At 72.4% G+C, this 57,244-nt stretch carries 50 protein-coding genes and 1 riboswitch (1 of these 51 cut by a window edge); of the genes, 32 read left to right on the top strand and 18 right to left on the bottom strand.

Translation table 11 applies throughout. From position 1 onward, the window contains the following. From ftsR to ACI3ET_RS04275, 7 genes are all read left to right on the top strand, one after another. Positions 1-134, top strand: partial view of a transcriptional regulator FtsR gene (ftsR, locus tag ACI3ET_RS04305; protein WP_405031726.1) — the end only. It extends 625 nt beyond the left edge of the window; the window shows 134 of its 759 coding nt (coding positions 626-759); its start codon lies off the left edge, out of view; it ends in the stop codon at positions 132-134. A gap of 70 nt (positions 135-204) precedes the next feature. Next, positions 205-675 (top strand): bifunctional nuclease family protein, encoded by a 471-nt coding sequence (locus ACI3ET_RS04300; protein WP_405031725.1) that lies wholly within the window; start codon positions 205-207, stop codon positions 673-675. A gap of 193 nt (positions 676-868) precedes the next feature. Then, entirely contained in the window at positions 869-1,390 is a 522-nt protein-coding gene (locus tag ACI3ET_RS04295; protein ID WP_405031761.1) for a MerR family transcriptional regulator, read from the top strand. A gap of 32 nt (positions 1,391-1,422) precedes the next feature. Further along, a riboswitch (glycine riboswitch) is annotated at positions 1,423-1,518 on the top strand. Positions 1,519-1,596: 78 nt separating this feature from the next. After that, positions 1,597-4,533 carry an aminomethyl-transferring glycine dehydrogenase gene (gene gcvP, locus ACI3ET_RS04290; RefSeq protein ID WP_405031724.1) on the top strand — a complete coding sequence of 979 codons (2,937 nt, stop codon included), beginning with the start codon at positions 1,597-1,599 and terminating at the stop codon, positions 4,531-4,533. 83 nt (positions 4,534-4,616) lie between these two features. Continuing rightward, positions 4,617-6,140 (top strand): glutamate--cysteine ligase, encoded by a 1,524-nt coding sequence (locus ACI3ET_RS04285; RefSeq protein ID WP_405031723.1) that lies wholly within the window; start codon positions 4,617-4,619, stop codon positions 6,138-6,140. Positions 6,141-6,185: 45 nt separating this feature from the next. Then, entirely contained in the window at positions 6,186-6,623 is a 438-nt protein-coding gene (locus ACI3ET_RS04280; protein WP_405031722.1) for an OsmC family protein, read from the top strand. 51 nt (positions 6,624-6,674) lie between these two features. Next, a complete protein-coding gene (locus ACI3ET_RS04275; protein ID WP_405031721.1) occupies positions 6,675-7,937 on the top strand; it encodes an APC family permease in 1,263 nt (420 codons plus the stop codon). Here the strand turns inward: ACI3ET_RS04275 and ACI3ET_RS04270 are convergent. After that, positions 7,881-8,543 carry a DUF421 domain-containing protein gene (locus tag ACI3ET_RS04270; protein WP_405031720.1) on the bottom strand — a complete coding sequence of 221 codons (663 nt, stop codon included), beginning with the start codon at positions 8,541-8,543 and terminating at the stop codon, positions 7,881-7,883. The genes ACI3ET_RS04275 and ACI3ET_RS04270 overlap by 57 nt on opposite strands. Positions 8,544-8,613: 70 nt before the next feature. Here ACI3ET_RS04270 and ACI3ET_RS04265 point away from each other — a divergent pair, with 70 nt between their 5' ends. From ACI3ET_RS04265 to ACI3ET_RS04255, 3 genes are read left to right on the top strand one after another with little or no spacing between them, the layout of a single operon-like run. Further along, a complete protein-coding gene (locus ACI3ET_RS04265) occupies positions 8,614-9,600 on the top strand; it encodes a GNAT family N-acetyltransferase (protein WP_405031719.1) in 987 nt (328 codons plus the stop codon). Positions 9,601-9,630: 30 nt separating this feature from the next. Beyond that, positions 9,631-10,449: an alpha/beta fold hydrolase gene (locus tag ACI3ET_RS04260; RefSeq protein WP_405031718.1), complete on the top strand. Its 819-nt coding sequence runs from the start codon at positions 9,631-9,633 to the stop codon at positions 10,447-10,449. 25 nt (positions 10,450-10,474) lie between these two features. Then, a complete protein-coding gene (locus ACI3ET_RS04255; RefSeq protein WP_405031717.1) occupies positions 10,475-11,095 on the top strand; it encodes an L-threonylcarbamoyladenylate synthase in 621 nt (206 codons plus the stop codon). 1 nt (position 11,096) lies between these two features. Here ACI3ET_RS04255 and ACI3ET_RS04250 read toward each other — a convergent pair whose 3' ends face one another. The 4 genes from ACI3ET_RS04250 to ACI3ET_RS04235 form a co-directional block, all read right to left on the bottom strand. Continuing rightward, complete coding sequence (locus tag ACI3ET_RS04250) at positions 11,097-11,441, bottom strand: hypothetical protein (RefSeq protein WP_405031716.1); 345 nt, start codon at positions 11,439-11,441, stop codon at positions 11,097-11,099. A gap of 196 nt (positions 11,442-11,637) precedes the next feature. Then, positions 11,638-12,759, bottom strand: coding sequence for a methyltransferase domain-containing protein (locus ACI3ET_RS04245; protein WP_405031715.1), 1,122 nt, complete (start codon positions 12,757-12,759; stop codon positions 11,638-11,640). Between the two features lie 2 nt (positions 12,760-12,761). Next, positions 12,762-13,292: a DoxX family protein gene (locus ACI3ET_RS04240; protein WP_405031714.1), complete on the bottom strand. Its 531-nt coding sequence runs from the start codon at positions 13,290-13,292 to the stop codon at positions 12,762-12,764. Positions 13,293-13,298: 6 nt separating this feature from the next. Beyond that, on the bottom strand, positions 13,299-13,697 hold the full coding sequence (locus tag ACI3ET_RS04235) for an HIT family protein (RefSeq protein ID WP_405031713.1): 399 nt from the start codon (positions 13,695-13,697) through the stop codon (positions 13,299-13,301). Positions 13,698-13,849: 152 nt separating this feature from the next. Between ACI3ET_RS04235 and ACI3ET_RS04230 the strand changes: the two genes are divergently transcribed. The 10 genes from ACI3ET_RS04230 (at position 13,850) to ACI3ET_RS04185 (ending at position 25,707) form a co-directional block, all read left to right on the top strand. Beyond that, positions 13,850-15,490, top strand: coding sequence for an esterase/lipase family protein (locus ACI3ET_RS04230; RefSeq protein WP_405031712.1), 1,641 nt, complete (start codon positions 13,850-13,852; stop codon positions 15,488-15,490). 105 nt (positions 15,491-15,595) lie between these two features. After that, complete coding sequence (locus tag ACI3ET_RS04225) at positions 15,596-16,882, top strand: MFS transporter (protein ID WP_405031711.1); 1,287 nt, start codon at positions 15,596-15,598, stop codon at positions 16,880-16,882. 98 nt (positions 16,883-16,980) lie between these two features. Continuing rightward, a complete protein-coding gene (locus ACI3ET_RS04220; protein WP_405031710.1) occupies positions 16,981-17,928 on the top strand; it encodes an endonuclease/exonuclease/phosphatase family protein in 948 nt (315 codons plus the stop codon). Positions 17,929-18,012: 84 nt separating this feature from the next. Next, entirely contained in the window at positions 18,013-18,771 is a 759-nt protein-coding gene (locus ACI3ET_RS04215) for a hypothetical protein (protein ID WP_405031709.1), read from the top strand. Between the two features lie 4 nt (positions 18,772-18,775). Next, a complete protein-coding gene (locus ACI3ET_RS04210) occupies positions 18,776-19,651 on the top strand; it encodes a hypothetical protein (protein ID WP_405031708.1) in 876 nt (291 codons plus the stop codon). A gap of 48 nt (positions 19,652-19,699) precedes the next feature. Then, entirely contained in the window at positions 19,700-20,242 is a 543-nt protein-coding gene (locus ACI3ET_RS04205) for a hypothetical protein (protein ID WP_405031707.1), read from the top strand. Beyond that, a complete protein-coding gene (locus ACI3ET_RS04200; RefSeq protein ID WP_405031706.1) occupies positions 20,239-20,619 on the top strand; it encodes a hypothetical protein in 381 nt (126 codons plus the stop codon). Before ACI3ET_RS04205 ends, ACI3ET_RS04200 begins: the two co-directional genes overlap by 4 nt. Positions 20,620-20,818: 199 nt before the next feature. Further along, positions 20,819-21,718, top strand: a complete 900-nt coding sequence (locus ACI3ET_RS04195; RefSeq protein WP_405031705.1) for an alpha/beta hydrolase fold domain-containing protein — start codon at positions 20,819-20,821, stop codon at positions 21,716-21,718. Positions 21,719-22,778: 1,060 nt separating this feature from the next. Next, positions 22,779-25,013, top strand: a complete 2,235-nt coding sequence (locus ACI3ET_RS04190; RefSeq protein ID WP_405031704.1) for a hypothetical protein — start codon at positions 22,779-22,781, stop codon at positions 25,011-25,013. Positions 25,014-25,017: 4 nt separating this feature from the next. Next, the gene (locus tag ACI3ET_RS04185) at positions 25,018-25,707 is read left to right on the top strand and encodes a GNAT family N-acetyltransferase (RefSeq protein WP_405031703.1); all 690 of its coding nucleotides are present in this window, start codon (positions 25,018-25,020) and stop codon (positions 25,705-25,707) included. Positions 25,708-25,719: 12 nt separating this feature from the next. Here ACI3ET_RS04185 and hflX read toward each other — a convergent pair whose 3' ends face one another. Then, positions 25,720-27,225 carry a GTPase HflX gene (hflX, locus tag ACI3ET_RS04180; protein WP_405031702.1) on the bottom strand — a complete coding sequence of 502 codons (1,506 nt, stop codon included), beginning with the start codon at positions 27,223-27,225 and terminating at the stop codon, positions 25,720-25,722. Positions 27,226-27,372: 147 nt separating this feature from the next. On the opposite strand from hflX, the gene ACI3ET_RS04175 reads away from it, so the two are divergent. Then, a complete protein-coding gene (locus ACI3ET_RS04175; RefSeq protein WP_405031701.1) occupies positions 27,373-27,999 on the top strand; it encodes a class I SAM-dependent methyltransferase in 627 nt (208 codons plus the stop codon). Between the two features lie 99 nt (positions 28,000-28,098). Continuing rightward, complete coding sequence (locus ACI3ET_RS04170; RefSeq protein ID WP_405031700.1) at positions 28,099-28,428, top strand: hypothetical protein; 330 nt, start codon at positions 28,099-28,101, stop codon at positions 28,426-28,428. Between the two features lie 14 nt (positions 28,429-28,442). Here the strand turns inward: ACI3ET_RS04170 and miaA are convergent, their stop codons facing one another. Then, the gene (gene miaA, locus ACI3ET_RS04165; RefSeq protein ID WP_405031699.1) at positions 28,443-29,402 is read right to left on the bottom strand and encodes a tRNA (adenosine(37)-N6)-dimethylallyltransferase MiaA; all 960 of its coding nucleotides are present in this window, start codon (positions 29,400-29,402) and stop codon (positions 28,443-28,445) included. Positions 29,403-29,420: 18 nt separating this feature from the next. Here miaA and ACI3ET_RS04160 point away from each other — a divergent pair, with 18 nt between their 5' ends. The 4 genes from ACI3ET_RS04160 to ACI3ET_RS04145 all read left to right on the top strand — a co-directional run bounded on the left by ACI3ET_RS04160 (position 29,421) and on the right by ACI3ET_RS04145 (position 34,109). Next, positions 29,421-29,708, top strand: a complete 288-nt coding sequence (locus ACI3ET_RS04160) for a hypothetical protein (protein WP_405031698.1) — start codon at positions 29,421-29,423, stop codon at positions 29,706-29,708. Between the two features lie 90 nt (positions 29,709-29,798). After that, positions 29,799-30,638 carry a pyruvate, water dikinase regulatory protein gene (locus ACI3ET_RS04155; protein WP_405031697.1) on the top strand — a complete coding sequence of 280 codons (840 nt, stop codon included), beginning with the start codon at positions 29,799-29,801 and terminating at the stop codon, positions 30,636-30,638. A gap of 70 nt (positions 30,639-30,708) precedes the next feature. Next, positions 30,709-33,366 (top strand): pyruvate, phosphate dikinase, encoded by a 2,658-nt coding sequence (gene ppdK / locus ACI3ET_RS04150; RefSeq protein WP_405031696.1) that lies wholly within the window; start codon positions 30,709-30,711, stop codon positions 33,364-33,366. Continuing rightward, entirely contained in the window at positions 33,363-34,109 is a 747-nt protein-coding gene (locus ACI3ET_RS04145; protein WP_405031695.1) for a (2Fe-2S)-binding protein, read from the top strand. Before ppdK ends, ACI3ET_RS04145 begins: the two co-directional genes overlap by 4 nt. Positions 34,110-34,141: 32 nt before the next feature. On the opposite strand, the gene ACI3ET_RS04140 is transcribed toward ACI3ET_RS04145, so the two are convergent. Further along, positions 34,142-35,350: an amidohydrolase gene (locus ACI3ET_RS04140; protein WP_405031694.1), complete on the bottom strand. Its 1,209-nt coding sequence runs from the start codon at positions 35,348-35,350 to the stop codon at positions 34,142-34,144. Between the two features lie 328 nt (positions 35,351-35,678). On the opposite strand from ACI3ET_RS04140, the gene ACI3ET_RS04135 reads away from it, so the two are divergent. After that, on the top strand, positions 35,679-35,927 hold the full coding sequence (locus tag ACI3ET_RS04135; RefSeq protein ID WP_075958809.1) for a WhiB family transcriptional regulator: 249 nt from the start codon (positions 35,679-35,681) through the stop codon (positions 35,925-35,927). 40 nt (positions 35,928-35,967) lie between these two features. Here ACI3ET_RS04135 and ACI3ET_RS04130 read toward each other — a convergent pair whose 3' ends face one another. Together ACI3ET_RS04130 and ACI3ET_RS04125 are read right to left on the bottom strand one after the other, a co-directional pair. Beyond that, complete coding sequence (locus tag ACI3ET_RS04130; protein WP_405031693.1) at positions 35,968-37,497, bottom strand: sensor histidine kinase; 1,530 nt, start codon at positions 37,495-37,497, stop codon at positions 35,968-35,970. Positions 37,498-37,573: 76 nt separating this feature from the next. Beyond that, positions 37,574-42,361, bottom strand: a complete 4,788-nt coding sequence (locus ACI3ET_RS04125; RefSeq protein ID WP_405031692.1) for an NAD-glutamate dehydrogenase — start codon at positions 42,359-42,361, stop codon at positions 37,574-37,576. 121 nt (positions 42,362-42,482) lie between these two features. Between ACI3ET_RS04125 and ACI3ET_RS04120 the strand changes: the two genes are divergently transcribed. Both ACI3ET_RS04120 and ACI3ET_RS04115 read left to right on the top strand, forming a co-directional pair. Next, positions 42,483-42,962, top strand: coding sequence for a hypothetical protein (locus ACI3ET_RS04120; RefSeq protein ID WP_405031691.1), 480 nt, complete (start codon positions 42,483-42,485; stop codon positions 42,960-42,962). 5 nt (positions 42,963-42,967) lie between these two features. Further along, complete coding sequence (locus ACI3ET_RS04115; RefSeq protein WP_405031690.1) at positions 42,968-43,468, top strand: DUF2505 domain-containing protein; 501 nt, start codon at positions 42,968-42,970, stop codon at positions 43,466-43,468. Between the two features lie 21 nt (positions 43,469-43,489). Here ACI3ET_RS04115 and pruA read toward each other — a convergent pair whose 3' ends face one another. The 4 genes from pruA to ACI3ET_RS04095 all read right to left on the bottom strand — a co-directional run bounded on the left by pruA (position 43,490) and on the right by ACI3ET_RS04095 (position 47,854). Beyond that, on the bottom strand, positions 43,490-45,118 hold the full coding sequence (pruA, locus tag ACI3ET_RS04110) for an L-glutamate gamma-semialdehyde dehydrogenase (protein ID WP_405031689.1): 1,629 nt from the start codon (positions 45,116-45,118) through the stop codon (positions 43,490-43,492). Positions 45,119-45,132: 14 nt separating this feature from the next. Further along, positions 45,133-45,603, bottom strand: coding sequence for a DUF6912 family protein (locus tag ACI3ET_RS04105; protein WP_405031688.1), 471 nt, complete (start codon positions 45,601-45,603; stop codon positions 45,133-45,135). 89 nt (positions 45,604-45,692) lie between these two features. After that, positions 45,693-47,171 (bottom strand): AAA family ATPase, encoded by a 1,479-nt coding sequence (locus tag ACI3ET_RS04100; protein WP_405031687.1) that lies wholly within the window; start codon positions 47,169-47,171, stop codon positions 45,693-45,695. Next, positions 47,168-47,854, bottom strand: coding sequence for a hypothetical protein (locus ACI3ET_RS04095; RefSeq protein WP_405031686.1), 687 nt, complete (start codon positions 47,852-47,854; stop codon positions 47,168-47,170). The genes ACI3ET_RS04100 and ACI3ET_RS04095 overlap by 4 nt, the downstream gene beginning before the upstream one ends. A gap of 210 nt (positions 47,855-48,064) precedes the next feature. On the opposite strand from ACI3ET_RS04095, the gene ACI3ET_RS04090 reads away from it, so the two are divergent. Beyond that, complete coding sequence (locus ACI3ET_RS04090; protein WP_405031685.1) at positions 48,065-48,286, top strand: helix-turn-helix domain-containing protein; 222 nt, start codon at positions 48,065-48,067, stop codon at positions 48,284-48,286. A gap of 21 nt (positions 48,287-48,307) precedes the next feature. Here the strand turns inward: ACI3ET_RS04090 and ACI3ET_RS04085 are convergent, their stop codons facing one another. Further along, positions 48,308-48,871 carry a hypothetical protein gene (locus tag ACI3ET_RS04085; RefSeq protein ID WP_405031684.1) on the bottom strand — a complete coding sequence of 188 codons (564 nt, stop codon included), beginning with the start codon at positions 48,869-48,871 and terminating at the stop codon, positions 48,308-48,310. A gap of 131 nt (positions 48,872-49,002) precedes the next feature. Between ACI3ET_RS04085 and ACI3ET_RS04080 the strand changes: the two genes are divergently transcribed. Both ACI3ET_RS04080 and ACI3ET_RS04075 read left to right on the top strand, forming a co-directional pair. Then, positions 49,003-49,752: a LysM peptidoglycan-binding domain-containing protein gene (locus ACI3ET_RS04080; protein WP_405031683.1), complete on the top strand. Its 750-nt coding sequence runs from the start codon at positions 49,003-49,005 to the stop codon at positions 49,750-49,752. After that, entirely contained in the window at positions 49,749-50,267 is a 519-nt protein-coding gene (locus ACI3ET_RS04075) for an Rv3235 family protein (RefSeq protein WP_405031682.1), read from the top strand. Before ACI3ET_RS04080 ends, ACI3ET_RS04075 begins: the two co-directional genes overlap by 4 nt. A gap of 4 nt (positions 50,268-50,271) precedes the next feature. Here the strand turns inward: ACI3ET_RS04075 and secA are convergent, their stop codons facing one another. The 3 genes from secA to ACI3ET_RS04060 all read right to left on the bottom strand — a co-directional run bounded on the left by secA (position 50,272) and on the right by ACI3ET_RS04060 (position 57,174). Beyond that, positions 50,272-53,010 (bottom strand): preprotein translocase subunit SecA, encoded by a 2,739-nt coding sequence (gene secA / locus ACI3ET_RS04070; RefSeq protein WP_405031681.1) that lies wholly within the window; start codon positions 53,008-53,010, stop codon positions 50,272-50,274. A gap of 160 nt (positions 53,011-53,170) precedes the next feature. Then, positions 53,171-55,843: an ExeM/NucH family extracellular endonuclease gene (locus ACI3ET_RS04065; protein WP_405031680.1), complete on the bottom strand. Its 2,673-nt coding sequence runs from the start codon at positions 55,841-55,843 to the stop codon at positions 53,171-53,173. A 116-nt stretch (positions 55,844-55,959) separates the two neighbouring features. Further along, positions 55,960-57,174, bottom strand: a complete 1,215-nt coding sequence (locus tag ACI3ET_RS04060) for a winged helix-turn-helix domain-containing protein (RefSeq protein WP_405031679.1) — start codon at positions 57,172-57,174, stop codon at positions 55,960-55,962. Positions 57,175-57,244 lie beyond the last annotated feature (70 nt).

The following is a 57,244-nucleotide window of genomic DNA, read 5'->3' as shown; positions in this document are numbered from 1 at the left end:
TCGAGCCGCTACGCCGCCGCAGGGCCCGCGGGGCTTCGGGTCCGGACCCCGCCGAGACCGAGGCTCAGCTGCTCTCGGCGATGCTGTCACTGCACGTGGCCCTGGTCCGTTCCGGCCTGGCCGACGGTCACTGACCGCACCGCCGTCGCCGACACGGGGCAGACACCTGCGCAGCTGCCCGCCGACGGGGGTACCGTGGGACGGGTGATAGAGCTCGACGTCCTCGGTGTACGGGTCGAGATGCCGACCAACAGCCCCATCGTGCTCCTTCGCGAGCGCGACGGGCAGCGGTACGTCCCCATCTGGATCGGCGCGCCCGAGGCCACGGCCATCGCCTACGCCCAGCAGGGCGTCGAGCCGCCGCGCCCGCTCACCCACGACCTCATGGCCACCATCATCGCCGAGCTCGACCACCACGTGGAGAAGGTGCACATCACCTCCCTGGAGGAGGGCATCTACCGGGCAGAGCTGCACTTCGACGGTGGGACCGTCATCTCTGCCCGCCCCTCGGACGCCATCGCCCTGGCGCTGCGCACCGGGTCACCGATCCTCGCGTCCGAGGACCTGCTCGACGAGGTCGGCATCACGATGGCGGTGGAGGAGGACGACGAGGTCGAACGGTTCCGTGAGTTCCTCGACTCGGTCTCGGCCGAGGACTTCGAGGAGGAAGCGTGAGACCGGGTCCCGGTCGCCGGCCCCGCCACGGCGCGTCGGTCGTTGACCCGGCGGGGTGGGCGCCCTACGGTCAGGGTGTGCACATCGTGCACACGAGTCACATCTGTCACACCCTCGAGGAGGATCGGTGAACGCTGGCGTAGACGCCCCCGGGACGCAGGCGCAGGCCCGTGCGGACCGACCGTCCCAGGGGATGCTGTTCACCGAGGACACCCCCGCCCTGGACGAGTCCATCGGCTACCGCGGCCCCACCGTGTGCGGCGCCGCCGGTGTGACCTACCGCCAGCTGGACTACTGGGCGCGCACCGGGTTGCTCGAGCCGTCGGTGCGCAACCCCAGCGGGTCGGGCACCCAGCGGCTCTACAGCTTCCGCGACATCCTCGTGCTCAAGATCATCAAGCGACTGCTCGACACGGGTGTCTCGCTGCAGCAGATCCGGGTCGCGGTCACGGCGCTGAGGGAGCGCGGCGTGCAGGACCTGGCCAAGATCACGTTGATGAGCGACGGGGCCAGCGTCTACGAGTGCACCAGCGACGACGAGGTCATCGACCTGGTCCGAGGTGGTCAGGGTGTCTTCGGCATCGCCGTGGGCAGCGTCTGGCGGGAGGTCGAGGGGCAGCTGGCCCAGCTCCCCAGCGAGCGCGCCGACGAAGGCCTCTCCGAGCACCCCGGGGACGAGCTCTCCGCGCGACGCCGCGCCCGCAAGTCCTCCTGACCGGACCTGGCTGGTAGATTGAGCACTGCCGTCGACGCCGCGTGGGAGAGACCTCACCAGGACCGGTGAGGCGCCGAAGGGGCAATCTCCCCGACAAGCTCTCAGGCGCCCAGGACCTCGCGGATCAGGCAACTCTGGAACGTCGCGTCCGCGCGCCGGACAGAGGGGGAGGGACTGCACCCCTGCCCCCTGCCCGAGGAGAGTCGATGAGCACCACCCACCACGAGGCTGCCGACACGGGGACGGTCGTCACCGACGACGCCGCCCCGCAGGACGCCACCACGCTCGTCGACTTCGTCGGGCGGCACGTCGGCCCGCGCGAGTCCGAGATCGCCACCATGCTGCAGACCCTCGGCCACGAGAGCCTGGAGTCGCTCATCGAGGCAGCCGTCCCGCAGGCGATCCGCTCGCGCACACCGTTGTCGCTGGCCGCGGCCCCCACCGAGCAGGCGGTGATCGCCGAGCTCCGCGCGCTGGCCTCCCGCAACCAGGTCCTCACGCCGATGATCGGGCTGGGCTACTACGGCACCCAGACCCCGCCCGTCGTGCTGCGCAACATCTTGGAGAACCCGGCCTGGTACACCGCCTACACGCCCTACCAGCCCGAGATCTCCCAGGGTCGGCTCGAGGCCCTGCTCAACTTCCAGACGGTGGTCACCGACCTCACCGGCCTCGACATCGCCGGTGCCTCGATGCTCGACGAGGGCACCGCTGCAGCCGAGGCCATGGCGCTGATGCGCCGCACCAGCAAGGTCGCTCAGGACGCCGTCCTGCTCGTCGACGTGCACCTCTTCCCGCAGACCCTGGCCGTCGTGCAGGCCCGCGCCCAGGCCGTCGGCTGGGGCGTCGTGGCGAGCGACCTCACCGCCGTCACCGACGCCACCTCGCTGCGGGTCGCCGCCGGCGACCGCGACGTCTTCGGCGTCATGGTGCAGTACCCGGGCGCGGACGGCCAGATCAGGGACTTCACCGCCCTGTCCGCAGCGGCCCACGAGGCGGGCGCGCTGGTCACGGCCGCCGCCGACCTGCTGGCCCTGACCCTCCTCGCACCCCCTTCCCGTTGGGGTGCCGACGTGGCCGTGGGCACCACGCAGCGCTTCGGTGTGCCGCTCGGCTTCGGAGGTCCCCACGCCGGCTACCTGGCCGTCCGCGCAGGGCTGGAGCGCACGCTGCCCGGACGCCTCGTCGGTGTGAGCGTGGACGCGGACGGCCACCCCGCCTACCGCCTCGCGCTGCAGACGCGGGAGCAGCACATCCGCCGGGAGAAGGCCACGAGCAACATCTGCACCGCGCAGGTGCTGCTGGCCGTCATGGCCTCCATGTATGCCGTGTGGCACGGGCCGGACGGGTTGCGCCGCATCGCCCTGGAGACGCACGCCAAGGCCCGCACCCTGGCCACCGCCCTCACCTCGGCGGGCGTCGAGCTGGGCGCCGACACCTACTTCGACACCCTCACTGTCCGCCTCCCCGGCCGGGCCGCTGACGTGCTCGCCGCCGCCCTCGAGCGCGGGATCAACCTGTGGCAGGTGGACGCGGACACCGTCCTGCTCTCGGTCGACGAGGTCACCACGCTGGCCGACCTGCGCTCCGTCGCCGAGGCCTTCGGGGTGGACGCGCCGGACTCCATCCCCAGCGTGCCGTCTCCCGGCTGGGGCGGCCTGCTCCGTGCCGACGACGAGCCCTACCTCACCCACCCGGTGTTCAGCAGTCACCACAGCGAGACCGCGATGCTGCGCTACATCCGCTCCTTGTCCGACAAGGACTACGCCCTGGACCGCGGGATGATCCCGCTGGGGTCGTGCACGATGAAGCTCAACGCCACGACCGAGATGGAGCCGATCACCTGGCCCGAGTTCGGCGCCCTGCACCCGTTCGCCCCGCACGCGCAGACGGAGGGGACCCGCGAGCTCGTCCGCCAGCTGTCGGAGTGGTTGCTGGAGATCACCGGCTACGACGACATCAGCCTGCAGCCCAACGCCGGCGCCCAGGGAGAGTTTGCGGGCCTGCTGGCCATCCGGCTCTACCACCTGGCCAACGGCGACGACCAGCGCACGGTCTGCCTGATCCCGGCCAGCGCGCACGGAACCAACGCCGCGAGCGCCGTGATGGCCGGCCTTCGGGTCGTCGTGATCAGGAGCACGACGGACGGTGAGATCGACCTCGAGGACCTGAGGGCCAAGATCGACCAGCACCGCGAGCAGCTGGCCGCCATCATGATCACCTACCCCTCGACGCACGGTGTCTACGAGGAGACCATCACCGAGCTCTGCGACCTGGTGCACGAGGCCGGCGGCCAGGTCTACATCGACGGCGCCAACCTCAACGCCCTGCTGGGGATCGCCAAGCCGGGCGAGTTCGGCGGCGACGTGTCGCACCTCAACCTGCACAAGACCTTCACCATCCCGCACGGCGGCGGCGGGCCGGGCGTGGGACCGGTGGCCGTGCGCTCCCACCTGGCCCCCTACCTGCCCAACCACCCCCTGGACACCGAGGCGGGGCCCGAGAGCGGCCCCGGCCCGATCTCCGCAGCCCCCTACGGCTCGGCGGGGATCCTGCCGATCGCCTGGGCCTACATCCGGCTCACCGGTGGCGCGGGCCTGACCCGCTCGGGCCAGGTCGCGGTCCTCAACGCCAACTACGTCGCGGCCCGCCTGCGGGAGCACTACCCGGTGCTCTACACGGGCAAGAACGGACTGGTGGCCCACGAGTGCATCCTCGACCTGCGTGAGCTGACCAAGCAGACCGGGGTCACCGTCGACGACGTCGCCAAGCGGCTCGTCGACTACGGCTTCCACGCCCCGACCATGTCCTTCCCCGTCGCGGGCACCCTCATGGTCGAGCCGACGGAGAGCGAGGACCTCGGTGAGATCGACCGCTTCATCTCGGCCATGATCGCGATCCGCGCCGAGATGGACGAGGCCGCCGCCGCCGGTGTGGAGGACAGCGTCCTGCGCCACGCCCCCCACACCGCACTGTCGCTGGCGGGGGAGTGGGACCACCCCTACGACCGCATGACGGCGGCGTTCCCGCCCGGGGTGGACCCCGCCCGCAAGTACTGGGCCCCCGTGCGGCGCATCGACGGGGCGTACGGCGACCGTCACCTCGTCTGCTCCTGCCCTGCCCCGGAGGCGTTCGAGGACTGACCCGGTATGACGAGGGGCCCCGGGGGACCGACATCCCCGGGGCCCCTCGTCATACCGGGCCCGGGTGTGTTTGGATCATCCCCATGGGCCAAGAGGTCAGTCAGAGCGATTTCACCCGCGAGCAGCGGCTCACCTTCCGCGCCAAGGTGCTCAGCGACCTTGACGTGTTCGAGCGGATGCTCGAGGGGAGCAGGTTCGACTTCACCCGGCCCCTGATGGGACTGGAGATCGAGCTCAACCTCGTCGACGGCGACCGGCTGGCGCCGGCGCTGATCAACCGCGAGGTCCTCACGGACCTCGACGAGGAGGACTTCCAGACCGAGGTCGGCCGCTACAACATCGAGATGAACGTCCCGCCCCGCCCGATGGCCGGCGACCAGGCGGTCCGGCTGGAGCGGTGGCTCTCGCAGTCCCTGCGGCGGGCCGGCGACGCCGCCCGCGGGCACGACGCACGGGTCGCCGCCATCGGCATCGTGCCGACGCTGATGCCCGAGCTCTTCGAGGGCAGCTGGCTGTCCGACGGCATGCGCTACCAGGCGCTCAACGACTCCCTCATCCGCGAGCGCGGCGAGGGCTTCGAGCTGGACATCCACGGCCCCACGGGGGAGCGGGTGAGCAGCTACCACGACACGATCGGGCCGCTGTCCGGCTGCACCTCGGTCCAGCTGCACCAGCAGGTGACGCCGCAGGACTTCCCGTTCTACTGGAACGGCGCCTCGATCATCTCCAGCGTCCAGGTGGCGCTCGGCGCCAACTCGCCCTACCTGTTCGGGAAGCGGCTGTGGGCGGAGAGCCGCATCCCGCTGTTCACCCAGATGACCGACACCCGCTCGATCGAGCTGAAGCACCAGGGCGTGCGGCCCCGCGCCTACTTCGGCAACGGGTGGATCACCTCGATCTTCGACCTCTTCGAGGAGAACGTCCGCTCCTTCCCCGCGCTGCTGCCCGAGACCTCCGACGAGGACCCGGTGCAGGTGCTGGAGTCGGGGGGCGTCCCCTCGCTCAAGGACCTCAAGCTGCACAACGGCACCGTCTGGCGCTGGAACCGGCCCATCTACGACACGATCCAGGGCGTGCCGCACCTGCGCGTCGAGAACCGGGTCCTCCCGGCGGGCCCCACCGTCGTGGACATGGTCGCCAACGCGTGCTTCTACTACGGGCTGCTCGAGGCGGCCACCTCCAGCGGTCGGCCGATCTGGACGAAGATGCCCTTCGCCACGGCCGAGAAGAACTTCATGGACGCGGCCCGCAACGGCATCTCCAGCACGCACACCTGGCCCGGCTTCGGCACCGTTCCCGTCGTCGACCTGGTCTCCAACCACCTCCTCAACGTCGCCGACGACGGGCTGGCCGCGCTCGGTCTTCGGCGCGAGGTGCGCTCGCACTTCCTCTCGGTCATCGAGGGTCGCTGCCAGAACCGCCAGAACGGTGCCAGCTGGCAGATCGAGACGACGGAGACCTTCGAGGCGGCGGGCTACTCCCGCGAGGACGCCTTGCGCGAGATGTTCCGCATCTACATGGACCACAGCGAGGACAACCTCCCGGTGCACAGCTGGCCGGTCCCCACCGTCGAGGCGCTCAAGACCGCCGCCGCCGCGGAGGAGTGAGGGCCGCACGGAGACCGTCGGACCGCCGCTGGCAGACTACGGCCCATGTCCGACGACGCCCACCGCTCCGTGACCCTGACCCGCACCGGGTCCGCCACCTTCGAGGCCCGCAACGTCCGGGGGGGCACCATCCCCGTCGGCAGCGGGGGGGAGGACCCGAGCGCCTTCACCCCCGTCGAGCTGCTGCTCGTCGCCATCGCAGGGTGCTCCGGCATCGACGTCGACCTGCTCACCTCGCGGCTGGCCGAGCCGGAGTCCTTCGAGATCTCGGCCGGAGGAGACAAGGTCCGCGACGGGGACGGGAACCACCTGGGACCGATCACGGTCACGGTCTCGGTGACCTTCCCCGACGGGCAGGCCGGCGACGCGGCGCGCGACCGCCTGCCCGACGCGGTCGCCAAGTCTCGCGACCGCCTGTGCACGGTGTCGCGCACCGTGCAGCTGCCGACCCCGGTCAGCTACGAGGTGAGCGGTCCCGCGTGACCGCCCGCCCAGGATCGTCCGGGTGACGACCACCGGTCCCGGATCGGCCGCGTGCCCACCGCACTGAGGCGCACGCTCGGTCTCTCCGACGCGGTCACGATCGGCCTCGGGTCGATGATCGGCGCGGGGGTCTTCGCCGTCTGGGGCCCCGCCACCGCGGCCGCCGGAGGCTGGGTCCTGCCCGCCCTGGCCGTCGCCGCCGTCGTCGCGGTCTGCAACGCGCTGTCCTCGTCCGCGCTCGCCGTCCGCTACCCCTCCGCCGGCGGCACCTACGTCTACGGCCGCGAACGGCTCGGCGAGGTCTGGGGCTTCCTTGCGGGGTGGTGCTTCGTCGTCGGCAAGACCGCCTCCTGCGCCGCGATGGCGATGACCGTCGGTGCCTACCTGGTGCCGGGGGCCGAACGGGTGGCCGCGGTGACCGCCATCCTCCTCGTCACCGGTCTCAACCTGCTCGGGGTGCGGCGGTCCGTCGGCGCGTCCCGCGCGATCGTCGCCGTCGTCCTCTGCGCCCTGACCGGCGTGCTGGTCGCCGCGCTGTGGCCACGGGCCGGCTCGGGCATGGCGCTGGAGCTCGGTCGGGTGGTCGGGGGCGACGGTGCTCCCGACGCCCACGGGGTGCTCCAGGGTGCTGGACTGCTGTTCTTCGCCTTCGCCGGCTACGCCCGGATCGCCACCCTGGGCGAGGAGGTCCGCGACCCGGTCCGGGTCATCCCACGGGCGGTCGTCGTCGCGCTGGCCGTCGTCCTGGTCCTGTACCTGACGGTGGGCGTGGCGGTGCTCGGCGTGCTCGGTCCCGACGCGGTCGCCGGCTCCGCCGCCCCGGTGGCCGACACGGCGGCCGTCCTGTGGGGCGCCGATCTCGCCTGGGTGGTGCGCGCTGCAGCGGGTCTCGCCGCGCTGGGTGCGCTGCTCAACCTCGTGCTCGGCATCTCCCGCACCGCGATGGCCATGGCGAGGGACGGGAACCTGCCCCGCCGGCTCGCGACGGTCTCGAGGACGGCGGCGGTGCCCCGCACGGCCGAGGTCGCGGTCGGGGCCGTCGTGCTCCTCGTGGTGCTCGTCGCAGACCTGCGCGGAGCGATCGGCTTCTCCAGCTTCGGCGTCCTGCTCTACTACGCGGTCGCGAACGCCGCCGCGTTCACCGTGCGCGACCAGTGGCGCGGGGGCGCGGTGGTCCCGGTCCTGGGCCTGCTGGCCTGCCTGACGCTGGCGGCTGCCCTGCCGTCGTCCTCCGTGATCGGCGGGGGCACCGTGGTCCTACTCGGCCTGGCTGTCCACCTGCTGCGGCGCCACCAGCGGGGCGCTGCCCCCTGACGGGCCCTCGGCCCCCGAGGGCAGGGTCCCGGTGTGCAGGTGCCCGGCGTCGCGCAGCTGCGCCTGCACCGCGTGCGCCCCCTTGATCCCCATCAGCGCGCGCGGGTGGACCGGTTGCCCCGACCGGATCACCGAGATCCGGCCGTTGGGCTCGAGCACCGCGAGCGCCACCTGCGAGGGGTGGCTGACGCCCGCCTGCCGCATCGAGCTCCACAGCACCGGCATGCTGAGCCCGTAGTGGCGCAGGCTCTCGGTGCGCACCTTGCCGTCGACGGCCAGCACCACCGCCCGTGCGCTGGGCGCCGAGGGGCGCAGCTGCGGCAGCGGGAGCCGGCGCAGGCCACGGAAGATGAGCTCGAGGAGGGCGAGCGTGCCGATCGCGATCAGCCCACCGGCGAGCGTAGGGACGTGGCCCATCGTCGTGCGGCCCACGATCGCACCCAGCACCGTGACGACCGCGAGGTCCAGGCTCCGGGGACTGGAGTAGAGGCGCTGCCCCCACAGCCGCAACACCGCCCCGAAGACGAAGTAGATCGTCACGGTGCTGATGACCACGCCCAGGGCCGCCGTCGGGGGGACGCCGAGGTAGTACCACAGGTCTCGCATGACCAGCATGGTCGCAGAGCCGACGGACAATGCGGTGGCGTCCGCTGGGCGCGCCCTCCACACTGGGGGCATGAGCGACCAGGGGACCCTCTCGACCGCAGCGCAGACGGCATACCGGTGGGGCCACCTGCGCCCCGAGGACGTGACGGCCTGGGCGGACCTCGTCAACCACCTGGCCGTCGTCGACCGCACCGAGGAGTCCTACGGCGAGGCCGACCTCCTCGAGGAGCTCGCCTTCCCGGGCTTCGATCCCGCCACGGACAGCGTCGCGGTCTGGGACGGCACCACGATGGTCGCGTTCGCGACGGCACAGGTGCCGCAGACCCCCGACCACGACGGCCACGGACGCGGGTATCTCGAGGGTGGCGTGCGGGAGAACCACCGGGGGAGGGGGATCGGGCGGCGGCTCATGGACCTGGTCGAGCCCCGGGCCGCGGAGCTGGTCACCCAGCGGCACCCGGGCCTGGCGGCCTACCTGCGGGCCGGCGGGGGCCTGGAGGGGTCGTCCGCCTCCGCGATGCTCGCCAGGCGGGGGTATGCCGTCGTCCGCTGGTACAACTTCCTCACCCGCCCGCTGCGGGACAGCCCGGCCGTGCCGGCCCCCGAGGGGGTGGCGCTGGTGTCGCCCGGTCCGGAGCACGAGGCTCCCGCGATGCTGGCCCACAACGCGGCGTTCCGGGACCACTGGGGGTCGGGGCCGATGGCTGCCGAGCCCTGGCACGAGCTCTGGACGGCCAGGGCCTCGCGCCACGACGTGTCGACGCTGGTGCTGTCCCCGGAGGGCGAGGTGATCGCCTACGTCCTCTGCGGGCAGTGGGTCGAGCGCGAGCTCTACGTCAGCATCGTCGGCACCGTTCCCTCGGCGCGGGGGCGCGGCCTGGCCGCCGACGCCCTGAGGCGCACGATCAGCCTCGCGGCGGCGACCGGGGAGTTCGACCTCATCGGGCTCGACGTGGACTCCGAGAGCCTGACCGGGGCGACCCGGCTCTACGAGCGCGTCGGGTTCGACCTCAAGCACCAGACGATGGCCATGCAGCGCGACCTGCCGCTGGACTGAGCCGGCGGCGCGCCACGTAGGGTCGGGTCCGTGAGCGCGACAGGACACCCCCCGGCCGGACACCCGGTGCACAGCACGCTCGTGGGCGACCAGGGACCGGTCGTCGCCTTCTTCCACGGCCTCTTCGGCCGCGGCCGCAACTGGACCTCGATCGCCAGGGCGCTGCGGCCGGACTTCCGGTCGCTGCTGGTCGACATGCCCGACCACGGGTCGTCCGCCTGGAACACCTCGTTCGACTACGCCCGGGCGGCCGAGCAGGTGGCCGAGCACCTGAGCTCCGGGGTCGCGGCCGACGGTCCTGTCCACGTCGTCGGGCACTCGATGGGCGGGAAGATCGCCATGACGATGGCGCTGGCCCACCCCGAGCTGGTCGACCGACTGGTCGTCGTGGACGTCTCGCCGACCGGCACGGGTGAGGTGAGCGAGTTCGAGCACCTCCTGGGCTCGCTGGCCCGGGTCGAGCTGTCCGGTCTGGAGAGCCTCGGCGACGCGGACCGCCAGCTGGCGCGGGACGTGCCCCAGCCCTCGTTGCGCGGTTTCCTGCTGCAGAACCTGCGACGTGACCCGGCCACCCACACCTTCGGCTGGCAGCCCAACCTGCAGATGCTGCGCCGGGACCTCGCCGCGATCACCGGGGACATCCCGCACGAGGGCCGGACCTTCGACGGTCCGGTGCTGTGGATCGGCGGCAGCGGGTCCGACTACATCACCGACGCCCAGGTTCCCGCGATGCGGCAGCTGTTCCCCCAGACGGTGCGGATGACGATCAAGGACGCCACCCACTGGGTGCACTCCCAGCAGCCGGAGGTCTTCAGCGCCGCGGTCCGGCACTTCCTCTCGGGCGAGTGAGGAGGAGGACCACTACAGTGCTGCCATGGCGCGCTTCGTGGACATCCACCCGCACGACCCGCAGGCACGGCTGATCGGCCAGGTCGCGGACGTGCTGCGCGGAGGTGGCCTGGCGGCGTTCCCGACGGACGCCTGCTACACGCTCGGTGCCCGGTTGGGGGACCCCGACGCCAAGCAGCGCATCGTCGACATCCGCCGGCTCGACGACAAGCACCACTTCACGCTGATGTGCTCCGACTTCGCCCAGCTCGGGCAGTTCGTCCAGCTCGACAACGCGGTCTTCCGCGCGGTCAAGGCCGCGACCCCGGGACAGTACACCTTCATCCTCCCCGCCACCAAGGAGGTGCCGCGGAGGCTGCTGCACCCCCGCAAGAAGACCGTGGGGGTGAGGTTGCCGGACCACCCCATCTGTCAGGCGCTGCTGGCCGAGATGGGCGAGCCGCTGCTGACGAGCACCCTGCTTCTGCCGGGCGAGGACGAGCCGCTGAGCATGGGGTGGGAGGTCAAGGAGCGCCTCGACCACCTCGTCGACGTCGTCGTCGACGGCGACCAGACGGGCTGCGAGCCGACCACCGTCGTGGATCTCTCGGACGGCACGGCCGAGATCGTGCGCGTGGGCTCGGGCGACCCGAGCCCGTTCGAGTAGGTCAGCCGACCGGCTCGAAGGTCAGCACCCCGGCGTCACCGGTCAGCTGGCCCGCCACCTGCTGGCCGATGGTCTCCTCGATGTGCGTGCGTCGCTCGACGGTCGGTGCGTCGGTCGTGAAGCGCAGACCGCTGCCGCCGCCACCTGCACCCTGCACGACGGTGATCCGCACCGACCCACCCTCGCGGAAGGGGATCGTGTAGCCGTCCTGCTCCCGCAGCGAACCGCGGTGCAGCTGGGCCTCCTCGATGATCTCGTCCAGCCGCAGCTGCGGCTCGTCGACCGCCAGGAAGGCCGTGCTCCGCTCGTGAGCGCCGAGGGGCACGGCGTCGAACGTGTTCGACATGATTCGACCAACTTCCTTCGTCGTCCGCGGGTGTCGACCAGGGGGCCGACGGTGCGGTGCCCATCATGGCAGGCGCGGGGGCGCTCGGGCTCGCCGGGGCGGCGGGGGGACGAAGGGTCATGGCCACCGAGATGTGCCGCAGGTCGCGCGGAAGGCCGGGTGCAGGGCAGCGGTCGCGGCGCCCTCCTCCGGGGGATCAGTCCGCGCGCACGAGGTGCACCATCACCTCGTGGTGCCCGGTCTGGGGAAACATGTCGAACAGCCGCGCCGACCGCACCCGCAGGGACGGCATGCGACCGAGGTCCCGGACCAGGGACCGCACGTTGCAGCTGGAGTAGACGACCTCGCGCACGCCGGACGACTCCAGCCGGTCGGCGAGGGAGCCGATGCCGCGACGTGGCGGGTTGACGACGACGCAGGCCGGACCCGTCCCCGAGGCCAGGTACGACGTGGCGTCGGCCGCGACGAAGCGCGCGCGGTCCGCGCCGAGCTCCGCCGCGCTCGTCCGAGCGCTGGCGACCGCCTCGGCCGACACCTCCACCCCGAGGACGTCGCGGTCGGGCCTCGCGAGATGGAGTGCGAACCCACCGGCACCGCAGTAGAGGTCCCACACGGAGCCGGACGTCGCGTCCACCCATGCGCAGGCCTGGCGGTAGAGGGCGGCGGCCACCGCGGTGTTGGTCTGGAAGAAGCTCCGGGGCCGCAGGTGCAGGGTGATGCCGTTGACCCGCATCGGCAGGGTCGACGCGGGGGTGAGGACGATCTCCTCCTCGCCCTCCAGGACCGCCTTGTGCTCGGGCTGGAGGTTGACGCTGACCACGCGGGTCCCGGGCAGGCGCGCGGTCAGCTCCGCCACGAGCTCACGCACGCGCGGGAGCTGCCCGGGGGATCGGAGCACGAAGCGGGTCATCAGCTCCCCGTCGGGGGAGTGGGTGACCAGCAGGTGCTTGAGCTCGCCCTGCCGGCCCGGGACGTCGTAGGGCCGCAGGCCGGAGGCGGCGACGAGCTCGGCGAGGACCGGCACCGCCTGTGCCAGACCCGGCTCGTGCAGCCCGCAGTGGCGCAGGTCGACCCCACGTCCCTGGGCGTCGAGGATCCCCAGCGTCGGGGCGCCGCGTCGTCCGCCGACGACCAGCTTGGCCTTGTTGCGGAAGCCTGACTCGGCGCTGGCGAACGGCTCCTCCCACGTGGCGGCGGGGGCCGCGTCCACCAGCGCCCCGGAGACCGCGCGCTGCTTGCCCGCCAGCTGCACGGCATACCCCGTGCCCATGAGGGTGCACGAGCGGCAGGCGCCGGCGTCGAAGTAGGAGCACTCCACGGTCAGGGGCGTCCGCCGGTGCGCATGGCGTCGGCGGACCACCGGCCGGCCCCGGTGAACGCCAGCGGCAGGGCGAGCACCGCGTAGAGCAGGGCGGCCTCGCCCGTGAGTCCGCCGGTCTCGGTGAGCAGCGTGTAGTCGAGCCGAAGGTAGATCATCAGCGCCCAGATCGTGACCATCATCGCGGCGACCAGGAAGGCGGCCGGGCGCGTGAAGAGACCGAGGGCGACGAGCAGGGGCAGGGCCACCTGGCCGAGCATCACCATCCAGGCGAAGAACTCGGGTGCCTGGGCACCGACGACGTTGGAGTCGACGGTCTCCACGAAGGCAGCCATGTCGGTCGCCTTCGCCAGCCCGTGGGGGACGAGGAGGAGCAGCCCCAGCCGGAGCAGGAGGAGCCCGAAGTCGGTGCCCCTGCTGCGGCCGCCCCCCAGGTCATCCTGGTCCTCCCAGCGGTCGTAGACGTCGCGGTGGTAGTCGTCGTGGTCGTCGGGGTCCTCAGGGGTACGGGGTTCGTCGCTGCCGGACGACATGCGGGTTCAGCCCGTGCCGAGCGCCGCGCGCAGGGACCGGGCGTCCCGGGCGAGCAGCTGCTTGTCCCGGGGGCGCTTGCGAGCGAGGTCGAAGTCGTCCGGGCCGGTCGCGGCGAAGACGTGCAGGTGCGCGTGCGGCACCTCGAAGCCCTGCACGATGAGGCCGACCCGCTCGCCTCCGAACGCCTCGAGCTGGGCCCGACCGACGCGGGCCGCCACCTGCATGAGGTGCGCGACCGTGTCACCGTCGAGGTCGACCCAGTGCGCCACCTCGGCCCGCGGCACGACCAGCGCGTGACCTACGGTCAGCGGCTCGATGTCGAGGAAGGCGACGCAGACGTCGTCCGCCCACACCACCTCCGCCGGGATCGAACCGTCGATGATCCGCGTGAAGAGGGTCGTCATGCGCCCAGCCTAGGTCTCGCGCCGGGCCGGACTGCACCCACCACATACGCGTGCGGTTGTCAATGGGTAGAACTACCCATGCCGCAGAGGTGGCCGGGCTGCTAGACCAGCAGCAACCAGCGCGGTCCGTCCACGAAGGCAGGGAGTCTGGAATGAACGACGTACGCACCCGACCGTTGATCCTGGTGCGGGGGTTCGGGGGTCTGGACATCGGCTCCGAGCAGGCCAACGCCTACCAGGGCTTCAACGAGGGGACCGTCTACCCGGGTCGGCGGGGGGACAACTACATCTACGAGGGCTTCCTGCTGCGGGCGCTGAAGTCGACCTCCTACCGCTACACCGACGCCACCAACGTCGTGGGCTACTACTCCAGCGCGGTCACCTCCCCGGGGGGCGACCTGGACGGCTGGGAGGAGACGGAGACCAGTGGCACTGTCGTCATCGACCACCAGGTGGCCCGCCGCGTGCTGCGCGAGGCGGCCGCCGGCACCCTGTGGGTCTACCGCTTCTACGACCTCAGCCCGCGCAGCCTCCAGCGCTACGGCGAGGGTCTCGTGCAGGTTATCGGGCTGATCCGCAAGGCGGTCGAGCGCGACGAGGCCGGCTCCTTCGACGGCGTCGACCTCGTCTGCCACAGCATGGGCGGGCTGGTGATGCGCGAGGCGCTGCTGGCCATGCACAAGGACGCCCCGGGGTCGGCGGCCGAGCTCGTCCACCGCGTCGTCACCCTCGGGACCCCGCACCGGGGGATCGCCTTTCAACGGATGCCGAGGTGGCTCGTCGACTCGTTGCCCGGGGCCAAGGCCGGCTCCGACGAGCTGGAGTCCTTCTCCCCGGAGAGCACGCGGTTCCTGGAGCTGGAGAAGGCCTTCCCGGTCGAGCGGATCCTCACCCTCGTCGGCACCAACTACCGCAGCTACGGCGTGGGTCCGGCGAGCGTGCTCAACCGGCTGTCCTCCCTCTTCGACGAGGGCACGCTGGCGACCAACCGCAGCGACGGGCTCGTCAAGCACTCCGCCGCCCAGCTGCCGGGGGCCCCGCGGACCTTCGTCCACAAGAGCCACGGCGGCCCGGACTCCGTGGTCAACTCCCGGGAGACCTATGAGATCGCCATGCGCTTCCTGCACGGGACGCACAAGGTCAGCCTGTGGCTGGAGGGGGCGAAGATCACCCGCGGCAAGGACTGGTTCGGCAACAGCGAGTTCTACTTCGGCGTCAGCATCAAGCCCCGCTACGTCGACTTCGAGCTGTTCCACCAGAGCGCCGAGGCCGAGAACTGCTACGGCCCGTTCGCCAAGGACGACCTGTCCGACGACCTTCCCGACCTGGCCACCGAGCTGCGCAAGCCGCTGGCCGAGCCGGGGGACCGCACCAGCGGGTGGGCCGGCCCCGACCGACTGGTCTGGGAGGGCTGGGTCGACGCCGGCGCCAAGCCCTCGGACAGCGCCCCCGGTATGGTGTTCCGCCTCGACGTCTACGTGGGGGAGCGGGACGTCAACGGGATCGGGTTCTCGGACAACGTCATCTTCCGCAAGCAGTACTACGTCCAGGCCTTCCCGGGCGTCGACGCCGAGTTCTTCCTGCACACGGGGGAGAAGTACCTGGTGGGACGGAACGCCCGCGGGGTCGAGGAGCTGCGGGAGGTCGCCGCCGCGGAGGCTCACCTGGGGACCAAGGCCTCGGTGCAGCGCCTTCCCGAGATCCGGACCCGCCCCGGCTGGTACCTGGACGTCGACGGGACCGGGTTCTCCGGTCGGATGCGCGTCGCGATCGCCGCCAACCGGCAGGGCTGAGCGCACGAGGCCCCGGCGCGTCGTGCGCCAGGGCCTGGTCGGTGCCAGGGGCGGCGGAGTCCACGGCGTGAGCGTCGTGCGCAGGTCCGCGCATACTTGATCCTCGTGACCGATCCGACGCCCACGCGCCCCGTCCGCCTGGGCCTGCGGGCGAACGCCGCCCAGTTCGCGCTCCTGGTAGCGGTCAACGCGCTCGTCGGGGGCATGGTGGGCCAGCAGCAGACGGTCCTCCCGCTGCTCGCCGAGCAGGAGTTCGGACTCACCGGCTACACGTTCATCTTCACCTACGTGGCGGCCTTCGGGATCACCAAGGCGGTCGCCAACTGGTTCGCCGGGACGCTCTCGGACCGCTGGGGCCGCAAGCCCGTCCTGCTGCTCGGGTGGCTGTTCGCCGTGCCCGTGCCGATCATGCTCATCCTCGCCCCGAGCTGGGGGTGGGTGATCGCCGCCAACGTGCTGCTCGGCATCAACCAGGGCCTGACGTGGTCCACGACCGTCGTCATGAAGATCGACCTGGTCGGTCCCTCGCAGCGCGGCCTGGCGATGGGGCTCAACGAGGCCGCCGGCTACGGCGCTGTGGCCGTGACCTCCCTGTCCGCCGGCTACCTGGCGGAGCAGTACGGCCTGCGTCCGGCGCCCTTCCTGCTCGGGATCGCCTACACCGCGCTGGCGCTGCTCCTGTCCGGGGCGTTCGTGCGGGAGACGCGGGGCCACGCGCACCACGAGGCGGCACGGCACACCCCCCGCTCCGACGGTCTGCACGACCACCTGCACGCCGACCTCACCGACCGTGAGATCGTGGCGCAGACGAGCCTGCGCGAGCCGGCCCTGTCCTCGGCGTGCCAGGCCGGCCTCGTCAACAACCTCAACTTCGGGCTCTCCTGGGGCCTGTTCCCGCTGCTGTTCGCCACGACCGACCTCACCGTCGGGCGGATCGGTCTGCTGTTCGCGCTCTACCCCGGGGTGTGGGGCGCCGGGCAGCTCATCACGGGGGCGCTGTCGGACCGGGTGGGGCGCAAGCACCTGGTGACCACCGGCATGGCCACCCAGTCGGTCGCGCTCGTCCTGATCGCCCTGGGGGACGGCTTCGCCGGCTGGGCGGTCGGCACGGTCCTGCTGGGCGCGGGCACCGCGATGGTCTACCCGACGCTGCTCGCGGTCGTCGGCGACGTGGCGCACCCGGCCTGGCGGGGGAGGGCGGTGGGGGTCTACCGGGTCTGGCGCGACCTGGGCTACGCGGTCGGCGCGGTCCTCGGGGGGCTCGTCGCGGACGCGCTGGGCCTGCAGGCGGCGGTCTGGGCCGCCGCAGCGGTCAGCGCCGTCTCGGCGGTCGCTGTCGCGGTGCGGATGTACGAGACCCACCAGCCGGCCCCGCGCCCCGGCCACGGCTGACCCGCTGGCGGACCCTGGTCGCGCGGTCCCTGCTCTGCCATGCTGGGGGCATGCCGCGCACCACGGGTGGGGCGTCGAGGCGGACCCCACCCTCGCCGATGCCGTCCGAGGTGGCCGAGGACCTCGCCGGGCTGCGCGCCGAGCTGGACCGGGTGGTGCCCGCCAAGGTCGGGGCCAACCTGCTCATCGGCACCTGGAACCTGCGTTCCCTGAGCGGCTACACCGACCGGTGGACGTCCAGGGCCACGGACAGCCCCAAGCGCGACTGGCACTCGATGGCCTGCATCGCCGAGGTCGTGTCCCGGTTCGACGTCACCGCGGTCCAGGAGGCCCGACGTGACACCAGCGCCCTGTTCGCGGTCCTGTCCCTGCTGGGCGAGGACTACCGCGTCGTCGCCTCGGACGTGGCCGAGGGGGACAAGGGCAACGACGAGCGGCTCGCCTACGTCTACGACGCCCGGCGGGTCCAGCCGTCCGGGCTGATCGGTGAGATCGTGCTGCCGGACGACGCGCAGAACGACGTCAAGCAGTTCGCCCGCACGCCCTACGCCGCCGGCTTCGTGCGCAACGAGGTCGAGTTCATCCTCACCACCGTGCACGTCCTGTGGGGCAAGAAGCCGGCCGACCGGCTGCCCGAGCTGACCGCGTTCGCGCGGTGGATGCGGACCTGGGCCGACCGCCCGAGGGACTGGAACCGCAACCTCATGGTCCTGGGGGACTTCAACATCGACCGGCACGGGGACCCGCTGTGGCAGGAGTTCTTCGCCACCGGCCTGTACCCACCGGCGGTCCTTCACGACGTGAGCCGCACCATCTTCGACGACGACCGGGACCGGCACTACTACGACCAGATCTCCTGGTTCAGCCCCACGCTCGCCGACGGCACGACGGAGTCACGCCTGGAGGGCATCCGCTTCGACCAGGTCGGCGGCAACGTCGACTTCGTGCCGCACGTGCTCACCGGCTCGGGGCTGGACCGCACCCAGATGTCCTGGCGCATCAGCGACCACTACCCGCTCTGGCTGGAGTTCACGGTCCCGGGCTGAGCGGCATACCCGCTGGTGGGAGGGGTGGCGTGCCGAGGCGCCAGACCGTTGACGCAGCGGCAAGCGGGGAGGACAGTGTGGGTCATGCGCGCACCCACACGGCCCGCCCTCGGCACTGCAGCCCGCGCCGTCGCTGCGACCCTGGCCGCTCTCCTGCTCTCAGGGTGCGGGAGCGGCGGGGGACCGGCCGGGGACGGCGGGTCCCCGCCGACCGCCTCGACGTCCGCGCCGGAGGTGACCCCCGCGGACCCGACGACCGAGCCCGAGGTCGAACCGCAGCCGGCCGACCCGACGACGGAAGACCTCGAGGCCACCGAGGAGGCCCAGCCTCCGCAGGACGCCGGCGTCGCCGTCGCGCTCGCGGGCCTGCCCGTCGGCGGGTTCCCCGAGGTCTCCGCGGACGACCCCACGCTTCGCTGCGTCCGCGTCAACTGGTCGGGCCCGCCCGACCTGCCGGCCGGGCTCAACCTGGAGGTCACGCGGTTCGACCTCGCGCCGGACGGTGTCTTCCAGGTCGTCGACGGGGGCTGCTCGGGACAGCTTCCCGGCTGTCTGTCCACCCCGGGGGTCCTGGACGACTCCGCCCAGTGCGACGTCGCCGTCCGCCAGGTGTCGCCCAGCGTCGACGGTGTCGGCAGCATCGGGCTGGCGGAGGGGCGGATCACCTGCGAGGCACCAGACGCGTGGCGGTGCGAGGAGTTCGTCCGGCAGCTGGCGACCGCGGGCACGCCTCGTCGGATCGAGTGGGACGACGCGGTCGTGCCGCCGCCCGTCACCGACGTCACCGACGTCACCGACGTCACCGACGCCCCAGACGCCACCGACGCCACGCAGGACGGGTGAGTCCGTGGCCGAACCGACCGTGGCCGACCACGTCAGCCGGTGGCTGGGCATCGGCAGCAGCGTCATCGCCCCCCTGACGCTGCTCACGACCCTGCTCTTCTACTTCGGCTACGTCTCCTCACGGGCCCAGTTCCGCTACTTCGGCATCGATGTCGACACGGTGAGCCTGTCCACGACCGACTACGCGATGCGCAGCCCCGCCGTGCTCCTCGTGCCGTTGCTCGTCCTCGCCCTGGCGGGGATGGCGCTCCTGCTGCTCCACCTGCGCGTGCGACGGCACCCGCCCTCGAGCCGCGCGGTGGGCGTGGGTATGGCGCTCGCGCTCCTGATGGTGGGCGCCGGCCTGGTCCTGCTGCTCGGGTTCGCGTGGTTCGGAGAGTGGCCGCCCTACGCGCTGACGACCCCGTTCCTCATCGGCACGGGCGTCGCGCTGCTGACCTACCTGTTCTGGCTGCCGACGGCGCCGGCCTGGACGTACCGCTCGGAGGACGACCGCGCCCGGTGGGTGCGGCCGGCGGTGAGCGCCCTGGGCGCCGTGGTGGTGGCCACCTGCCTGTTCTGGGCCACCGCGACCCTGGCCGAGTGGACCGGGCGCGGCAACGCCCTGCAGACCGCACGCGACCTGGACCAGCTCCCGCTCGTCATCCTCGACACCACCGAGCGTCTCTATCTGACGGACGGGATCACGCAGGAGAGCGTGCTGCCGGCGGGGGAGGGGGAGCTGTTCCGCTACCGCTACCGCGGTCTGCGGCTGCTGATCCAGGGCGAGGACCGGATGTTCCTCGTGCCTGAACGGTGGTCGCCCAGCAACTCGACGGTGGTGGTCCCGGTCGACGACGGCGTGCGGGTGCAGTTCCGTTTCGTCAACGACGCACCGTGACCACGACCTACCACTGTGGTATGTTGCCGTGATGGATGATGAGCCGCCGTGCAGCACGTGATCCTCGGCCTGCTGCTGTCAGGACCGCTGTCGGCCTACGACCTGCACAGACGCTTCACGGCCGGCATCTCGCTGTTCTACAGCGCCAGCCTCGGCGGGATCCAGCGGGCGCTCGCGCAGCTGCTGGCCGACGGATCGGTCACCGCGTCGAAGGCCGATGACACGAGGCGGGGCAGGACGGCGTACGCCGCGACGGCGCGAGGGCGCGAGGCCTGGCGCGCCTGGATGCTGGAGGAGCAGGTGACGGGCGTCGACCCCGAGACGACGATGCTCGCCAAGGTCTACCTGCTGGGTCTTGCCGACGCACAGGACCGGCCAGAGGTCCTGCAGTCCGTCCGTCGCCGGGCGGCCCGGGACCTCGAGGCCCTCCTCTCCCGGGAGCTGGAGCTTGATGCCCTCGACGACGTGCCGGCCGGGTCGCAGGACGTCTTCGGCCACCAGCGGGCGACCCTCGACTACGGCATCCGGTCCCACCGGCTGGCGCTGACCTGGCTCGACGAGCTCGTCGAGCGCGTCGCGGGGGAGCGGTGAGCTCGACCGCGGCCGCGGTCGCCACCGTCGTGCTGGGGGCGCTCGCCGCCCTGCAGGTGCTCGTGGCGGCAGGGCGACCCCACGGGCGTCTCGTCTGGGGCGGGCAGCACCCCGTCCTCCCGGGGCGCCTCCGGGTGGCGAGCCTCCTCTCGGTGCTCCTGTATGCCGTGTTTGCGGCGGTCCTGCTCGCGCGGGCCGGGATCGTGACGGGCGGGGACGACAGGCTCGTGGTTGTGGCGACGTGGGTGCTGCTCGGCTACTTCGTCCTCGGGACCGGGGTCAACGCAGTCTCGCGCAGCACGCTCGAGCGGCGGACGATGACGCCGGTGTGCGCGGTGCTCGCCCTGGCGACGCTCGTGGTCGCGCTCGACCTGTGATCGGCGACGTGAGGGGGAGGCCGTCATGGAGCTCCACCGGCGTCAAAGACCGGGGCCTGCTCCTCGCCTACTTTACATAATGTGCCTTATCGGCGTTGTATCTGCCGGTCGCCAGCCCGCACCGCGACCCGCCGCGCGCCCCGATGGCTGAGCACGAGCGGCATACCCGCGACCATAGCCACCGTGGCATCCTCACGCCATGGACATCCGCGATCTCCGCCCGCCCGTCGACAACGGACCCTGGCCCACGATCACCCACCACCCGCCGATCAGCTCCGACGGCGTGCGCGGAGCACGCTCGTGGACGGGCCTGACCTACGCCCTCGTGCCCGGCTACCGTCCTCTCGTGCTCGACCTGCACGTCCCCGAGGGCGCCGGGGCCCCCGTGCCGCTGGTGGTCTGGGTCCACGGTGGCGGCTGGGTGGAGGGCGACCGGCGCTACGTCCCGCTGGAGTGGCCCCAGCAGGCGCTGTTCGACAAGCTTGTCGCCGCCGGGGTGGCCGTCGCGACGGTGGACTACCGCCTCCTCGAGGAGGCTCCGTTCCCGGCGTGCGTGCACGACTGCGTGGCCGCGGTCCGCTACCTGCGCCGGTATGCCGGGGAGCTGGGCCTGGACGCCACCCGCGTCGGGGTGTGGGGCGAGTCGGCGGGTGCGCACCTGGCTGCCATGGTCGCCTTCCTGGGCAGCGACCCGCACGCCGACGACAGCCTGCTCGGGCGTGTCGGCGTGGGAGAGGGCGACGTCGGGGTCGACGCCGCGGTCCTCTACTACGGACCCGACACGCTCGGCCGGCTGGTGAGCGACATCGCCGGAGAGGGCGGGGACGGCCTGTCGTGGTTCGGGGACGACGAGAGGGCGGCGGCATGGCCGGGTCCCCCTCCAGCCAGCGCGGCACGTCATACAGGTAGAGCTGCTTGCCCCACTGCAGCCCGGCGAAGGCGCGGCGCGCGACGAGCGCGTCCTCCTCGCTCGTGCCGGCGGGCAGCACGGTGCCGTAGAACTCGTCGCACTCGGCGCGCCGCCGCTCCAGCACCTGGTCGAAGGTGGACTCGGGGTCGGGGCGCCCGCCGACGTCGGTCATCCGCAGCCGCACGGTGACGCTCTCGCCGGGGGCGACCTCCTCGAAGCTCCACCAGAACGCCATCTTGGTGCCGCGCTGACGGGGGTTGCACGCGTCGGCCTGCCCGTGGACGACCGCCCGGTCGATGGAGTCCTTGGGGTAGGGAGTGTGGTCGGCGGGGACGGCGTCGGCACCGAAGATCGCGGCGATGTTGGTCTCGTTCTCGCAGAACAGGGTGCGCGGCGAGCCCTCGGCGCGCACCTCGACGAGGCCCAGCTCGGGGTGCTGCGCCCGGACCGTCACGGTGCCGTCGCCGTCGACCCCGCCGTGGCCGGGTCCCCCCTCGTCGAGCTCCAGCACCGGCCGGCGGTCGCCGAGCCCCCAGCTCCACGTGTTGCGGAACCACAGGTGCGGAAGCAGGTGCAGGGGCGCTGCCTCGGGCCCGTGGTTGGTCGCCGTGATCTCCAGGCAGATGTCGCTCGGGCTCCCCTTGGCGTGCGTCACCCGGACGTCGAAGAACCGGTCCTCGTCGAGGACCCCGGTGTCGGTGAGCTCGTACTCGTCGTCGTCGACGCCGCGCTCGCCGTTGACCCGCACCAGCTCCTCGTAGGGGTAGGCGGCCTGCGGGTAGCGGTAGAGCCAGGAGGCGTAGCTGTGCGTGGGCGTCCCCTCGATCGCCCACCAGTACTCCTTGACGTCCTCCCCGTGGTTGCCCTGCGGGTTGGTCAGCCCGAAGAGCCGTTCCTTGAGCCGGTCGTCGCGCCCGTTCCACAGCGCCAGGCCGAGGTTGAGGTGGCCGTCGACGTCGCACAGCCCCGCCAGCCCGTCCTCGCCCCACCGGTAGGTGCGCAGGTGCGAGTGGTCGAACGGGAGGTAGTCCCAGGCGTTGCCGTCGGCGGAGTAGTCCTCGCGGACCGTGCCCCACTGGCGGGCCGAGACGTAGGGCCCCCAGCGCCGCCAGGCCGCGTGCGCGTCGTCGGAGTCGGCCAGTCGCTCGTGCTCGGCTGTGGTCACGAGCCCAGACTATGACCAGTCTCCCCCGGCCCGGCAGGACCGTACCCGCTGCGGCGCAGCCACGTTCTCTGCCAGGCTGTGCGGATGGGCAGGCAGCCATCGACGGTCGACCAGGGCGAAGGGCTCTACTCACTCGACGAGGCGGTCGCCGCCCTCGCCGGGTGGAAGATCGGGCCGGTGCGGGCGTGGCTGGAGGACCAGCTCCGAGTCGCACATCCGGGCTGCGCCGCCGACCTGGCAGCGCTGGAGGCGAGCGCGTGGTGGAACGACGGGCTCGACCACGAGGTCGACCTCCCCGGGGCCGTGGAGCGGCTGTGGGGCGCGGCCGTGGACGACGACGACGCCGCCGCGACCCTCGTGCTGTTCGTCAGGTTCGCCTCCATGCTCGCGTGGGAGCAGGAGTGGGAGGTCGACGGCATCAGCACGGTCGTCGACATGGTGACCGGGCTCGTAGCGGCGGATGCCCGGCACGACGTCCGGTCCGCTCTGCAGCTCCTGTCCTTCCTCCTGGAGGAGTTCCGCGTCGAGTCCGCGTCGCTGGGCGGCACGCTGAAGGACTGGTCGTGCGCGGCCCGGGATGCCGCCGCCGAGGCGGCCGTCGTCCAGGACGAGGTCGGGCGAGGTCCTCGCAGCACCGTCCGCGACTACGTCCTCACCGAGATCGGTCGGGAGGTGGACTACTACGGGGCCGTGGCCGCGGCAGCGGGGGCCGTGGACGGCCTCCCTTCCGACGGCGGGGTGGGCCTGACCGCCGCCGTGGACCGTCTGCTGCGGGTCGAGGCGCACGAAGACCCGATCGACCGGTCGGAGCTGCGGGCCCACCGGCTCGGCCTGGAGGCGCTGCAGGACGCTGTCCACCGGCCCTGGCTGCGACTGTCCAGCGGACGCCTGTCGGTGCTCTACCCGTTCGCGCTCCGGGGGCTGTCCCCGGCCGCGGTCATCGAGCGGTCGTCGAACGCCGACGGCTGGTGGCTCGGCGGCGCCCCCGTGGTCTCCCGACGACCCAGCCTGCCCATCAACGACATGTGGCGCACCGACGACCCCCTCGGCCGGGGGTTCCGGGGCGTCGCGCTGAGACTCCCCGAGGTTCTCCTCACGGACGCGCACGGCAAGGAGAGACTCGAGCTGCACCCCGAGGTGTGGCTCAGCGAGCTGGGCAACCATCTGCTGCGCCTGGACGCACGACTGGTCGACGCGACCCCCCTCGACCTGGAGCACGTGCTGCGGGTGCTGGGACCCGAGGGGGCTGAGCTCGACCTGCCGGCGCACAGGCTGCGGTCGATCCTGCCATCGCCGGACGACCGCCACTGGGCCACGCTGGCCGCCTACGCCGAGGCCGTCCTGGTGGATCTCGCGGCGGAGCTGTCCGGCGACCCGGACGGGGGCGACGCGCTCACCTTCTTCCCCTCGCTGGTCACCACCGTCCTGGTGGTCGACCAGGCCGAGTCGTGGGTGCCCGCCACGGGTCACCGGGCGCCGGTCGAGGACGGGGCCGAGCTGAGGAGCCTGGTCGGTGCCCAGATCCTCACCCAGCCCGTGGGGATCGTCACCTCCATCGGGCAGTGGATCCTGACGGCACCCGGTCCGGTCGTCGAGGACGTCACCGGGACCGGGCGGGGTTCCTGGATCGCGCGGACGGAGAACACCGCGACCGTCGTCGCCTTCGAGTACCCCTCCTACGCCCTGGACATGCTGACCGACTGCGTCATCTTCACGGCCTCCCTGACCGGTCTGTTCGCCGGCTGGAACCACGACCTCTCCGCGTTCAACGACGAGCTGGCCGAGCACCTCGGCACGATCAACGTGCGGCTCGAGTCCGAGGAGACCGCACCCACCTCCGAGGAGATCCGGGTCGTGGAGCAGGAGCTCGAACGCCGTCAGCTCCTCCTGCACGACATGGTGGCCCGGTGCCGGTCGGTGATCATGTTCGTCGAGGCGCCGACGCTCCTGGGGTCCCCCATCATGCGCTCGCTCGTCGACCGGTTGCTCGCCGGCTCGCAGTACGAGCGCATGGTCAAGGGGTTCAACGACTCGGCGTCCGCCCTGGCCGCCGGCCGCATGGAGTCCGTGCTGGCCAAGGTGCGCGTCCAGCTGGAGACGCTGGAGCAGGAGGAGGCCACCCGTCGGGAGCGGAAGGTACGGATCGTCACCGAGGCTCTGCTGGCAGGCGTCGCGGTCGCCGGCATCTCAGGAGTGGCCAGCCTCATCCAGGCCGGCTATGACATGGGGCCGGTGGCGACGGTGCTCATGGTCTCGTTCGTGCTCACCCTCTCGGTCCTCATCGCACTGGTGGTCTGGTTGTCGAACCGGCGAGAATGAGGACATGATCACCGCCGTCTCGGACGTGCCGACGCTGACGCGTGTGCACCACGACCTCCTGGTCCCCTCCTTCCCACGAGAAGAGAGGGGCACGCTCGAGGAACTGGTGGCAGGCACTCGCGACGGCAGCCTGCACGTGTGGGTCGCGCACTCCCCCGGACCCTCGGTCCCACCGAGCGGCGGGACGCCCGGACCGCCTGCCGCGGACGACGACCTGGCCGGCGTCGCCGTCGTGTGCACCTGGCCACAGGCCCCGCACGCGGCGCTGCTCGGGTGGCTGGCCGTGGGTGGGCGGGAGCGTTCGCGCGGGGTCGGCGCGGCTCTCCTGAGCCACGTGCTGCGGCAGTTCGAGGACAGCATGATGCTGGCCGAGATCGAGCCTGCGGACGGACCGATAGGCGACCCCGTCCATGGGGACCCGCGAGCACGCGTCCGCTTCTACCACCGGCACGGGGCGCGCCGGCTCGCCCTTCCCTACTGGCAGCCGGCGACCGGACCTGGCACAGGCCCGGTGCAGCTCGACCTCGTGGTCCTCCCCGCCCCGGGCCAGCGCCCGCCCGACCGGGTGCCGGCCGGGCCGGTGCGCGAGCTGCTCGAGGCCTATGCCCTCGCCGAGCTCCCCGACCCGCTGGCGGGCCCTCTCGAGGCAGCAAGCCGCGGGCCGCACATCAGCACCGAGCCCCTCATGTCCTGACCGCAGCCCAGCTCAGACGGCGAACGCCTCCAGGTGTCCGTGCAGGTCCTCCTCGACCTTCGCGCTCATGCGCGTGCCCTCCGGGGTGTGCTCCTCGGTGAGGATCTCGGCCTCGTCGTGCAGCCGGGCGACGAGGTCGCCGCGCGAGTAGGGCACCAGCACGTCGACGAGGATGTGCGGCCGTGGGAGCAACGCCTCCAGTGCCTCCACGAGCCCGGGGATGCCCTCCCCGGTGCGCGCCGAGACGACGACCACGCGGGGGTAGGCGGCGCGGAGCCGGTCGAGGACCTCGGGCTCGGCGAGGTCGGCCTTGTTGACCGCGATGAGCTCGGGCAGGCGCAGCGCCGCTCCGTCCTCGACCTCGGCCAGCACGGTGTGGACCGCGCTCACCTGGCTCTCGGGGTCGGGGTGCGAGCCGTCGACGACGTGCAGCAGGACGTCGGCCTGCGCCGCCTCCTCCAGCGTCGAGCGGAAGGCCTCGACCAGCTGGGTGGGCAGGTGGCGCACGAAACCGACGGTGTCCGTGAGCGTGTAGCCGCGACCGTCGGCGGCCTCGGTCCGCCGTACCGTGGGGTCCAGCGTGGCGAACAGCTGGTTCTGCACCAGCACGCCGGCACCCGTGAGCCTGTTGAGGATCGAGGACTTGCCGGCGTTGGTATAGCCGACGATCGCGACGCTCGACACCTTGTGGGCACGGCGCGAGCTGCGCTTGGTGTCGCGCACGGTCTTCATCGCCGTGATGTCGCGGCGCAGCTTGGCGATCCGGGTGTTGATCCGGCGCCGGTCGAGCTCGATCTTGGTCTCGCCAGGACCGCGCGAGCCGATGCCCTCACCGCCGGCGACCCGGCCACCCGCCTGCCGGGACATCGACTCGCCCCAGCCGCGCAGACGCGGCAGTAGGTACTGCAGCTGGGCCAGCTCGACCTGCGCCCGGCCCTCCCTGCTCTTGGCGTGCTGGGCGAAGATGTCGAGGATCAGCGCGGTCCGGTCGATGACCTTGACCTTGACGACGTCCTCGAGCGCACGCCGCTGGGACGGGCCGAGCTCGCCGTCGACGATCACCGTGTCGGCGCCCTCGGCCGCCACCACGTCACGCAGCTCCTTCGCCTTGCCCGACCCCAGGTAGGTGGCGGGGTCCGGCTTCTGGCGGCGCTGGATCAGGGCGTCAAGCACGGTCGAGCCGGCGGTCTCGGCCAGGGCGGCGAGCTCTCGCATCGAGACCTCGGCGTCATCGGCGGTCGTCTGCCCGTCGTCGGCCCAGACCCCGGCGAGCACGACGCGCTCCAGCCGCAGCTGGCGGTACTCGACCTCGGTGACGTCCTCGAGCTCGGTCGACAGCCCCTCCACGCGACGCAGCGCGGCGCGCTCCTCACGGTCGAGCTGGTCGCCGTCACCGGAGCCCTCGTCCCACACCCGCCCGTCCTCGAGCAGCTGGGGGTCGTCGATCAAGGACTCGGAACGCCGGTCGAGCACGCTCGAGCGGCGGGCGGGGGTGGCGGGGTCGTGCGGCTGACTCATGGTCTCCTTCGGGTATGACGTACCTGTGGCCGTCGGTCGCGGGGCCGCTCGTGCGGCCGGGCCCTCGTCCCACTGTCTCACCGGTCAACGCCGCGGGCCACCGATTTCTGCCCCACCCCCTCCACCCGTCGCGTCTACACTCGGCCCGTGCCCACGGACCACTACTTCACCGCGCAGCCGGCCTCGGACGGGGAGCTGCGCAGCGTGCAGGTCCGGCTGGCCGACCAGGACGTCGACGTCGTCACCGCAGGTGGGATCTTCTCCCCCGACGGCGTGGACCGGGGCAGCGTCGTCCTGCTCAAGGAGGCGCCGGCGCCACCGGCGGAGGGCACCTTCCTCGACCTCGGGTGCGGGTGGGGACCGCTCGCGCTGACTCTCGCCCTGCGATCGCCCACCGCGATCGTGCACGCGGTCGACGTCAACGAGCGCGCGCTCGACCTGTGCCGTCGCAACGCCGGGTCGGCGGGCTGCAGCGGGATCCGGGTGTCCACGCCCGACGCTGTCGACCCCACGACGACCTTCGACCTGATCTGGTCCAATCCACCGATCCGGGTCGGCAAGGCCGTGCTGCACGACCTGCTCACGACCTGGCTGCCGCGCCTGGCCCAGGGACCCGCCAGTGCGGCATACCTCGTCGTCCAGAAGAACCTCGGCGCCGACTCCCTGCAGAGCTGGCTCGGGGACGCCCTCCCGCCGCTGATGGGCGACGTCGCCGTGACCCGCGTGGCCACCAGCAAGGGCTTCCGGGTCCTGCGCGTCGCGCGCCGGATCTGAGCTGACGAGCTCCACGCCCCACCACCACTCCAGCAGCCCACCCCCGCCCCACCGCCCCACCCCCGCCGATCTCGACCGCCGGACGACGCGGAGGGCTGCGTGGACGATCTGTTGGTCGATCTGAAGGAGGGGCAGGCGGAAGAACGCCGCAGCGCTGACGTGGCTCAGCTCCGCCGTGCCGCCGAGGAGCAGCGCCTTCGCGGTGGCGACGATGACGTGCCGTCCTTCGACGCCCGTGTCCCGCCAGCGGTTCGCTACGACGAACGTCCCGGGGACCTGCCGGACCAGCACGCCACGCCGCACCAGCGCAGCCAGGACGACCGCCTGCCTGTGGACAACATGGCCGAGCCCCAGGGCTCACGCACGCCCGGTCAGCGCCCCCGTCACCCCGTCACCGGCCCTGCCGGCCCACCGCGGACAGGCCCCTGACGCAGCGGCCGCCCTCAGCCCCGGCCCACCACCGCCCCGGTGGCTTGCCCAACGAGGTCGGGGGCGTCGTGCTCGAGCCAGACGATGCGGGGGTCGGGCCCGAACCACGCCTCCTGCCTCCGGGCCAGGCGGCGCGTGGCCGCGGCGGTGTCCTCGACGGCCTCGTCCAGCGACAGCTCACCCGCGAGGTGCCTCAGCGCCTGTGCGTAGCCGACGGCCCGTGACGCCGTCCGCCCCTCCCGGAGGCCGACGTCGACGAGGCCACGCACCTCCTCGAGCAGGTCGGAGGCCCACATCCGCTCCGCCCGCCGCCCGATCCTGGCGTAGAGCACCTCGCGGTCGGCCCGCAGCCCCACCATCACGGTCGGCTCGACGTGCTCCCGCGTCGGCATGCTCGCGCTGAACGGCCGACCGGTCAGCTCGATCACCTCCAGGGCGCGCACGATGCGACGTCCGTTGCTCGGCCCGATCCGCTCAGCCGCCACGGGGTCGAGCCGCTCCAGCTGGGCCGACAGGGCCGCGGTCCCGACCCGCTCCAGCTCGGCCTCCCAGCGGGCACGCACGCCAGGATCGGTCGGGGGGATCTCGAGCCGGTCGAGCAGCGCCCGCACGTAGAGCCCCGAGCCCCCGACCACGACCGGGACCCGGCCGCGCGACCGGATCGCGCGCAGGTCGGCGCGGGACCCCTCCTGGTATGCCGCGACCGTCGCCTCGTCCGTGACCTCGAGGACGTCCAGCTGGTGGTGCGGCACCCCACGGCGCTCGGCCACCGTGAGCTTGGCCGTTCCGACGTCCATCCCCCGGTAGAGCTGGGAGGCGTCAGCGTTGACGACCTCGCCACCGAGCAGCTCGGCGAGCGCCAGGCCAAGGTCCGACTTGCCGGTGGCGGTGGGGCCGACGACGGCCACGACCGGCACCGACGCCTCGCCGGGCGTCCCGCCGCCCGCCCCTGCGGTTGTCACTCCTGCTGGCACTGCGGCAGTGTGGCACGCATGAGCGAGAACACGAGCGACCGGCGCGACGACGACGACGACACCGAGGGCACCTTCGTCGGGGGTGGCTTCGGCCAGCCGGACGAGCCCGCCACCACGATGGCCGAGGTGCTCGAGCACGGGGAGAGCCGCGCGCTCGCCGGGAGCACCCCGGCCGAGGTGGAGGAGAGCCTGGAGGAGTCGCACGGCGACGAGGTCGACGTCGAGGGCATCGACCGAGTGCTTGCGACCGACGTCGAGGGCACCGGCAACGACCTCGCCCCCGGGGACCTCAACGAACCTGTCTGAGCGGAGCGACGGCGGCGGCACACCCTCTCCACACCGTGACCCGCCGGACCTCGACCCGCCGGACCTCCGGCACCCCCTAGCCTGTCCCCCATGCCGGACACGCCGATCGAGGTCCACATCATCGCCGACTCCACGGGGGACACCGCGGCCCGGGTGGCCCGTGCCGCGGCGGCCCAGTACGTCGGCTACGACGTGCGGATCATCCGACACCCACGGCAGTCCAGCCCGGAGGGGCTGCACGACGCCTTCGCCCGGATGCACCCCGACCGCGCGCGGACCGTCGTGTTCTCCACGGTCGTCGACGAGGGGCTGCGCCACCTCGTGACCCAGCTGTGCACGGAGCGTTCTCTGCCGCACGCCGACCTGCTCGAGCCGGCCGTCGGCGCCCTGCGCGAGGCCACCGGCCAGGACCCTTCCCGGGTCGTGCGCCCGGTCGGCGTGGGAGAGGACTACTTCAAGCGGGTGCAGGCCATGGAGTTCTCGATCGCCAACGACGACGGCAACCTGTCCAACCACCTGCGTGAGGCCGACATCGTCCTCATCGGCGTGAGCCGGTCGGGGAAGACCCCGCTGTCGATGTACCTCGGCTACCTCGGCTACAAGACCGCCAACATCCCGCTCGTGCCGAGCCTGCCCGCCCCCCAGGAGCTCTTCCAGGTGCAGCGCTGGAAGATCGTCGGCCTGACCATCGACCCCGAGCGGCTGGCGCAGATCCGGACCCGCCGGGTGCGGGCGATGGGCAGTCACGCGGTGCAGCGGGACGGCTACACCGAGCTCATCAAGATCTTCGACGAGCTGGACGAGGTCACCGCGATCCAGCGCAGCCTCGGCTGCCCCGTCATCGACACCACGGACCTCGCCCTCGAGGAGGCTGCGGGGCGCGTCATCGAGACCGTCGAGCGGCGCCGGGAGTCGGCCTCCGGCAGGTGACCGGAGGGCGATAGGGTCGTCCCAGGGCGGGGCGTCGGAGCCCGGCACCACACGCAAGAGCGGAGCCGAGATGAGCGAGACCACGGCAACCAAGTTCCTCTACGACATGTCCGAGGGTGACGCGTCGATGAAGACGATCCTGGGGGGGAAGGGGGCCAACCTGGCTGAGATGAAGCGTCTGGGCATTCCTGTCCCGGACGGTTTCACCGTGAGCACCGCTGCGTGCGTCGCCACCATGGAGGCCGGTGGACGGTGGCCCGACGACCTGTGGGACGACACCGGGGCCGCCCTGACCCGGCTCGAGGAGCGCACCGGTCGCACGCTGGGCGGATCGACCGCCCCGTTGCTGCTGTCGATCCGCTCGGGAGCGGTCTTCTCGATGCCCGGCATGATGGACACCATCCTCAACCTCGGCATCAGCGACGACACCGTCGAGGTGCTCGGCGCCGAGGCCGACAACCCCCGCTTCGCGTGGGACTCCTACCGCCGGTTCCTCCAGATGTACGGCGAGGTCGTCGAGGGTGTCGCCCCCCACGTCTACGAGGACGAGCTGACCTCTCTCAAGGCACGCCGCGGCGTCGCCCAGGACACCGACCTGAGCATCGAGGACCTGCAGGAGCTCGTCGCGACCTTCAAGGACGTGTCCCGCCGCGAACTGGGACGCGACCTGCCCAGCGACCCCCGCGAGCAGCTGCGCCGGGCGGTGGACGCGGTCTTCAGCTCCTGGGACACCCCGCGGGCTCGCGTCTACCGCAAGGCGCACGGCATCCCCGACAACCTCGGCACGGCCGTCAACGTCATGCAGATGGTCTTCGGCAACCGCGGCGAGACCTCGGCCACCGGTGTGTGCTTCACCCGCAACCCCTCCACCGGGGCCAAGGAGCTGTACGGCGAGTTCCTCCTCAACGCCCAGGGCGAGGACGTCGTGTCCGGCATCCGCACCCCGCGCGAGCTCTCCGAGATGGAGGAGGTCCTGCCGACGGCGTACGCCCAGCTGATCCAGACCATGCACGACCTCGAGATGCACTACAAGGACATGCAGGACATCGAGTTCACCGTCGAGGAGGGCACCCTCTACCTGCTCCAGACCCGCAACGGCAAGCGCACCGCCGCCGCCGCGCTCAAGGTGGCCCGCGACATGGTCGAGGAGGGGGTGCTGACCCGCGAGGAGGCCCTGGTCCGCATCGAGCCCGCCCAGCTTGACCAGCTCCTCCACCCGGCCATCGACCCCGACCACGGACGCTCGCCGATCACCCGGGGCCTGCCGGCCTCCCCCGGTGCCGCCGTCGGCCAGCTCGTCTTCGACGCCGACACCGCCGCCGAGCGCGGCGTGTCCGAGCCGGTCATCCTCGTCCGCTACGAGACCACGCCCGACGACATCCACGGCGTCATCGTGGCCCAGGGCGTCCTCACCGCGCACGGGGGTATGACGTCGCACGCCGCCGTGGTCGCGCGCGGGATGGGCCGGCCGTGCGTGGCCGGGGCCCAGGGCATCCGCATCAACACCGCCGAGAGGACCCTGACCATCGGGGGCACCGTCTTCCACGAGGGCGACGTCATCACCCTCGACGGCTCGACCGGCGACGTCTACGGGGAGGGCCTCGAGCTCGTCCCGCCGCAGATCAACGAGGACTTCAGCGCGATCGTCGGCTGGGCCGACGAGATCCGCCGCCTCGGGGTCCGCGCCAACGCCGACACCGGCGAGGACGCCGCCAAGGCCCGCGAGCTGGGCGCCGAGGGCATCGGCCTGTGCCGCACCGAGCACATGTTCATGGCCTCCGACCGGCTGCCGGCCGTGCGCGAGATGATCCTGGCCGACTCCGAGGAGGCCCGCGCCGAGGCGCTGGCCAAGATCCTGCCGATGCAGCAGGAGGACTTCGAGGCCATCTTCACGCAGATGAGGGGCCTGCCGGTGACGGTGCGCCTGCTCGACCCGCCGCTGCACGAGTTCTTGCCCGACCTGGTCGAGCAGTCGCTGCTGGTCCAGCGCCTCGAGCTCACCGGCGGGGACGCCGACGAGCTGTCCTCCGCCCGCGCCCTCCTGGGGCAGGTCAAGCGGCTGCACGAGCAGAACCCGATGCTCGGCACCCGCGGCTGCCGCCTGGCGATGCTGTACCCGGAGATCCCCGAGATGCAGACCCGCGCGATCGTCCGCGCCGCCCTCGCGGTCCGCGAGCGCCACGGCGAGACGGCCGGTGTGGAGATCATGATCCCGCTCGTCGCCTTCGCCAAGGAGCTGGAGGTGCAGCGCGAGGTCGTCGAGCGCACGGTCGCGGACGAGCTGGCTGCCGCCGGCGAGGAGCTCGACGTGCCGATCGGCACGATGATCGAGCTGCCTCGTGCGGTGATCGTGGCCGACCAGATCGCCGCGCACGCCGACTTCTTCTCCTTCGGCACCAACGACCTCACCCAGACCGGCATCGGCATCAGCCGGGACGACGCCGAGGGCGGGTTCCTGTCGGCCTACGTCTCCGACGAGGTCATCCCGAGCAACCCGTTCGAGTCCATCGACCGGGACGGCGTCGGCGGGCTGGTGCAGATCGGCATCGAGCGCGGGCGGGCCGCCAAGCCCGGCCTCAAGATGGGGGTCTGCGGCGAGCACGGCGGTGACCCGGACTCGATCGCCCTCTTCGAGGAGCTCGGGATCAGCTACGTGTCCTGCTCCCCGTTCCGCCTGCCGATCGCCCGCTTCGCCGCCGCCCGCGCGGTGCTGTCGACGAAGAAGTGACGGGAGCCGCACAGGTCGCAGACGCGCTGGAGCAGCTGGGCGGCTTCTTCGCGCTCGCCGCTCCCCCCGCCCGGGGCACCGACGCGGTGCACTGGGTCGAGGTCCTGTCCGAGACGGCCCTGGAGGCCCGGTTCGCCGCGGTGCGCGCCGCGCTCGCCTCCTCCACGGGGCTGCCTGTCGAGGAGGTGGACCCGCGCGTCGCGGTCTCGGCGACCCAGGTGGGCCTGGCCTCCCGCCTCTGGTCGGTCGCCCTCGCGGGCGCGGTGCTGCACTCCTGGGTCCCCGACCTGTCGTCGGCGGCCCTGGTCGCCAGCCCGGTCCACCGCGGTGCTGTCCCGCTGGGCGTCGCGGACCCGGACCGGGGTATGCCGATCGCCTCGACCACGGAGGCTGCCGCCGTGATCGGTCGCACGGTCACCGAGGGCAGCCTGGCCGCGCTCGACGAGGCCTGCGCACGGGTCGGTCGGACCGCCGGCCGGGTGCTGCTCAGCAACGCCGCGTCCTCGCTGGTCGGGGCGGGCCGCGTGCTCGCCTCCCGTCGGCCCGAGGCCGCGGACCGCACGGACGAGCTGGTCCGGCTGCTCCTGGCGGGCCCCGCACTGTCAGCAGGCGGGTCGTTCGCGGAGGACGGCACCTTCCTGCGCAGCGGTTGCTGCCTGTTCTACCGCCTGCCGGAGCACGGCCTGTGCCCCGACTGCGTCCTCGCCCCCGCCCACCCCGAGCTGGTCACCGAGGCCCACTGAGCGGTCGGGGTCGCGGCGCTGCCACGCGCCGCTCAGGAGCGGGGGCGGACCCGCCCCTCGTCGCGGTCGACGTCGTAGGTGTAGACCTCGGTGCCGTCGACCCACGTGCGGAGCACGCGCGACTGCAGGTCGAGGGGGTCGCCGGACCACAGCACCACGTCGGCGTCCTTGCCCACGGTGAGCGAGCCCACGCGGTCCTCCACACCGAGGACGCGGGCCGGGTTGATCGTCACCGCCCGCAGGCCGGCGTCGCGGTCCATCCCCTCGCGCACGGCCAGCGAGACCTGGGTGATGAGGTACTCGATCGGCACGACCGGGTGGTCGGTGATGATCGAGACCGCCACCCCGGCGCGGTCCAGGATCCCCGGCGCGCGCAGCGACCGCTCACGCACCTCGACCTTCGACCGGCTGACGATGAGGGGGCCGTAGAGCACCGGCACGTCTCGCGCGGCGAGCACGTCCGCCAGCAGGTAGGACTCCGTGCCGTGGTCCAGGACCAGCCGGTAGCCGAACTCGTCGGCCAGCCGCAGCGCGGTCGCGATGTCGTCGGCCCGGTGGCAGTGCTGGCGCCAGGGGATCTCCCGGTCCAGGACCCGCCCCAGGATCTCGCTGACGAGGTCGGTGTCGACCGGCTTGCCGTCGGCGGCCGCCTTGCGCGCCTGGTAGGACCGGGCTGCCTCGAACGCCGTCCGCAGCACCAGCGCGACCCCGAGCCGGGTCGAGGGCGTCTTCTTCTGGTCCCCGTAGACCCGCTTGGGGTTCTCCCCCAGCGCCGACTTCACCCCGGCAGGGTTGCGCAGGACCATCTCGTCGACATACCGCCCGTAGGTCTTCAGCGCGACCGCCTGGCCGCCGATCGGGTTGCCCGACCCGGGGTTGACGTTGACGGTCGTCACGCCGCCCATCAGCGCGTCGTCGAAGCCCTGCTCGCGCGGGTTGATGGCGTCGATCGCCCGGGCCGCGGCCATCACCGGGTCGGTCATCTCGTTGGTGTCCTGACCGGCCCAGCCCTCGCCCTCCTCCCAGACCCCGAGGTGGACGTGCGCGTCGACGAGCCCGGGCAGGACCCACCCCCCGCTCGCGTCGACGACCTCGGCGTCGCCGGGCACGACCACCTCACCCACCGCGCCGACGGCCTCGATCCGGCCGTCGCGCAGCAGCACGACCCCCTCGTCGATCGGGTCGCCGTCGACCGGGACGACCCGGGCTCCGAACAGGGCGAGGGGGTGGTCCTGGGTCATCGCTGGTGCACTCCTTGCAGGCTGGCGGACGGCGTCGTCACACCCTACGACGCGAGGCACCGGTGTGACTGACGCCTCACCAGTCACACCGACATCGGTCCACGAGAACCCTTGTGCCGGGCGGGGGGGCTCTGGGAGTATGGGGGAACACTACGTCGACGCCCCGCGTTGGCACGGAAAGCTCGCGACCCGCCCCTGGGGGCCGCGTGCGCCCAGACCTGAAGCATGCCGACGCTGTCGTCCCACACCTCCGGTGCCACCCCAGCACCACGACGGATCGTGGCGGCACCTACCTCTGCCCTGTGCAGCGACCCGAGGAGCACGACTGATGGATTGGCGCGATCGCGCAGCATGCCTGGACGAGGACCCGGAGCTGTTCTTCCCGATCGGGAACACGGGCCCCGCTCTGCAGCAGATCGAGGAGGCCAAGGCCGTCTGCCGGACCTGCCCGGTGATCGACACCTGCCTGAAGTGGGCGCTGGAGACCGGGCAGGACGCCGGCGTCTGGGGTGGCCTGTCCGAGGACGAGCGCCGTGCCCTCAAGCGGCGCAAGGCGCGCGCCCGCCGGGCCGGCTGAGCCCGCCGGACCGCACCCACCCCCGCACACCCCTCGAACCTCAGCCGACCGACGTCGACCGCAGCCGCACGGTGAACCGCACGACGGTCCCGTGCGGCTTCGCCGCCTCCCACGTGATCGCGCCGCGCAGGTCGCTGATCAGCGCCTCGACGATCTGCATCCCCAGTCCGCTGCGGTCCGGGCCGGCCACCCCCTCCGGCAGGCCGGCCCCGTTGTCGGTGACCGTGACCTCGATCGTCTCCTGACCGCCGTCCCGGTGCCGCCGGGCGTCCACCACGACCCGCGGCGCCGCCTGCTCCGACGACCGGTCGGCCCCAGGAGCCGGTTCCGGCTGCTCCTCGAAGCCGTGCTCGACCGCGTTGTGCACCAGCTCGGCGAGGACCATCGCCAGGTGCGTCGCGTCCTCGGCGGGCAGCGAGCCGAACGACCCGGTCAGCTCGGTCGCGACCACCGTGCGCGTCGACGCCACCTCGACCGTGGCCCGCAGCATCCGGGCGGCCACCTCGTCGAAGTCGACCTGCTCGGTCAGTCCCTGCGAGAGAGTGTCGTGGACGAGCGCCACGGTCGAGAGCCGGCGCCCGGCCTCGGCCAGCGCCTCCCGCGCGGCGGGGTCGGTCAGGCGGCGGGACTGCAGGCGCAGCAGCGCCGCGACCGTCTGCAGGTTGTTCTTGACCCGGTGGTGGATCTCCCGGATCGTGGCGTCCTTGCTCAGCAGCTCGCGCTCGCGACGACGGATCTCGCTGACGTCGCGCAACAGGATCAGCGCACCGACCCTCCGCCCCGCACGGGTGAGGGGGACGGCGCGCAGGGTCAGGTTGGTGCCGCCGCTGTCGATCTCGGTGCCCCACGGCGCCCGGCCGGTGAGGACGAGCGGCACGGTCTCGTCGACGCTCGTGCCCTGGACGAGGCGGCTGGTGACGATCTCGGACAGGTCCGCGCCGTTGACCTGGTCCGTGTGCCCGAGCCGGCGCAGCGCCGACACCGCGTTGGGGCTGGCGTAGTCGATGAGCCCGTCGGCGGTGAGCCGCACGACCCCGTCGCCCACCCGCGGCGTCCCGCGCCCCACACCGATGGCCGCCCCCTCGATCGGGAAGGCTCCCTCGGCGACCATGGCGAAGAGCTGCTGGCTGATCTGCAGGTAGTTGACCTCCAGCCCGCCCTGCTGCCGCATGTTGTGCAGGTCTGTGTGCCGCACGAGGACCGCCACCGGCCGCCCCGCCCGGACCACGGGGACGTACTGCTCCCGCACGTAGCCCAGCTCGTCGGGCGTGATCGTCACCCCGGTGGTGAGCGTCTCGTCCAGCCACCGCTCGCGCGCCGGCGTCGGCGGCCGGCCGATCACGTCGTCGTGGTAGAAGTTCGGACCGGTCGAGGGCCGCGCGTGCGCGGCGAGGAACCACGGCGAGAGCTGGGGGTCGGCCTCGTCGTCGAGCTGGACGGGCAGCCAGAGCGTCAGGTCGGCGAACGCCAGGTCGGTCAGCATCTGCCAGTCCCCCACCAGCCGGTGCAGCCAGTCGACGTCGGCGGCGGACAGGGCGGTCCTGGAGAGGGCGTCACGCAGCGTCGGCACGGCACGACCCTACCCGCCACGGTGTGCCGTCACGCCCGCTCCCACGGGCGCGACGGCATACCTGCGGATGGGTGGGTCAGTCGTTCGCGGCACCCTGGCGCACGAGGCCGCGGAGGGTGCGCAGGGCTACCGACAGGGGTGCGAGGTCGGGGGCGTCCATCTGCCGGACCGTCTGCAGGACCTGGCTGGTGCGGGCCAGGGCGTCGCGGTTCTCGACCATCCAGTCATGGACCCGCTCGACCGACTCCGAACCCGGGGTCGTCCGCTCGGCGACCGTGCGGGTGAGTCCGCGCATGACGCCGTAGAGGTCGTCCCGCAGTGCACCTCGGGCCAGCGACGACCACCGGTCGACGCGGGGCAGGCTCGAGACGTGCGTGAGGAGGTCGTCGAGGCCGAAGGCCTCGGACACCCCGAAGTAGACCTGCGAGACCTCGTCGACCTCCCTGCCCATCTCCATCGCCAGCTCGGTGACGTCCAGCAGCGAGAAGCTGTCGAGCAGGGAGGCGTAGGTCCGCGCCAGCTCCTCGGGCACCCCCCGCCCGGTCGCCCACGCCACCTGGTCGCCCCAGCGCTCGCGCTCGTCACCCTGGAGCAGGTTCCCCATCTGCGGGAGCAGCTGGTGCACGGGTCCGGCGAAGTGCTCGATCTCCCGGTCCGTCGCCGCGGTGAGGGACCGGTTGTTCAGGAACCAGCGGACGGAACGGTCGATGAGTCGACGGAACTCCAGGTAGAGCTCGGTCTGGGTGTCGGTGTCGACCACGTTGTCCAGGGCCTCGACCTGGGTCATGTAGGAGGACATGCCGAAGACGGCGCGCACGACGTGGAAGGCGCGCGCGATCTGGGACAGGGTCGCGCCCGTCTCGTCGACAGCCCGGTAGGCGAAGCTGACGCCGCCACGGTTGACCATGGTGTTGGCGATCTCGTTGACGATGATCTGCCGGCGCAGCGGGTGCTCCAGCAGCGAGTCACCCGCAGCCTCGCGGAGCGGACCGGGGAAGTAGCCGAGCAGCCACTCCGTCATCGCCGGGTCCTCGGGCAGCTCGCTGTCGGCCAGCGCCTGCTTCAGACCCAGCTTGGCGTAGGCGACGAGCACCGAGAACTCGGGGCTGGTCAGCCCGATGTTCTCCTTGTCCCGGCGGGCCCACTCCTTGCGGTCCGGGAGGAACTCCAGCTCGGGGTCCAGACCCGCGGTCTCGCCCAGGTAGCGGGCGAGGCGCTGGTGTACCGGGGCCATGACCTCGCGCTGGCTGCGACCGTTGCCGATGAGCACGTTCTGCTCGTAGTTGTGGCGCAGCACCTTGGCGGCGACCTCCTCGGTCATCGACCCGAGGAGCTCGTCCCGCTCCTCCAGCGTCATCGAGCCGCCCTGGACCAACGGGGTCAGGGCGATCTTGATGTTGACCTCGTGGTCCGAGCTGTCGACCCCGGCCGAGTTGTCGATCGCGTCGGTGTTGACGTGGACGCCGTGCAGGGCCGCCTCGATCCGGCCGAGCTGGCTGAGGCCGAGGTTGCCGCCCTCGCCGACCACCCGGGCCCGCAGGTCCCGGCCGTCGACCCGGATCGCGTCGTTGGCGCGGTCACCGATCTGCAGATGGGTCTCCGCGGAGGACTTCACGTAGGTGCCGATCCCGCCGTTCCAGATGAGGTCGACGGGGGCGGCGAGGATCGCACGCAGCAGGTCGGCGGGCGGCATCGCCGTGACGCCCTCCTCGATGCCCAGCGCCGTGCGCACCTGTCCGCTGATCGGCACCGACTTGGCGGTGCGGGGGTAGACCCCGCCGCCCCCGCTGATCAGCGCGGTGTCGTAGTCGGCCCAGGACGAGCGCGGGAGCTCGAACATCCGCTGGCGCTCGGCGAAGGACGCCGCGGCGTCGGGATCGGGGTCGAGGAAGATGTGCCGGTGGTCGAAGGCGGCCACCAGCCGGATGTGCTCGGAGAGCAGCATCCCGTTGCCGAAGACGTCACCGCTCATGTCGCCGACGCCCACGACCCTGAAGTCCTGCGACTGGGTGTCGTGCCCGAGCTCGCGGAAGTGGCGCTTGACCGACTCCCAGGCACCGCGGGCGGTGATCCCCATCTCCTTGTGGTCGTAGCCGGCCGAGCCTCCCGAGGCGAACGCGTCGTCGAGCCAGAAGCCGTACTCGCGGGCGATGCCGTTGGCGAAGTCGGAGAAGGTCGCCGTCCCCTTGTCCGCGGCCACCACCAGGTAGGGGTCGTCGCCGTCGTAGCGCACGACCCTGTCGGGGGCCACGGCCTCGGTGCCGACCCGGTTGTCGGTGATGTCCAGCAGGCCGGAGACGAAGGTGCGGTAGGCGGCCTTGCCCTCGGTCAGCCAGGCGTCGCGGTCGACGCCGGGATCGGGCAGCTGCTTGGCGAAGAAGGCCCCCTTGGACCCGGTCGGGACGATGACGGCGTTCTTGACCATCTGGGCCTTGACGAGACCGAGCACCTCGGTGCGGAAGTCCTCGCGCCGGTCGCTCCAGCGCAGCCCGCCGCGGGCGACCGGGCCGAAGCGCAGGTGCGAGCCCTCGACGCGCGGGGCGTAGACCCAGATCTCGTAGGCCGGGCGCGGCTCGGGCAGCATCACCAGCTCGCGCGGCAGCAGCTTGAGGGAGACGTGCGCCTTGGGCCGGCCCTCGGCGTCCCGCTGGAAGAAGTTCGTCCGCAGGCCCGCCTGGACCACCGCAACCAGCGTGCGCAGGATGCGGTCCTGGTCCAGGCTGACCACGTCGTCGAGCGCGGTCTGGACCGTGGCGAGCACGGCCTCGGCACGCTCGGCGCGGCCTGCCTCGTCCACGTCCAGGTCAGGGTCGAAGCGCACGGTGAACAGGTCGACGAGGAGGCCGGCGAGGACCGGGTTGGCGACCAGCGCGTCCTCGAGGTAGTCCAGGCTGTGCTGCCCGATCTGCCGGCCGTAGCGGGCCAGGGTGCGCAGGATGACGACCGTGCGCCAGTCCAGACCGGCGGTGAGGACGAGGCAGTTGAGCCGGTCTGACTCGGCGGCTCCGCTCCAGACCGCGGTGAAGGCGTCCTCGAAGGCGCCGGCCACGTCCTCCTCGGTCCGCTCGTCGTCCCCCTCCCACACCTCGGCGGAGGCGGCGCGCAGCCCGAAGTCGTAGACGTAGCTCGTCCGGGCCGAACGGCCGGAGACCTCGTAGGGCCGCTGGACGGTCACCTCCAGGCCGAGGTCGGCGAAGACCGGCAGGACGTCGGTGAGCGACATCTCCTCGCGGCGGTAGACCTTGATCCGGCGCTCGGCCGGCTCGTCGCCCTCGTCCCGGTAGAGCCGTGGACGGGCCGCGGCGGTCGGGCCCTGCAGGTCGGCCAGGCGCGCGAGGTCGACGTAGGCGGTCGCCCCGTCGAAGTCCTCCTTGTAGGCCTCGGGGAAGGCGTCGGCGTAGTGGGCCACGAGGTCGCCGACGGCGGCCTCGTCGTCCACCTGGGACGCGATGGCCTCGGTCAGCCCCTCGACCCAGGTGCGGGTGACGGCCGAGAGTCTCTCCTGCAGGAGCGCCTCGTCGACGACCGGCGCATCCCGGTCGCGCGGGAGGCGGATGACGAAGTGCAGCTGGGCCAGGGGACCGTCGCTGACCCGCGTCGCGTAGTCGGACAGCTCCCCCCCGAGGGTCTCCTCCAGGAGGCTCTGGACGCGCAGCCTGTTGGCCGTGGTGTAACGGTCGCGCGGCAGGAAGACCAGTGCGCTGACGAACCGGCCGAACTCGTCGCGGCGGGTGAAGACCCGGGCCGCTGGCCGCTCGAGCAGGCGCATGACCTCCTGGGCGCTGGCCTCCAGGTGCTCGACCGGGGCCTGGAAGAGCTCGTCGCGGGGGTAGCCCTCGAGGACGCTGATGAGGTCCTTGCCCGAGTGGCTGTCCGGCGTGTAGCCGCTGTGGTCGAGGATCTGCTTGACCTTGGTGCCGACGATCGGCAGCCGCGTCGTGGACTCGGCGTAGGCGCCCTGGGTGAAGAGGCCGAGGAAGCGCTGCTCGCCCACGACGGTGCCGTTTCGGTCGAAGCGACGGATCCCGATGTAGTCCAGGGGCACCGAGCGGTGCACCGTGGCCCGGGTGTTGGCCTTGGTCACGGTGAGCAACCGCGGGTCGCGGGCGGTGGCTGCGGCCTCCGGCCGCAGCACGCTCACCGAGGCCTCGCAGCCCTCCTCGTCGCGCAGGATCCCCAGGCCACTGCCGGGCACCGACCGCAGGGCCGCCTGGCCGTCCTGCTCCACGAGGTCGTAGGAGCGGTAGCCCAGGTAGGTGAAGTGGTGGTCGTCGAGCCAGCTGAGGAAGTCGACGGTCGGCTTCACGGTCGCCTGGTCGACGGTGCGGGGAGGGGCGAGCTCGAGCTCGGCGATGATCGCGCGGGCCCGCTGGCGCATCGCGTGCCAGTCCTCGATCGCGCGCCGCACGTCACCGAGCACCCGCTCGAGGTCGGACCGCAGCGTCTCGCGCCGGTCCTCCTCCGGCAGCCGGTCGACCTCGATGAGCATCCACGACTCGATGCGCTGCCCCTGCCCCACCTCACGAGGGTCGACGTCCAGCGGCGTGCCGTCCGCCTCGTCCAGGACGACCTGGGGGTGGTAGAGCTGGTGCACACCGAGGCCGTGCCGGGCCAGCTCGCCCAGGACCGAGTCGACGAGGAAGGGCATGTCGTCGGTCACGACCTGGACGAAGGTGTGCCCGCTGGTCCAGCCGTCCCGTTCCAGCACCGGGTTGAGCACGCGCACACGTGCCCTCCCTGGCTCGCGCCCAGCGGACAGCTCGGCGACGGAGGCGGCGGCGGCGCGCAGATGACCTGGGTCCCGGCCCGCCATCTCCTCGTGGGTGTGGTGGTAGAACCGGTCGAACAGCGTGTCTGCCGCCATCACTAACAAGCACTCCTAGGTCGTGGCCGAGAGCCCGCACCTCCTCGTGCGGCTGCCGCCAGACTACCCGCCTGTGCACGAGCGGCGCCGCCCGTCCCGGCACCTGCCTACAGTGGTTCCCATGCCCACGCCCAGCGGCGGTCCGCCTTCCCCGACGCGCCCCACGGACGCACCGCTGGCCGCGCCGCTGCTGGCCGTCGAGGACCTGCAGGGGTCGGCGGCCGACCTCGGGTGGCCCGAGGTGACCGGCCTCGCGGACGCGCTCGTGGACGCGCTCTCGCACCTGCTCGTCGACCTCGCCGAGGGGGCGAAGCTCCCCACGCCCCGACCGCACGTCGTGGGCGCGATCGGTGGGCCGGCCCGCCCCGTCGACCACGCGTCCTGCCGGGCGGCCGCAGCCTCCCTGAGGCGGGTCGCGCCCCTCCTGCTGGACGGCGACCCGGCGTGGGCGCCGCCGGCCGGCGCCGTCGCCGTCGACCTGGCCAACCTCGTCGACCACACGGCCGACCTCGCTCGCTCCGGCCGGCTGGCCACCGCGCACAAGGGGGTGGTGCTGCGCCGCCTGCACGCGCTGCAGCGTCGGCTGCAGGCACTAGGTTGACGGGTATGAGGATCACCGAGACCGTCGTGCACCCCGCCGACCCGAACCGCACCTTCGCGATGCTGACCGACGTCGACTACCAGGAGCTGCGGTGCGTCCGCGCCGGCTCCCTCGACCAGACCGTCACCGTGGAGACCCAGGACGGGGCCACCGTCGTGACCACCCGACGCCACGTGCCCACCCACGACGTCCCCGACTTCGCCAAGGCGTTCGTGGGTCCGCAGCTGCTCATCGTCGAGACCGTGCGGTGGGGGGACGCCGACGCCGACGGTGAGCGCGAGGGCGCGATGTCGCTCGACATGCCGGGCCTGCCGATCAGCTTCACCGGCGGGGTCCACCTGCGCACCAGCTCCGAGGGGGGCAGCACCCTGCACGTGGTCGACGGCGACCTCGAGGCCAACGTGCCTTTCCTGGGCAAGAAGATCGAGGCCACCGTCGCCCCTCAGATCAGGGAGGCGGTGCTGGTCGAGGAAGCGGTCGGCCGGGAGTGGCTCGCGAGCCACTGAGGCAGCGCGCCACCGGCGCGCTCACCCCATGTGCGGGTAGCGGTGGTCCTTGGCAGGGACGAAGGTCTCCTTGATCACCCGGGTGTTGATCCAGCGCTGCAGGTTGGCCGCAGAGCCGGCCTTGTCGTTGGTGCCTGAGGCACGGGCGCCGCCGAACGGCTGCTGCCCGACGACGGCGCCGGTCGGCTTGTCGTTGATGTAGAAGTTGCCGGCGGCGAAGCGCAGCACCCGGGTCGCCTCGGCCACGGCCGCCCGGTCCTGGGAGATGACGGCGCCGGTGAGCGCGTAGGGCGCGACGGACTCCATCTGGACGAGCATGCTGCTCCATTCCGCGTCCGGGTAGACGACGACGGTCAGGATGGGCCCGAAGTACTCGGTCGTGACCATCTCGTGGGCCGGGTCGGAGACGACGGCGATGGTCGGTCGGACAAACCAGCCGACGGTGTCGTCGTACTTCCCACCGGCGATGATCTCGACGCCGTCGACCTGGTGGGCGGCGTCGATCACGTCACGGTGCTTGACGAAGGCCCGCTCGTCGATGACCGCGCCCATGAAGTTGGACAGGTCGCGCACGTCGCCGACGGTCAGGCCCTCGGTGGTCGCCACCAGCTCCTCGCGCAGCTGCGTCCACAACGACTGCGGCACGTAGGCCCGCGACGCGGCCGAGCACTTCTGCCCCTGGTACTCGAACGCCCCGCGCACGAGGGCGGTGCGGAGGACGTCGAGGTCCGCGCTGGGGTGCGCGACGACGAAGTCCTTGCCGCCGGTCTCGCCGACGATGCGCGGGTAGGAGCGGTAGGTCGACAGGTTGCTGCCGATCTGGTGCCAGAAGTCGTTGAAGACCCGCGTCGACCCCGTGAAGTGGATGCCCGCGAGGTCGCGGTGCCCCAGCAGCACCTCGGAGATCGCCGGCCCCGACCCCGTCACCATGTTGACCACCCCGTCGGGCAGCCCCGCCTCGACGAGGAGGTCCATCAGCACAGCCGCCGCGCGGGTCTGCGTGGTCGCGGGCTTCCACACCACGGTGTTGCCCATCAGGGCCGGTGCCGTGGGCAGGTTGCCGGCGATCGCGGTGAAGTTGAACGGCGTCACCGCGTAGACGAAGCCCTCCAGCGGGCGCTGGTCGACCCGGTTCCAGGTGCCGGGTGAGTTGCGCAGCGGCTGCTCGGCCAGCAGCTCGCGGCCGAAGTGGACGTTGAACCGCCAGAAGTCGGCCAGCTCGCACGCCGCATCGATCTCCGCCTGGTGGGCGGTCTTGCTCTGCCCCAGCATCGTCGCCGCGTTGAGGCGGGCACGCCACGGGCCGGCAAGCAGGTCGGCTGCCTTGAGCAGCACCGCGGCGCGGTCTTCGAAGGACAGGCCCCGCCACGCCGGCCCGGCCTCGAGGGCGGCGTCCACCGCCAGCTGCGCGTCCTCGCCGGTGCCGTCGCGCAGGGTGCCCAGCACCTCGGCGTGCGCGTGCGGCTGCACCACGTCCACCGGAGTGCCGCTGCCGGTGACGGCCCGACCGCCGATGACGTGCGGCAGCTCGACCTGCTCGGCCGCCATCTGCGCCAGGGCCACCTCCAGCTCGGCGCGTTCCGGGCTGCCCGGGGCGTAGTCCAGCACCCGCTCGTTGACGGGGACGGGGACATCGACGACGGCGTCCATGCGGTGGGGCTCCTTCAGCTCTCGGGTGCGTTCTCGTCCTGGCCGGTCGGGCGCAGGGCCTCGACCAACTCTGCCACGTGCGCGATCTCGGTCGTGTCGTACCAGGACAGCTCGACGTCCTCCCCCTGGCCCTCCACCGCGGACGGCTCCCCCGTGACCACGTCGTCGCCGAGGTGCAGGGCTGCCACCCGTGGCAGGTCCACGTCGCCGACCCCCACCCCGGCGCCACCCGTGGGCGTGCGGTCGACGCGCTCCTCGGTGAGGTCGACGGCGGCGATGAGGACCGGTGCACCGGCGTCGACCAGCGCGCGGGCCGCGTGCTGGAGGGCCGCGTGCTCCCACACGTCGGCGTCGCCGCCCGGCAGGTCCGCACGGAGGGCGTCGGTCACCGCATACCCGCCGAGAGGTCCGGGCAGCGTCCGGTCCGCCCGCAGCCGGGCGAGCTGGTCGGGGGTCAGCGGCACGTAGCACCGGACCGTCGTCATCGGGTTCTCCTCGTCGCGCGTCGGCGACCACCGTCCTGGGGTCGTCCCGGCCATCGTCGCAGACGTACCCGGCAGCGGGCGGACCGACCTCAGCCGGCCCACCGGCCCCGCCGCAGCCACGGGGTCGAGGTCGACCGTCGCGTCCTCGGTTCCCGCTCTCCGAGGACGTCGGCCAGGGCGGCGAGGGCCAGCCGCGCGGGGCTGCGGGGGCGGACCTCCCGCAGCGCCCGCCCGTGCAGCAGGGCGGCGTCCAGGGCGTCCTGGTCCTCGGGCACCAGGTGGACCGGGCCGGTCGAGGCGAAGCGGTCAAGAGACTCCTGGATCCGTCGTCCGGGCTCGGGCCCGACCGGGCCGGGTCGGACCCGGGTGACGACGACCGTGCGGGGGGCGACCGTCGCGGTCGCCAGCTCCTCGAGGCCGCGGACGAGACGCTGCAGAGCGATCGGGTCCCCCGACCCGACCACCACCACCCGATCGGCCTGCTCGAGGGCGGTGAGGGCGGCGCCGTTGCGGCGTGGCGCCAGGGTGTCGAACGACAGCTCCTCGTCCTGCTCCAGCGGCGCCGCGACGTCGACGACCACCCACCGGCCGAGCTGCCGGCACTGCTCCAGGACGTCGGCGAGCGCCACGTCGCGCAGCTCGGTCCACCGGTCGGCCCGGGGCAGCCCGGTGAGCACGCGCAGACCGGGCATCACCTCCGGCGCCAGGGTCGCCAGCTGGTCGGTGTCGAGCGTTCCGTGGTCTGCAGCCCGAGCGGCCGCGAGGACGCCGGGGACCTCGTCCAGGACGGCCAGCGTCTGGGCCACGCTCGCGCCGTAGGTGTCCGCGTCCACGAGGACCACCGGGTGCAGGGGGTCTGCGAGCTCCGCGGCGAGGTTGACGGCCGTCGTCGTGCGACCCGGGCTGCCGGTCGGCCCCCACACGACGAGCACCTGCCCGCGACCCCGTTCCGGCGGGTCGCCGGACGCAGGACCGGCCGGCGCCTCCTCACCGTCTCCCCCGGGCCTGCCGGGGTCGGTCGTCCCGTGGCCCCTCCCGGGTATGCCGTGCGCCCTCCCCCCGGCCCGGTCCTGGTCCTCGCGTCCTGGGAAGGCGTGGAGCGAGACAGCACCGGCGCTGCCAGGAGGGCCGGCGGCCGCGTCGAGCTCCCCGGCGACCTCACCGCCCAGCCCGGCGCGGGCCCCGGAGTCCGGGTCCGGGTCCGGGTGGTCGAGCCTGTCGAGGAGCTCGGCCAGCGCGCCCGCCAGTCCTGAGGCTCCGGCGTCCGCCGGCACGACGACCGGGACACCCCACCGCAGCAGCGTCCGGGCTGCGGCCTCGTCCCCCGGCGGATGGACGCCGAGCACCTGGACGTCGTGGCTGGCCAGGGTCTCCACCACGGCGCGGTCGAGCCCGCGCAGGTCGGAGGACACGACGACGAGACGTCCGAGGCCAGCGGCGACGACCCCGACCAGCTCGGCCACGTCGGCGCAGCGACGCACCACCATGACGCGGTCCGACCGGGCGAGGTCCCCCGCCAGCTCGGCCTCCCAGCGTGGCGCGACGGCCGTGACGAGCGGCAGCGTCACCGGTCGGGCTCCTCGTCCGCGCGCGGGGCCGGGACCAGGGTGACACGGGCTCCCTGGTCCACGGCGGCGATCACCTCGCCGACGCGGTCGGCAGGCACGACCACCTGCACGGCGGCTCGACCGAGACCGGCCCCCAGACCCGTGGTCTCTGCCGGGACGCGGTCCACGACGGCACCGGGCAGGAGCAGCCGGGGGTCGCCGTAGGCCTCTCCCAGCTCCTCCCGGTCACGGGGGCTGACCCAGACGTCGACGACGGCGCCCGCCGCGAGCGTCCGTGCGGCGGCCACGTCCACCGGGACGCTGACCGTCTTGTCGAGCACCTCACGCGCGGTGACGAGTGCCGACACGGGCACGAGCTCCCCCGCCGCGACCTGGCGCGACAGGTAGGTGCCCGGAGCCAGCGGTGCCGACCCGTCGACGTACCCCTCGAGCTGCTCACCCATCCTGACGGGCACCGCGACGACGTCGGTGCTGCTCACCTGCTGGCCGGGCAGAAGGTCCCGGGTGGCCGCATACACCGGCGTCGAGTCGTCGAAGGTGCTCACCAGGCGCAGCCCCCCGGCCACGGACAGGAGCACCAGGACCAGCCCCACCACCAGGCGCAGGTCGCGCCAGCTCGGCGGCTCGAGTCGGCGAGCGGCGCGCGGCCGCTCGCCCGGTCCAGCGGTGGTCGCGGTGGGCATGCGTGTGGTGTCCCCTCTGGTCTGCCGTCGTCCGGTGGTGTGCACGAGCCTGCCGGACCGTCCAGGAAGCCCCCGGGCGTGTCGGTGCGCGTCACGCACGCTACCCGGCGCGGACCCTGCCCGACCATCTTGTCCACAGGGCGGTCAAGCGAGGGCCAAGAGTCCGTAAAATCTCGGTCAAGACGTTTCGCCGAGAGGATCTGTCGACCCATGCCCGCACCACGATTCCTGACCCTGACCGACGTCGCCGAGACCCTCAACGTCTCGTTGTCGCAGGTCAAGGCGCTGGTCCGCTCCGGCGACCTCAAGGGGGTCAAGCTCGGGGGGCGGGGGGTCTGGCGGGTGGAGACCAGCGAGCTGGAGGACTACATCCAGCGGATGTACACCCAGACGCGCAAGAGCATCCGGCACGGGGCGGACGACCTCGACTGACGCTGGACCTGCCCGGCGTCCTCAGAGGCGGCGCACGAGCGAGAGCGCGGCGTAGGGCAGGCTGACGACCCCCCGCACGGCGGGGGCGCGTCGCGGCTCGTCGTCGGCGTGGCGCGTCAGGTCGAGGTGGTCGGCGAGCACGCGGTCCACGGTCCCGGTCACGTGGTCGCCGTCCCGGTCGTGCACGCGCACCACGGCCCGGTCACGGCTGACCGTCCGCAGCGCGTGGCGCAGGCCGAACCGCCGGCTCTCGACGTCCTCACGGGTGTCGGCACGACGGGTCAGCCCCTCGACCGCAGTCAGTGCCGCGACCGGGACCAGCGCCTCGCTCCCGCGCGAGCGGAGACTGCCGCCGGTGTCCAGCAGGACCCAGTCGGTGCCGACGTCCAGCAGCGTGGCCCGCAGCCAGCCGACCCCGCCCACCCGCAGCCGCAGCTCGGTGGACACGGCGCCGACGAGCCGGTCGGTCAGTGCCACCTGCCCGCGCTCGGCACGCGTGTGCTCGGCCACCTCGGCCGCCCGTTCCCGCTGCTCCAGCCCGGCCAGCTGGGCCTCCAGGTCCTCGAAGAGGGACTCCCACCGCATGGGGACATCGTGCCACTCGCGGGCTGCGCCCTCCTCGGTCGTCCACAACCCCCTCTGCCGTCTTGCCCCGACGACGACTGGCGCCGTAGGGTGACGCAAACAACCGCAAACGAACGCACATGGGAGGAACTATGCACACTGCGACGAGACGGGCTGGTCTGCTCGGTCTGCTCGGGGGTGGGCTGGCCGGGGTGGTGTCGTGGCTGACGCTGAGGGGTGCCGTCCGGGGCTGGCCGGGTCCGGACGTGGCCCGGGTGGAGGAGGGACTGGCGTTCGTCGTCCCGGCCGCCGCCGGGATGCTGTGCGCGTGGGCCGCGCTCCTGCTGCTGGCGGCGACCGTCCAGGTGCTCCGCCCGGCACCCGGAGTCACAGGAGGCTCGGGTGAGGGGGCCCGAGCCCCGGTCGGCCTCACCGGGAGGGTGGCCGCCGGGTTGCTGGCAGCGGCCTCGATCGGGCTGGCGCCAGCGGCGGTGCACGCCTCCCCGGTGACCGTCGGCGCGACCGTCGCCGCGAGCGCGGAGTGGCCGCGGTCGACGCACCCCTCGTCCGTGCTCGACAGCCACGACGCCGTTCCCGACGCACCGGCCCCGGTGCCCGGCTGGACGCCCACGCCCCCGGTCCCGGTGGCTGCCCCCTCCGGCGATATCGGGCTGGTCGGCGTCGTCCCCACGGCGTCCGGTGAGCAGGCCGTGGTCGTGCACCGCGGAGACACCCTGTGGGACATCGCCGCACGCCACCTGGGTGCGCAGGCGACCGACCAGGACGTCGCCGAGGCGTGGCCCCGCTGGTACGCCGCCAACCGCGACCTCATCGGCGACGACCCCGACCTCGTCCTCCCGGGTCAACGGCTCGTGGTGCCGACCGCCGGGGCGGGGCGATGAGCTCCGGGTCGGGGCCGCCGGTGCTCCGGCTGCTCCCGGCGCCCTCGACCGACCCCGCACCGCAGGGCTCGGACTGGGGCGAGGCCCGGACCGAGACCGGTCCGACCTACGTCCAGGGGTGCCTGGCGGTCGACTTCCGCGCCGGGGGCGGCGACAGCTTCTTCGGACCGCAGGCGACCTCTACCCCCGACCTGCCGGAGGCCGGGGCCTGGGCACGCCGGATGGTGCAGGCGGTCCTGGAGACGCACGACGGGACCCGCTCCCCCGACCAGCTGCGGCGCTGGCTGGCGCCGGAGATCTACGAGCGGGCCCAGCGCCGCGGACAGCTGGCGCGCCGCCGCGGGCGTCGCACGCACCGACCGCCGGTCGTCCGGACCGTGCGCACCTGCCACCCCGCCGACGGGGTGTGCGAGGCGTCGGCGGTGGTGTGGGCCGACGGCCGGATCCGCGCCCTCGCCCTGCGGATGACCGGGGTCGACGGGCGGTGGCTCATCACCGCCTGGGAGCTCGGCTGACGGGTCAGCGGCCCCGCCGGGCGCGTCGGCGGTCGGCACGGTTGCCGGCCTGCCCGCCGTCGTCCGGTGAGTCCCGGCCGTCCAGGCCGGACCCCCCGGCCGCAGCCTGGTCCGGATGGCTGCCGTCCGCCCGCACCGGGCGCGCCTCGGCGGACCCGTCCTCCGTCGGAGCCACGAACGTCAGCTTCTCCTGCCGCTCCGGCTGCGGCTCGGTGGGGGTCACCTCGGCGTGGAAGAGGAACCGGACCGACTCCTCCTTGATGGCCTCCATCACGGCCTGGAAGAGCTGGTAGCCCTCGCGCTGGTACTCCACCAGCGGCTCGCGCTGCGCCATCGCCCGCAGCCCGATCCCCTCCTTGAGATAGTCCATCTCGTAGAGGTGCTCGCGCCACTTGCGGTCCAGGACCTGCAGGACGACCCGACGCTCGACGTCGCGCATCCGCTCGGCCCCGATGCTGGTCTCGCGCTCGTCATAGGCGTGCTGGGCGTCCGAGGTCAGCTCCTCGACCAGCAGGTCGGTGGAGACGGCCGCCCGCCCACCCGCGGTCTGCACGACCTCCTCGACCGACACCTGCACGGGATAGAGCTGCGCCAGCTCCCCCCACAGCTTCTCCAGGTCGATCCCGTCGGCCAGCCCCTCCCCGCCGGCGACCGTGACGTAGTCCGCGACGACGTCGTTGATGAAGATGCGCACCTGCTCGTGCAGGTCCTCGCCGTCCAGTACCCGGCGCCGCTCGCCGTAGATGACCTCGCGCTGACGGTTGAGCACGTCGTCGTACTTCAGGACGTTCTTGCGGGTCTCGAAGTGCTGCGCCTCGACCTGCGACTGGGCGCTGGCGATGGACCGCGAGACCATCTTGGACTCGATCGGCACGTCGTCCGCCAGCCCCGTCGTCGCCATCACGCGGTCGACGATCGCGGCGTTGAACATCCGCATGAGGTCGTCCTGCAGGGAGAGGTAGAAGCGGCTCTCACCGGGGTCGCCCTGACGCCCGGCGCGGCCCCGCAGCTGGTTGTCGATGCGGCGGGACTCGTGCCGTTCGGTGCCGAGCACGTAGAGCCCGCCCAGCCCGGTCACCTCGTCGTGCTCCTGGGCGACCGACGCCTCGGCCTGCGCGTAGGTCTCGTCCCAGGCGGCCTCATACTCCTCCGGGGTCTCGTGGGGGTCCAGGCCGCGCGCTGAGAGCCCGGTGACCGCACGGAACTCGGGGTTGCCGCCGAGCATGATGTCCGTGCCGCGTCCGGCCATGTTGGTGGAGACGGTGACCGCGCCCTTGCGCCCGGCCTCGGCCACGATCGCGGCCTCGCGCTCGTGGTGCTTCGCGTTGAGGACCTCGTGCCGCACGCCGCGGCGCCGCAGCGCCTCGGACAGGTACTCCGACTTCGCGACGCTGGTGGTGCCGACGAGCACGGGCTGACCGACGCGGTGCCGCTCGACGATGTCCTCGACGACCGCGGTGAACTTGGCCTCCTCGGTCCGGTACACCAGGTCGGGCTGGTCCAGGCGGACCATCGGCCGGTTGGTCGGGATGGTGAGCACGCCCACCTTGTAGATCTGGTTGAGCTCGGCCGCCTCGGTCTGCGCGGTGCCGGTCATGCCGGCGAGCTTGTCGTACATGCGGAAGTAGTTCTGCAGCGTGACGGTGGCCAGGGTCTGGTTCTCGTTCTTGATCTCCACCCCCTCCTTGGCCTCGATCGCCTGGTGCATGCCCTCGTTGTAGCGGCGTCCGGGCAGGATGCGCCCGGTGTGCTCGTCGACGATCATGACCTGGCCGTCCATGACGACGTAGTCCTTGTCGCGCGAGAACAGCTCCTTGGCCTTGATCGCGTTGTTGAGGTAGCCGATGAGCGGGGTGTTCGCCGACTCGTAGAGGTTGTCGATCCCGAGGTAGTCCTCGACCTTCTCGATGCCGCTCTCGAGCACGCCGACGGTCTTCTTCTTCTCGTCGACCTCGTAGTCACCGCTGGGCTCGATGCCGCGCATCTGGTCGCCCGCCTGGCCGCGCTCGAGGCGCTGCACCAGCTTGGAGAACTCGGCGTACCACTTGGTGGCCTGGTCGGACGGCCCGGAGATGATCAGCGGCGTGCGCGCCTCGTCGATGAGGATCGAGTCCACCTCGTCGACGATCGCGTAGTGGTGCTCGCGCTGCACCAGGTCGGCCAGCGACCAGGCCATGTTGTCGCGCAGGTAGTCGAAGCCGAACTCGTTGTTGGTGCCGTAGGTGATGTCCATCGCGTACTGCTCGCGCCGCTGCGCGGGGGTCATCGAGGACAGGATGCAGCCGGTCTCCAGGCCGAGGGCGCGGTGGACGCGGCCCATGAGCTCGGACTGGTACTGCGCAAGGTAGTCGTTGGTGGTGATGACGTGCACGCCCTTGCCCTCGAGGGCGTTGAGGTAGGACGGCAGGGTGGCGACCAGCGTCTTGCCCTCACCGGTGCGCATCTCCGCGACGTTGCCCTGGTGCAGGGCCGCCCCGCCCATCAGCTGGACGTCGAAGTGGCGCTTGCCGATGGTCCGCTTGGACGCCTCGCGGACGGCGGCGAAGGCCTCCGGCAGCAGCTGCTCCAGCGTCTGCCCGTCGGCCAGCCGGGCCTTGAACTTGTCGGTCTCCTCTCGCAGCTCGGCGTCGGTCAGCCCCTCGAAGTCCTCCTCCAGGGCGTTGACCTGCTTGGCGATGGTCTCCAGCCGGCGCAGCGCGGTCTTCTCACCGGCGCGCAGCATCTTCTCGAACAGGTTCGGCACCCGCCTAGGCTAACCGCCCCGCGTGAGAATCCCCCACCGGTGCCGGCGGTGGCACGGGGCCGACAACCCCGTCGGGGATGGCGAGGGGCGCGGGCGACCGTGCTGGTCACCCGCGCCCCCTGGTCACCGGCGCGTCACCGGTCCCGTCGGAGGGGCCTCGTCAGCGACCCTTCCCCTTCCCCGGCTTGGCTACCGCCACGGTCACCGCCTCCGTCGTGGTGTTGCCGGAGTCGTCGGTCACGTCGTAGGTGATCGTGTAGGAGGCCCCGAGGACGGCCCTCACCCTGAACCTGCTGTCCGAGACGACCTCGATCTCGCCCCGACCGTTCGTCTCGGCACCGACGAGGGTGATCGTCGGGTCGGCGTCGACGTTGTCCGTGGCAAGCACGACGGTGGTCACGTTGCGCCACTTGCCGTTGGGCGGCCAGATGTGCGGCGGCTCGGCGATGGCCTCGACGACGGGCGCCGTCAGATCGAGGTCGAGCCCGACGAGGACGGGGTCGTGGTCGCTGGACCGGTACGGGTCCGGTGCGTAGATCGCATCCTGCGTCGGGGGCTTGAACGTCATGTCGTAGTCGAGGATGCTCGGCTCGTCGGCGTTGATGTTCCAGGCCGCAGCACCGGTGACCCGCGACTCCGCCAGGGCCGCGCTGGCCATGGCGTAGTCGAGGTAGCCCAGCTGCCCGTCGAAGACGTAGCTGTAGGCGTGCTCGCCCTGAAACTTCAGCAGCAGGTCGGTGAACCCGTCCGCGACCAGCGCGTCGATCGGCGACTCCTTGTCGTAGGAGTTGAGGTCCCCGATGATCAGGACCTCCTCGGTCCCCGTGCCGGTCGGGTCAGCGTTGGCCCAGTCGCCCAGCGCGTCGGCGGCGGTGGTGCGCACGCCGTTGCAGTTGCCCGACCCGTCACCGGTGTCCGGGTCCTGGACGTCGTCGCAGTCCGAGCCCTTGGACTTGAGGTGGTTGTTGACCACGGTCACCCGTCCGCCCGCCTCGAGGTCGACGAAGGTCTGGGCCAGCGCCGGACGGTTGAGGTCGTCGAGGAACCGTGGGTCCTCGGAGGTGTCAAGGACCGCGAAGTCACCCACCGGCTCGACCTGCGCCGGCTGGTAGATGAACGCCGTCGTGATGGCGTCGGTCCCGACGGGTCCGGTGGAGACGAAGGCCCAGCGCGGCTCGCCCGCGGCCGCGTTGAGCGCCTGGACCAGGCGGCCGACTGCCTCGTCGCCGTTGTTCTCGATCTCGATCAGCCCGACGATGTCCGCGTCCATCTCGGTGATGGCTGCCACGATCTTGGCCTCCTGGCGGAGGAACTCCTCCTCCGTGTCAGCTCCACGGGCGTCTCGATCCTCCGACGTGAGCGTCGTGAAGTAGTTGAGCACGTTGAAGGAGGCGACCGTCGTCGTGCCACCGACCTCGGGGACCTCCGGTCGGCCGTTGACCGCCGTGTAGGCCGCGGGATCGGTCGGCTGGATGCCCCACTCGCTGAAGCGGTAGTCCAGGACGCCAGCGACGTCGGTGACCGTGTCACCGCCACGGAAACGGTTGTCGAGGGTGAGCGCCTCGCCGTCCGGGTGCCTCAGGAACGCGGGGTTCTGCGCGCCCAGGCCGTCGTCGAGCATGATGCGGTGGCTGGCGTTGTACCGGGCCAGCTCGTGCGCCTCGACCGAGCCCGGCTCGTGGACCGCCGTCGGCTGGTGCTGCCGGGACGTCTCGTCACCCACGCCCAGCACGATCTCGCCGTAGCGGCCGTAGTTGAAGTACTCGAGGATCGCGAGGTCCTGCGCGAAGGTCACGTACATGCCCTCGTACGGTTCGTGGTCCAGGAGCGGCAGGGTCAGCTCGGTGGGCGCGGGGAGCGCACCGTCTTCCGTGCAGACGTCGACCGACGAGACGGTGATCTCGGTGAGCCCGAAGTGCTCCGACACGGCGCCGGTCACCCGGACGGTGTCGCCCACGGAGACGTCGTCGCCACCGGGAGCGAAGGCGAAGATGCCGTCGGAGGTGGCGGAGTCGTCGTCGCCGGCGTCCTGGACGTAGTAGCCCTGGTAGGAACCACTGTGCTGGAAATCCCCGACGACGACACCCTCGACGGTCACCGTGGTGCCCGCCCGCGGGCTGGCGGCACCGCTGCCCTGCACCACACCGATCAGGGTGGCGGCGTCACCGCACACGCCGGGAGCGGTCGGGTCGCCCGGGTCGCCCGGCTCCTCCCCCGCACCGCAGGCGACGTGCCGGCCGAGCCCGGAGGCAAGGTCCTGCGCATACCCGTCCCACTGCACCTCCGGGTCGAACACGTCCCGGGGGTCCGTGTCACCGGTGCAGACGTCGGCCTTGCGCCGCAGGGTGTTGTCGGCCGTGGACACCAGACCGGTCCCCCACTGGCTACCCGGGTCGACCCCGACCTGACCGAGGGAGTCGATGACAGCATCCCCCGAGACCAGCGTGATGGCGTCGTCGCCGTTGTACCAGCCCGACCCGTTCGTCTGGTCGGCCTGCGCCAGGATCGTCGCGTTCGCGCTGGCCTGCGCGACGACGTGGACATCCCCGGCTGCGACAGTCTCGGTGAGAGTGATCGTGAGGCCGGCACTCGAGCTCCCGTTGAAGTAGTACTCCAGCGCGTAGCCCGTCAGGTCCACCTCGGCACCGGTGCCGTTGAAGATCTCGATGGCCTTGTTGTTCGAGGAGCCCTCGACGTACTCGCTGATGACCAGGTCGTCGAGGGTGGTCGGGTCGTCGCCGGCGGCGGCTGCCGTGGGCACGAGCAGGCCGGCCAGGAGCGCGGCCGCTCCGGCCACCGCCACGGCCGCTCGGGTCCGGGAGGGATGCGTCATCGCAGGGTCCTTCTCTCATCGGGGAGGGGTGGCGCGCACGTGCGCGACCTGATGGACCCTAGGACTCTCGATCGGCCCTCCCGCGACGACATGGCAGCCGCCGCGTGAACGGCTGGTCAGGATTTGGCAAAGTCCACGCGGGACAGCCCGAGCCAGCCGGCCATCGCCTCGAGCTCGGCCTGCAGCGCGGGCACCGCCCGGGCGGGGTCCGCGCCGGGCTCCCAGCCCGACGACTGCACGAGCAGCGTGCCGGAGAGGCGGTCCGCCTTGAGGTCGACACGTCCCACGAGCTCCTCGTCGAGCAGGAAGGGCAGGACGTAGTAGCCGTGAACCCGCTGCCCGGCCGGCACGTAGATCTCCAGGCGGTAGCGCATCCCCCACAGCGCCTCGGTCCGCTCGCGCTGCCAGACCAGGGAGTCGAAGGGGCTCAGGAGCGCCGAGCCCGGCACGGAGCGCGGCGACCGTGCGGCGGGGTCACGCCATACCGGCCGGTCCCACCCGCGCACCTGCACCCGCTCCGCGTGACCTCGCTCCTCCAGGGTCGTCAGCGCGCGGGCGACCCGGGGCCCGCGGAGCCGGAAGTAGTCGGCCAGGCACCGTTGGGTGCCCAGCCCGTGGGCGAGCAGCGACAGCCGCAGCAGCTCGGTCACGGCCTCCTGCGGGTCCTCCTCCAGCAGCGCGTCGCGGCGCTGCACCACGTCCGCGGGCAGGACCGCCTCCGGCACGGCATACCTGCGCTCGAAGGAGGCGGTCCGCCCGGCCGAGGTGATCTGACCGGACCAGAAGAGGAACTCCAGGCACCGCTTGACCGCCGACCAGTTCCATCCCCAGTCCTCGGTGGGGCGGTCGGCGCCGTGCGGCAGGTAGGTCTCGACGGCGCGCGTGGTCAGGGGCCCGTGCTCGCCCACCACCTCCAGCACGGTCTGCAGCAGCCCGGGGTGGCTCTGCACGATCTCGCGGCTCCAGGCCCGCTCGCGCGCGCCCTCCATGCGGAAGGCCAGGAGCGGCCAGGTCTGCAGCGGCACCAGAGACGCCTCGTGCGCCCAGTACTCCACGACGCGGCGTCCGGTGCGCGCCCGGGGCCCGGCCCCGTCGCGGGCCCGGTCGAGCAGCGCGGTGTCGTAGGGCCCGAGGCGGGAGAAGAACGGGAGGTACTGGGTGCGGGCCAGGACGTTGACGCTGTCGATCTGCACCACACGGACGCGGTCCAGCACCCGCGCGACGTGCCGCGTCGTCGCGGTGCCCGGGCCGGGACGCCGGTCCGCGAAGCCCTGCGCGGCGAGCGCGGTTCGCCGCGCGGTGGCCAGGCTGATGGTCGGGACGCGGGTCACCGGCCCACTGTGCCACGGGACAGCGGCGCGGGCCCGCCTCCTCGGTGGTGGCGGGCCCGCGGTCCACACC

It is taken from the genome of Ornithinimicrobium jinqii (genome assembly GCF_045032595.1).
Lineage (GTDB): Bacteria > Actinomycetota > Actinomycetes > Actinomycetales > Dermatophilaceae > Ornithinicoccus.
The sequence above is the reverse complement of the archived record's forward strand: the minus strand, read 5'-3'. Positions and strand labels throughout refer to the sequence as shown.

Bases quoted from the DNA above. Each gene is read 5' to 3' on its own strand.
- ACI3ET_RS04295 (WP_405031761.1), top strand. From the start codon at position 869: ATGCTGTTCACCGAGGACACCCCCGCCCTGGACGAGTCCATCGGCTAC.
- gcvP (WP_405031724.1), top strand. From the start codon at position 1,597: ATGAGCACCACCCACCACGAGGCTGCCGACACGGGGACGGTCGTCACC.
- ACI3ET_RS04285 (WP_405031723.1), top strand. From the start codon at position 4,617: ATGGGCCAAGAGGTCAGTCAGAGCGATTTCACCCGCGAGCAGCGGCTC.
- ACI3ET_RS04280 (WP_405031722.1), top strand. From the start codon at position 6,186: ATGTCCGACGACGCCCACCGCTCCGTGACCCTGACCCGCACCGGGTCC.
- ACI3ET_RS04270 (WP_405031720.1), bottom strand. From the start codon at position 8,543: ATGCGAGACCTGTGGTACTACCTCGGCGTCCCCCCGACGGCGGCCCTG.
- ACI3ET_RS04265 (WP_405031719.1), top strand. From the start codon at position 8,614: ATGAGCGACCAGGGGACCCTCTCGACCGCAGCGCAGACGGCATACCGG.
- ACI3ET_RS04255 (WP_405031717.1), top strand. From the start codon at position 10,475: ATGGCGCGCTTCGTGGACATCCACCCGCACGACCCGCAGGCACGGCTG.
- ACI3ET_RS04250 (WP_405031716.1), bottom strand. From the start codon at position 11,441: ATGTCGAACACGTTCGACGCCGTGCCCCTCGGCGCTCACGAGCGGAGC.
- ACI3ET_RS04240 (WP_405031714.1), bottom strand. From the start codon at position 13,292: ATGTCGTCCGGCAGCGACGAACCCCGTACCCCTGAGGACCCCGACGAC.
- ACI3ET_RS04235 (WP_405031713.1), bottom strand. From the start codon at position 13,697: ATGACGACCCTCTTCACGCGGATCATCGACGGTTCGATCCCGGCGGAG.
- ACI3ET_RS04230 (WP_405031712.1), top strand. From the start codon at position 13,850: ATGAACGACGTACGCACCCGACCGTTGATCCTGGTGCGGGGGTTCGGG.
- ACI3ET_RS04220 (WP_405031710.1), top strand. From the start codon at position 16,981: ATGCCGTCCGAGGTGGCCGAGGACCTCGCCGGGCTGCGCGCCGAGCTG.
- ACI3ET_RS04215 (WP_405031709.1), top strand. From the start codon at position 18,013: ATGCGCGCACCCACACGGCCCGCCCTCGGCACTGCAGCCCGCGCCGTC.
- ACI3ET_RS04195 (WP_405031705.1), top strand. From the start codon at position 20,819: ATGGACATCCGCGATCTCCGCCCGCCCGTCGACAACGGACCCTGGCCC.
- ACI3ET_RS04190 (WP_405031704.1), top strand. From the start codon at position 22,779: ATGGGCAGGCAGCCATCGACGGTCGACCAGGGCGAAGGGCTCTACTCA.
- ACI3ET_RS04185 (WP_405031703.1), top strand. From the start codon at position 25,018: ATGATCACCGCCGTCTCGGACGTGCCGACGCTGACGCGTGTGCACCAC.
- hflX (WP_405031702.1), bottom strand. From the start codon at position 27,225: ATGAGTCAGCCGCACGACCCCGCCACCCCCGCCCGCCGCTCGAGCGTG.
- ACI3ET_RS04160 (WP_405031698.1), top strand. From the start codon at position 29,421: ATGAGCGAGAACACGAGCGACCGGCGCGACGACGACGACGACACCGAG.
- ACI3ET_RS04155 (WP_405031697.1), top strand. From the start codon at position 29,799: ATGCCGGACACGCCGATCGAGGTCCACATCATCGCCGACTCCACGGGG.
- ppdK (WP_405031696.1), top strand. From the start codon at position 30,709: ATGAGCGAGACCACGGCAACCAAGTTCCTCTACGACATGTCCGAGGGT.
- ACI3ET_RS04140 (WP_405031694.1), bottom strand. From the start codon at position 35,350: ATGACCCAGGACCACCCCCTCGCCCTGTTCGGAGCCCGGGTCGTCCCG.
- ACI3ET_RS04135 (WP_075958809.1), top strand. From the start codon at position 35,679: ATGGATTGGCGCGATCGCGCAGCATGCCTGGACGAGGACCCGGAGCTG.
- ACI3ET_RS04125 (WP_405031692.1), bottom strand. From the start codon at position 42,361: ATGGCGGCAGACACGCTGTTCGACCGGTTCTACCACCACACCCACGAG.
- ACI3ET_RS04120 (WP_405031691.1), top strand. From the start codon at position 42,483: ATGCCCACGCCCAGCGGCGGTCCGCCTTCCCCGACGCGCCCCACGGAC.
- ACI3ET_RS04115 (WP_405031690.1), top strand. From the start codon at position 42,968: ATGAGGATCACCGAGACCGTCGTGCACCCCGCCGACCCGAACCGCACC.
- pruA (WP_405031689.1), bottom strand. From the start codon at position 45,118: ATGGACGCCGTCGTCGATGTCCCCGTCCCCGTCAACGAGCGGGTGCTG.
- ACI3ET_RS04105 (WP_405031688.1), bottom strand. From the start codon at position 45,603: ATGACGACGGTCCGGTGCTACGTGCCGCTGACCCCCGACCAGCTCGCC.
- ACI3ET_RS04095 (WP_405031686.1), bottom strand. From the start codon at position 47,854: ATGCCCACCGCGACCACCGCTGGACCGGGCGAGCGGCCGCGCGCCGCT.
- ACI3ET_RS04090 (WP_405031685.1), top strand. From the start codon at position 48,065: ATGCCCGCACCACGATTCCTGACCCTGACCGACGTCGCCGAGACCCTC.
- ACI3ET_RS04085 (WP_405031684.1), bottom strand. From the start codon at position 48,871: ATGCGGTGGGAGTCCCTCTTCGAGGACCTGGAGGCCCAGCTGGCCGGG.
- ACI3ET_RS04080 (WP_405031683.1), top strand. From the start codon at position 49,003: ATGCACACTGCGACGAGACGGGCTGGTCTGCTCGGTCTGCTCGGGGGT.
- ACI3ET_RS04075 (WP_405031682.1), top strand. From the start codon at position 49,749: ATGAGCTCCGGGTCGGGGCCGCCGGTGCTCCGGCTGCTCCCGGCGCCC.
- ACI3ET_RS04065 (WP_405031680.1), bottom strand. From the start codon at position 55,843: ATGACGCATCCCTCCCGGACCCGAGCGGCCGTGGCGGTGGCCGGAGCG.